A 43,250-nucleotide genomic window follows, 5' to 3' on the forward strand; every position below is an offset into this window, starting at 1 on the left:
GCAGAATGGTTAAAAAACAACACAACAAAAGCAAAATTAATTCCTTTTTCATTGACTGAAAAATTTGATGAAGGGGCTTCTATAAATAACAACAAAATGGAAATAAAGATCAACCAAGAAGAGTTTACAATGGAAACAGAATACATTGCGTTAGAAGGAAAACATAACATGAAAAACGCAATGGCAGCAAGCTCTGTAGCGAAATTGATGCAAATTAGAAACGCAACAATCCGCGAAAGTTTATCTAATTTTCAAGGTGTTGAACACCGTTTAGAAAAAGTTTTAAAAATTCAGAATGTACAATACATCAACGATTCAAAAGCAACAAATGTAAACGCTACTTTCTTTGCTTTAGACAGCATGAATGTGCCAACCGTTTGGATTGTTGGGGGTGTTGATAAAGGAAACGATTACAACGAATTGATGTCATTGGTTCGTGAAAAAGTAAAAGCTATTATTTGTCTTGGAGTTGATAATCATAAAATCATCAATGCTTTCGGAAATGTAGTAGATATCATGGTAGAAGTAAATAACATGAACGATGCCGTGAAAACTGCACAGCGTTTAACAGAAAAAGGCGATGCTGTTTTATTATCTCCAGCCTGTGCAAGTTTCGATTTGTTCGAAAACTACGAAGATCGCGGAAAACAATTCAAACAAGCAGTACATAACTTGTAAAAAATAGTCTCAAGTTTCAGGTTTCACGTTATGTGGGAACCTGAAACTAAAAACAAGAAAAACCTGAAACTAAAAACATGAAGGAATTAGTAAACAAATTAAAAGGAGATAGGGTAATATGGTCATTCGTGGCTTTATTGGCGTTGTTTTCGTTTATGCCTGTTTTTAGTGCGAGTAGTAATTTGGCTTATATAGGTCACGGAACCGGTAACACACTTGGGTATCTGGTAAAACATTTGGCTCACATTTGTATTGGTTTCCTTATTATTTATTGGGTACACAGGATTCCGTATCATTATTTTAGAGCAATTTCAAAAATAGCATTGCCAGTAGTTTGGTTCTTGCTTTTGTACACATTGTTAAAGGGAACTGTAATTGCGGGAGCAAATGCAAGTCGTTGGATTCAGGTACCATTTATTGGTATTACGTTTCAAACCTCGACTTTGGCGGCTAGTATATTGTTTATTTATGTTGCGCGTTATTTGTCAAAAACAAGAGAAGAAAATGAGCCGTTTCAAACGTCATTAATACAGCTTTGGTTACCTGTTTTTATAACATTAGCGTTGATATTACCAGCTAACTTTTCGACCACAGCGTTGATATTTTCGATGGTAATTATGTTGACGTTTATTGGTAGGTATCCGCTAAAGTATATTGGTTTTATCATTGGTTCAGGAATCGGAATGTTGTTGTTTTTCCTTTTGGTGGCGAAAGCTTTTCCGGATTCTAGATTCTTCAGCAGGGTGTCCACTTGGGAAAGTCGTATTATGAACTTTACCACAGATAAACCGGATGAAGACGATTACCAAATCGAAAAAGCAAAAATTGCAATTGCATCAGGAAAACTGGGCGGATTAGGACCGGGGAAAAGTGTTCAGAAAAACTTTTTACCACAATCATCTTCAGATTTTATTTATGCGATTATTGTCGAAGAATATGGTTTGGTTGGCGGAGTAGCTATTTTGGTTTTATACTTATTACTGTTGTTCAGGTTTGTAATTGCATCGCACAAAGCTAACACGCTATTTGGGAAGTTAGTCGTCGTTGGGTTAGGTTTTCCGATGATATTTCAGGCGATGATCAATATGGCAGTTGCAGTAGAATTATTACCGGTAACCGGACAAACTCTTCCGCTTATTAGTAGTGGAGGTAGTTCCATCTGGATGACGTGTTTCTCTCTTGGCATTATCATTAGCGTAACGAAAAAAGAAGAAGAAATCGCAGAAGAACAGGAAGAAAAAGAAAGAAGAAAAGAAGCGCTTCAGCGATTAATTGATAAAGAACTGGCCGAAGAAGATTTGGTTCATAATGAAAAAGAATCGGTTTATGAAGAAGAAGGGATGTATTCGATAGAAGATAATTCCAGAAATCCGATGAATGCAGTTTTGAATAAGTAAAAAAAAGAATACAAATAGTTTTTTAAAGCGAATAACTTTTAAAAATATGACAAATTATAAATTCATATTAAGTGGTGGCGGAACAGGAGGGCATATCTATCCTGCAATTGCTATTGCTAATGAATTAAAAGCGCAATTCCCTGATGCTGAGTTTCTTTTTGTAGGAGCGCAGGACAAAATGGAAATGCAAAAAGTGCCTCAGGCTGGTTATGAAATCAAAGGACTCTGGATTGCTGGATTGCAAAGAAAATTAACCTTGCAAAATTTGATGTTTCCGCTAAAATTGGCAACAAGTTTGCTAGAGTCAAGACGAATTATAAAACAGTTCAAACCAAATGTAGTTATAGGAACAGGCGGTTTTGCAAGTGGGCCTTTATTACAGGCAGCTGGAGGAGCAGGAATACCAACGGTGATTCAGGAGCAAAATTCATTTCCGGGAATTACCAATAAATTGTTGAGCAAAAAGGCCAATGCAATTTGTGTAGCGTACGGAAATTTGGAGCGATTTTTTCCTAAAGAAAAAATGGTTTTAACAGGAAATCCGGTTCGTCAGGATTTAATCGATATCGAAAGCAAACGTGATGAAGCAATCGCTTTTTATGGTTTAGATCCTAATAAAAAAACATTATTGGTTTTGGGCGGAAGCTTAGGTGCAAGAAGAGTCAACCAGTTAATCGAGAAAGAATTGCAAAATATGCTTTCGCAAGATGTTCAGATTATCTGGCAATGCGGAAAGTTATATTTTGAAGAGTATAAAAAACACAATCAGCAGCACGTAAGAGTAGTTGATTTTATCGAAAGAATGGATTTTGTGTATGCTGCGGCAGATGTGATTGTATCGCGAGCAGGAGCATCATCAGTATCAGAATTATGTATTGTTGGGAAACCGGTAATTTTTATTCCATCACCAAATGTAGCCGAAGACCATCAAACTAAAAATGCGCAGGCAATAGTAGATGCAAAAGGAGCGATTTTGTTGAAAGAATCAGAATTAGACAGTCAGTTTAGTATTGTTTTTGAAGCTTTGATGAAAGATCAGGGAAAACAAAAACAATTGAGTGATAATATCAAAAAGCTGGCAATGCCAAATGCAACGAAAGTGATTGTGGATCAAATTAAAAAGTTGTTATAATATAACTTTTTAAGAAAATTATAGAACATAATTAAAAAATTAGAACGCTATTTTTAAGCGTTTTGAGTTATTAAGATAAGAAAAGTACAAAGGTCTAATTACTAGTTTTTTATAAAATAAAACAAACTGTAAATAGCTCAAAAACAAAGTAAAAATGAATTTAAATCAAATACAAAACGTTTATTTTATTGGCATTGGAGGCATCGGAATGAGTGCGCTGGCCCGTTATTTTAAAAATATCGGGAAACAGGTTTCTGGTTACGACAAAACGCCATCGATGTTAACGAGCGAGTTGATTGAAAGCGGTATTGATATTCATTTTGAAGATAATATTAGTCTGATTCCTTCTGACTATTTTGTTGAAAATACGTTGGTGATTTTTACGCCTGCGGTTCCCAGTACACATTCTGAATGGCATTATTTTATCGAAAGAAATTACGAAATTAAAAAACGTGCCGAAGTTTTGGGAATTATCACCAAAGACACTTTTAGCTTTGCTGTTGCCGGAACACACGGAAAAACAACAACATCAAGTATTTTAGGGCATATTTTATATGAAAGCGGTGCAGATGTTACTGCTTTTGTGGGCGGAATTGTAGAGAATTACAATTCGAACCTAATTGGGAACGGTAAAACGGTAACCGTTGTAGAAGCAGATGAATTTGATCGTTCGTTTTTGCATTTGCATCCCAATATTGCCTGTATTACTTCGATGGATGCAGATCATTTGGATATTTACGGAACAAGTGAAGCAATCGAGGCTTCGTTTGTAGAATTTGCTTCGAAAGTAGAAGATAAGAATAACTTGTTTATAACAAAAGAATTGCCTCTTGAAGGAGTGCAGTGTGCTATAAATGAAGATGCTGTATATAAAGCTTTCAATGTTCGTATAGAAGACGGAAGCTATGTTTTTGATGTTCAGACACCATCAGAAATCATGAAAGATTTACATTTTGGATTACCAGGAAAACATAATTTAATGAATGGATTAATGGCTATTGCAATGGCTAAGACGTTTGGCACCCCGACCGGCTCAATTGCAAAAGCCATTGCTTCGTTTAACGGAATCAGAAGACGTTTTTCGTACCAGATTAAGTCGGATAAATTAGTTTATATAGATGATTATGCACATCATCCAACAGAAATAAATGCTGTACATCAGGCAGTAAGAGAGTTGTATCCAAATCGTAAAGTGCTGGCCATTTTTCAGCCTCATTTATTTAGCAGAACAAGAGATTTTGCTGATGGATTTGCAGAAAGTTTATCTCAGTTTGATGAAGTGTTTTTAATGGATATTTACCCTGCACGTGAGTTGCCGATGGAAGGGATTACATCGCAATGGCTGTTAGAGAAAATGACAAATTCGAACAAAAAAATTGTTGCAAAAAATGATTTATTAGCGGAAATCAAAGCCAGTGATGCGCCAATAATTGTAACAATAGGAGCTGGTGATATTGGAGAAATGGTTCCGTCAATCAAAAAAATGCTAAATGAAAATATTTAATTGGACAAATATTCGATTAATTCTCATTTTAGGGCTTGTTTTATTTTTATATTCTTTTGCTCAACATCGAAATGGGGATCGAAAATTAAAAAAAACGATGGTGGTTTTTGTAGGAGAAAATACGCTTTTTGTGAAGCCGGAAACGGTTAATAAATTGTTGATAGAAAATAAAAGAGACGCTTCCAGTATCCGAAAAGATGAGTTAGATTTGAATAAGATTGAGAAAAACCTTGATACGCAAGAGATGATTGAGAAGTCAGACGTTTTTGTAAGTATCGATGGGGTTCTAAAAGCAGTAGTAAAACAGAAGACACCAATAGCAAGAGTTTATGATGGTGACGCTTCTTTTTATATTGACTATGAGGGTAATAAAATGCCTTTGTCAGACAATTATACTGCTCGGGTTCCACTTGTTTCTGGGGCAATAAATAAAAAAAATAACGAAGATTTAGCTACTTTATTTCGCACAATTTATGACGATGCGTTTTTGAGAAAAAACATCATTGCAATTCAAATTATGCCGAATGGTAGCTTAAAAATGTTTAATAGAAATTATAATTACTTCATCGATTTTGGCAGAACGATGAATGTTGATAAGAAATTTAATAACTATAAAGCCTTTTTTCAAAAAGCGGTTTTAGATAGTTCGTTATATAAATACAGTAAGATTGACCTTAGGTTTACGGAACAAGTAGTTTGCACAAAATAATAGAAAATGGAAAAAGATAACATTGCAGTAGGTCTAGATATTGGAACGACAAAGATAGTTGCCATGATCGGCAAGAAGAATGAGTATGGAAAGTTGGAAATTTTGGGTATTGGAAAATCCAAAAGTTTAGGAGTTGCGAGAGGAGTTGTAAACAACATTACGCAAACTATCCAGTCCATTCAGCAAGCAATACTTGAGGCGGAAAACAATTCAGGTTATAAAATAAAAGATGTTGTTGTGGGTATCGCAGGACAACACATCAGAAGTATACAGCACACAGATTACATCAGCCGTAATAATCCGGAAGAAGTAATTGGAGAAAAAGACATTCAGCTTTTGATTGACCAGGTAAACAAACTGGCCATGTTACCGGGAGAAGAAATTATTCACGTTTTGCCGCAGGAATTTAAAATCGACGGACAGTCTGAGATAAAAGAACCAATAGGAATGTACGGTGGAAGATTAGAATCTAGTTTTCACGTTGTAGTTGGACAAGCTTCTTCAATCAGAAATGTTGGAAGATGTATTCAGAGTTCAGGAATTGAATTGTCTGGATTAACATTAGAACCATTAGCTTCGGCAGATGCTGTTTTAAGTCAGGAAGAAAAAGAAGCAGGTGTAGCCTTAATTGATATCGGCGGCGGAACAACAGATTTGGCCATTTTTAAAGATGGAATTATTCGTCATACAGCAGTGATCCCTTTTGGAGGAAATGTAATTACAGACGATATCAAAGAAGGTTGTTCGATTATCGAAAAACAAGCAGAGCTTTTAAAAATAAAATTCGGATCAGCCTGGCCGGGAGAAAATAAAGACAACGAGATTGTTTCTATTCCGGGTTTAAGAGGCAGAGAACCAAAAGAGATTTCGCTTAAAAACCTATCTAAAATTATTCATGCCCGTGTGGTAGAAATTGTAGAGCAGGTTTTTGCAGAAATTAAAGCTTATGGACACGAAGATCCTCGTAAAAAATTAATTGCAGGAATTGTTCTTACCGGTGGTGGAGCTCAGCTAAAACACATCAAACAATTAGTAGAGTATATTACAGGTATGGATACCAGAATTGGATATCCAAATGAGCATTTAGCAGGAAATTCAAGCGAAGAAATTTCTAGTCCGTTATTTGCTACTGCAGTTGGTTTAGTAATGAACAGTATCGAAAATAGCACGCAAAGTGCTGTTAGAATGGAGATTGTAAATGAGCAGCCAAAAGTGGTTTACAGAAATGTTCCTCCGCAAGTGCAACAACCTGTAAAACAACGATACGAAGTAGAAGAAAACTACGTTGAAAGAGTAGAAACTATCGAAGAATCAAGAGAAGTAAGAGGTACTGCAACTAAGGAAGAATCTACTGAAACAAAAATTAGAAGATCATTTTTTGACCGATATGTCGATAAAATCAAAGATTTTTTAGACAACGCAGAATAAATAATAAGAGAAAAGGAATTACTATTGGCCCCAAGTCAAGAAGTAAAAAATGTATTAAATAAGAATTTCAAAAACCAAAAAGATGATGAGCAACTCAGAATTTGGAAGTATTTCATTTGATTTACCAAAAAACCAATCAAATGTTATCAAAGTAATAGGTGTAGGTGGAGGTGGTAGTAATGCTATCAACCATATGTTTAAACAAGGTATTAAAGGCGTTGATTTCATCGTTTGTAATACTGATTCACAGGCACTACAGAACAGTTCGGTACCCAACAAAATTCAGTTAGGTATGAACTTAACAGAAGGTCTTGGAGCAGGAGCAAATCCTGATGTAGGACAGCAATCTGCTATTGAAAGTATCGCTGACATTGAGAAAATGTTAGACCGTGGTACTAAAATGGTATTTATTACCGCTGGTATGGGTGGTGGTACAGGTACTGGTGCAGCTCCGGTAATTGCACAATTGGCCAAAGAAAGAGAAATACTTACGGTTGGTATCGTTACTATTCCTTTTCAGTTTGAAGGAAAAGTGCGTCAGGAGCAAGCGCTTTTAGGAATCGAAAAATTGCGCAAGCAAGTCGATTCGCTAATTGTAATTAATAATAATAAATTAAGAGAAGTATACGGAAATCTTGGTTTTAAAGCAGGATTCTCTAAAGCGGATGAAGTTTTGGCAACAGCCTCAAGAGGTATTGCTGAAGTAATTACGCACCACTATACTCAAAATATCGATTTACGTGATGCTAAAACTGTTTTATCAAACAGCGGAACAGCTATCATGGGATCTTCTGTTGCAGCGGGTGAAAACAGAGCCAAAGAAGCTATTGTTTCAGCATTAGATTCTCCGTTGTTAAACGACAACAAAATTACAGGAGCCAAAAACGTATTGTTGCTTATCGTTTCTGGATCAAACGAAATTACATTGGATGAGATTGGAGAAATCAATGATCACATTCAGGTAGAAGCAGGTCATAATGCTAATATTATCATGGGAGTTGGTGAAGACGAAACTCTTGGTGATGCTATTGCCGTGACTATTATTGCAACAGGTTTTGATGTTGAACAACAAAATGAAATTGTAAATACAGAGCCTAAAAAAATTATTCATACGCTGGAAGATGAGCAAAGAAGTGTTCATAATTTAAGCAATAAATCAGTTACTTCTTTTGATGTAAATGCAGAAACACCTACTGCAAAATCTGAAGAGAAAATTGTTTTTGATTTAATGGATGATGAAGATACTGAAATGCCATTTACAGCTACGCATGTTGCTCCAGTTGAAGTTGCTCCAATTGAAGTTGCACCAGTTGCTGTTACTCCGTCAATGAATGTTGCAGGTAATCCGCCAATGAATGTTACCGGCAATCCATCAACGAATGCAACAAGCAATCCATCGATGAATAAGGAAGAATTAGTGGTGATGTCTGAGTTTATCAAAAACCTTGACGTAACTTTCGAAATTGTTTCACCTATTACAGATATTGATTTTACTATTACGACTCCTGAGACTCAAACTTTTCAGGATGTAAAACCAGTTCAGCAAGTTCAACAAAGAACTTTTGAAAGAGAAGAGCAAACCACTTTCTCATTCGATTTACCTCTTTTTAGATCAGAGCCAGAAGTTAAAAAAGAACCGGTTGCAGAACAGGAAAATAAAATTTTATTCGAATTATCGAATGAGACCCGTAACATAAAAGTAAATGATCCGGTTCAGTTTGTTCCGGTAACAGAACTTTCAGAAAAAGGAATCATCAAATATTCTTTGGAAGAGTATATGGAGGTTGAAAATGAGTTAGTAGCATCAAAACCTGCTGATAAAGTGGTAGAAGATGTAATTCCTGCGGAATTAAATATCACTATGAAGCAAAAAAATGATTTTGCAAGTGAAGCTCATTTTACAACAACTTCAGAGGTTTCTCCGATGGAATTGACAATTGAGGAAACTTTACGTTTGAGAGCTGAAGAAAGAAGAAAGAAACTAAAAGAATTTAATTATAAATTCCATAATAATGTTTCCAGAATTGATGAACTTGAAAAAGAGCCTGCTTATAAAAGATTAGGTATCGATTTATCAAATAATCAATCAAATAATAACAATTCGAGAATATCAGTTGGAACAGATAGTAACAACGATTTGCAGTTGCGTTCAAACAATTCATTTTTGCACGACAACGTAGATTAAGTTTATAATCCTAATAATTAAGATAGCCCGAAAATTGGATTTAATTTTCGGGTTATTTTTTTTATCTTCGCACAGAATTTAAAATTTGACTTCTTTACTTAACTTTTAAAGTTAATTTTGTTGTCAGTTCAGGCGTTGGTCGGTAACAACTTTCAAATATATCAATTATAGGTATTACCTATTTAAATAAAAAATAAGATGAGTTTACAAGCATTAATCATGGACGAGATTAAAACTGCCATGAGAGCAAAAGATACAGTGGCATTAGAGGCATTAAGAGCTATTAAATCTGAAATGTTATTAGCTGCAACAGCATCAGGTTCTAAAGAAGAATTAACAGAAGACGATGAAGTTAAATTACTTCAGAGATTAGTTAAAACCCGTAAAGAAAGTGCTCGTATTTTTACAGAGCAAAACCGTCCTGATTTAGCAGAGCCGGAATTGGCTCAGGTTGCTGTAATCGAGAAATTTTTACCTGCACAATTAAGTGAAGAAGAAGTAGAAGCTGTAATTGCCAAAATTATCGCTGAAACCGGAGCTTCAGGAATTGCTTCAATGGGTAAAGTTATGGGATTAGCTTCTGCACAACTAGGAGGAACTGCTGAAGGAAAAACTATTTCTGCAATCGTTAAGAAATTATTAGTTTAAAAATATTAGATTTTAGAGTTCAGATTTTAGATTTCATTCAATAATCTAAAATCTAAACTCAACAATCTGCAATCAAAAGACCACGTAGTTCAACTGGATAGAATATCAGATTTCGGCTCTGAGGGTTGGGGGTTCGAACCCCTCCGTGGTCACTAAATAATAATAAAAGCCTGCAAAGTTTATATTTTGCAGGCTTTTTTGTTCAATAAATTTGGTTCGATCAGTACTTTGATATTTGTTAAGCTTAATATTTAAAAAATAGTTTAATGTTAAGCTATTTTTAAAATTTGTGGTTTTTATAGTTGTTTTATTTCCATATTGTATGTTCGCATATAAAATCGAGTATCTTTACCCGCAACTGTAATAAAGAATATCTGGATTATCGAATAGTTTTCCTTTTCATAAATCAAAATTCGTGTCGGAATTTAAAGTTATAAATAAACAAAATTTCCTTAATAAATTATAATCATTACTAGTGCCAATTCCTTTTAGGGTTTTTATTAGTTTTTGCACTCAACCTTAATAGTAATAGCATATGACATTAATATCCAAAGAAAAATTTTCTGAAGCTGCCGGCCTTTCTAAAATTCCTATTCCGGGATTAAGCTCTTATTTAATGAAAGTAATGAAAATTAACAACTTAAATTCCATTGTAAAAGAGGGAGGTAATCTTGAAGGCGCAGATTTTGCTAATTACGTTTTAAATAGAATTGGAGTCAAAGTCCAATTTGAGGATACAGAATTACTAAACATTCCTGGTGAAGGTGCTTTTATTGTTATTGCAAATCATCCTTATGGCGGTATCGAATCGTTAGCTTTATTAAGTACAATTGCGAAAAGACGTCCTGATACGATGTATATGGGTAATTTTTTATTAAAGGAAATTCCAAATCTTGCAAAATGTATTATTGCTGTTAATCCATTTGAGAATGTACAAAATTCTGCGAGCATTACGGGATTAAAAATGACACTGAAAGCATTAAGTGAAGGTATTCCTGTTGCAATTTTTCCTGCGGGAGAAGTTTCATCTTATGATTTTAAGACAAGTGAGATCACAGATCCGGAGTGGCATCCTGTAGTAGGCAAGGTTATCAGTAAAGCAAATGTGCCTATTCTACCTATCTATTTTCATGGAAATAATGGTTTTTTCTTTAGTATGCTAAAGTCAATTCATCCTATGCTGCAAACTTCAAAACTAATTTCTGAGCTCTTTAATAAACAAGGACATGCGCTAAAGATGACTATTGGAAAAACAATATTTTTAACTGAGGTAAGTAGCAAAGCTTCAGATCCTTTACTATTGAAAAATCTTAGAAATAAACTGTACGCTCTTAAAAACCAATTGCATAATTAGTACAAAAAATTGAATATTAATAAGGAGCTGGAGATTTTTTATTTTAAGAACTTTTCTTTGGCTTTTTTACCAGAAAGTAAAGTGCTGCCAGAAAAACAATTATATAAAGAACTGCAAGTGCCGGTTTCTCAAATTTTAGGCTTTCAAAGTCAAACTGTTTATATAATGTTACTCCTAAAATGATTACAACAACCATCAAAGGAAACGATAATGATTTTTTATTTTCCATTTTATTAATGTTTACAATTAGATCAATATATTTCTGTTACAACTCTTTCGCAATTAATTCGTTGCAATAAATTTAGTAAAAATACTGTAAATATAGTTATACTGATTTTTTGGGAAATTACAACAACTTCTGCACTTCCAATGCTGCAATAATTTGCTTTTTCATTATAGTATGAACATAATCTTTGGCCTCAGCATAAGAGATGGAATATTTACGCGGAATATCTTGTAAATGGTTAGGGAAGTTTGCTAGTAATTTATCGTAATAAAGATCTAATTCGCTTTCGTTGGGCATTTCGAATTGTAAGCGCAATTGAAATCGTCGCAATAAAGCAGTGTCAATAGTGTGGTAATGATTGGTAGCACAAATGAGCAAACTATCAGCGGGTAAATAATCAATCAACTGAATAATTGTGTTTACCAGACGTCTCATTTCGCCAACGTCTTTATCATCGATGTCACGGCTTTTACCAATCTGGTCGAACTCGTCTAAAAATAATACAGCCTTTTCTCTAATCGCTTTATCGAAAATTGCTTTTACATTTTTTGAAGTTTCACCAATTCGCGCATTGATTAAAGTACTCAGATTGATGATTACGATATTTTTGTTTAAAGCAGTCGCAATAGCTTTTGCCGTTGTTGTTTTACCACAGCCGGAATGACCATGAAGTAATATTTTGTTATCTACTTTAAGATTATACTTTTTTAATTCGTCAAGATATTGATGCTCTTTGATGGTTTGATGTAAGGCGGCTTTGTTTTCTTCGCTAAAAAGTAAATCGGCTAAAGCTACTTTTTCGGTATCGTTTACGGTAATTTCGTATAGATTCATCTTAATTTTTATTTGATGCAAAATTAGATTTTATTCTGCAATATTTTCATTCCATATCTCTTTTCCTAAAAATCGGTTTCCAAAAATCGAAGTGCCAATTCTCACCATATTAGATCCTTCGGCAATAGCCATTTCCAAATCCTGCGACATTCCCATAGAAAGTTTTAGTTCGCTTATTCCTTCTATTTTTGCTTTATAAATTTCATCCCTGATTTCTCGGAGTAATCTTAACGAAGGCTGCATTTTTTCTTTTTCGACATCTAATAAACCAATCGTCATCAAACCTTTTATTTTTAAAGTCCCGTAATGGTTCATTTCACGAATAAAAGAAATTACTTCATCAGGTTTAAGCCCAAATTTACTTTCTTCGAATGAAGTATTCACTTGTATAAAAACATCCAGATTTTTTCCTTCTTTTTGTAATTGTTTGTCGAGTTCCTGTGCAAGATTCAGTCGGTCAAGTGATTGTATACAAGAAACATATTTTAAGACATCTTTTATTTTGTTGGTTTGAAGATGACCAATAAAATGGCGTTCTACGTTTAATTCTTTTAAGCCAGGATCTTTATCCCGTAATTCCTGCATTTTGTTTTCACCAATTAAATTTTCACTGGCTTCGATTGCAATCCTGATTTTATCTGCAGGAACCGTTTTGGTAGCCAGTAATAATTGTACGTCAAGAGGATTCCTGCCTGAAAGTTTACAAGCAGCTTCGATTCGATCATGAACCTCTTTTAAATTGGAAATTATCATCTCTTTCATTTGGCAAAATTAAGATTTGCCCCGATTAAAGCTGCGATCCAGTTTTTTGTATTTAGAGTAGTCCAGTTTTTACTTTGATTTTTAAATTACAACCAGACCAGTAATAGGTAATAAATACGAAAACTGGATGATGCAGCATCTTAGTAACAGCAGTAAATTTGTTCTATCAAAAAACATCAATTATTTAATAGTATATAATATGAAAGTAGCAGTATGGGATACTTATGTAACCCGAAAAGACGGAAAAATTATGCATTTTGATATTCTGGTAGATGAGAATACAAATGATGCAAATGCAATTTTTGAATTTGGTAAAAGTTATTTAAAAACAGTTTCGCAAGAAGGTCAGCCTTTAACTTCAAAAGAATGCAGGTTTTGCCACATAGATAAAGCTCCTGCCGAAGTAGAAAACCAAATTCGTAAAAATGGTTTTTCTATTATCGAAATGGAAAATTGCAATTAATTATTCTGCCAAAATAGAACAGAAGTGATGATAGACTGAAAGTGTTTTTACTTTTTCAGTCTTTTTTATAAGTACTCTGAAAGTGCTATAATTCCCTGTTCCATTTGTTGTTCTGTCAGCGATGCATAACCTAATCTAAATCCGGAGGCAGAATTGGTACAACTAAAATTTTCAGGATTCATAATTTTAATGCCTTTAGCCAATAATTGCTGGCAAACAAACGGTAAGTCAATTGTAGCATTTGGAACTATCCAAAAAGCCAAGCCTCCTTCTGGTTTAGTAAAAGTAATTTTATCTTTGAGATGTTGTTTACAGAGACTTTCAAAATAATCTCTTTTTGCTTTATAAATCAAGTTGGTTTTTTTAAGATGCCTTTTGATGATGCCTTCATTGATAAGATGCAATACCGCTTCTTCCATAATATTATCACCTTGCACATCGATTATTTTTCGATGTTCTCCTACCTTCTCAATTCTTTCAGGCGTACTTACCAAATAACCAATTCGCAATGCCGGAGCTACAATTTTGCTTAAAGTGCCAATGTAAATAAAGTTTTGTGCAGTTTCATAACTCGAAATAGGTAAAATTGGGCGCTGACCAAAATGAAATTCATGATCATAATCGTCCTCGATAATCGTAAAACCGTATTTATTGGATAATTCAATTAGCTTTAATCTTTTTTTAAGGCTCATTGTTACCGTCGTCGGAAATTGATGGTGAGGCGTAACGTATATGGCTTTTATAGCGTTATATTTTTTCAGGTATTGTTCGACTTCATCCAAATTCAAACCATCCGGAGTAATGCTTACCGGCAGTAAAGCTGCGCCGGCATTTTCAAAAGCTTTCCATGCCGGCTGATAACCCGGATTTTCGATCATAACAAAGTCTCCTTTCGAGAATAAAGAATGTGCTGCCAGATACATTGCCATTTGGCTGCCGCGCGTAATACAAATTTGATCGAGGGAAATATTCATTCCTCTTTTAAAATTCAGCATTTGGGCAATTGCTTTTCTAAATTCAGTATTCCCAAATTCATTGCTGTAGCCCATGATTTGCCAACGCGATTTCCTGTTGAATATTTCTCTGTAAGCTCGCGCCAGATCTGTCATAGGAGCAAGGCGGCTATCAGGGAGACCGTCATCAAAAACAAGATGCGGTTTTATCTCTTCCTCAGTAGTATTTGCTTTTTGTTGCTGTTTTTTTTCGAGTCCACTTTCAGGTAATACATCAGCCACAAAGGTTCCTTTTCGATCCATTGTAATCAGCCATCCTTCGGCAGTCAAAACATCAAGGGCTTCAATTACGGTGTTGCGATTTACATGAAGTAAAACCGCTAACTGCCTGCTTCCTGGCAAAGCATTGCCACTGGATAATTTGCCTGATTTTATAGCATTGATGATTGCATCGGCAATTTGAAGATAAAGTGCCGTATTCGATTTTTTGTCTAACTGAATTTCCAATGACCAAGGTCGTAACATCTGGACTAGTTTTTTATATTAAAACTATATTATATTGATAGACCAAAGTTAGGTTTTTTTGTGGAGCAAATAAAATCTGATTAATACATGAAAAGATCTATTTTTTAATTCATTGCCAACGATTTTATTCTTCCAATATTTTTTCAGTATCAATGGCATTCTTTTCCTGATAAAGCATTTCACCCGTTATACCACTATCTCCTAATGCACGCCCTTTTATTAACCAGGCAATCCCGAAAGCAAAGAGAGATAATGCTTCGAGAACCAAAGTCGAATATTCAAATCGCTCTAGTTTCTCAGATATGGGTACCAAAACAACAAATAGGATAATTGAATAACCACAAGTTCTGTAAATATTATTTTCGTTCAGGATGCTTTTTGGAGTTCTGGTTTCATTTTTTTGTCCAATGGTAAAAACATTAATGGCGAGTAAGGCCATTATGAGGAATAAAAGAGCAGCAAAACCATAATGAAGCCAGCCGAGCCATTCCTGATTAGAAGAAATGAGCGTGTAAATTTTTGGGTTTATCTCCTGTTTTTCGGGAGTAGTAGGAAAAAATGCAACGCCCAAAGCCATGATTCCGGCAATATTGGTGAGTAAATTATCGTTTTTCCAAATCGAAACATTTCCATGACCTTTATATCGAATTAAAAATAAACCAACAGCACATAAAGTTCCGGTAAAAAACTCTCGTAAATGAGTATAATAGTAATGACTGATAGAAGTCTGAATGGGAGTTTGAAAGTAAGAAATCAAAGATAGCCCCACTAAAAGTATCGGAAGACTTATACCAAGATAGCCAATGGCGCGCCTGATTCTTCTGTATGTGAAAACATCATAACTTTCAATTTTAATTTCATTATTGATATCAATTTTCATGTTTTTTGATGTATTGATTTGACAATGATAAAGTTAATAGAAAATTGTAAAGGAATGTAAAAGATAAAAAGTATGTTTTGTCATTGCGATTTCTGTGATAAAGTAATTCTTTTTCAGCAGCTAATCCTGCGCCTGAAGCTTTGGACAATGCCTTAAGTTAAGGTTGAAAAAAATAAAATTAATCTCGCAAAGGCGCTAAGACGCAAAGTTTAAGACAAGATTGCGTAAAAAAACATTGCAAATATTGTCAGAGTGAGGCGAAGTCGAAGTCCTTGTTAATAAAATCTATTGATAAAAGGGATTTTTATAGTAATTAAAACCCTATTTTGAATTACTACTCACTTAAAGGATTGTATTTCTGATATCTTGTATGAACTTCTAAATCATTTACGTATTCTTTTTTTAGCGTTTTTCTGTTTCCTTTTTTGTCAATGATATAAATTTCACGTTGATTTTCCTCTAAGGAAACGCCGGCAAACTCTCTTAAGCTATCTTTTTCTATTTTTAAAAATACGGTTGAACTTCCGCCATAAACCAACCAGGCATCAACACAATTTAAAAGTTCGTTATATTGTAAGTTAGGATAATGATCGGAGTTTTTCATCAGAATAAATTCCTTTTTTGACGGATCAAAAATGAGCAGTTTTCTAATTTCATTGGCGCCTCTTGCAGCAACCGAAGATTGAAAAGTAAGATCATTAAATCCGTCGTTATTGAAATCTGTAAGTTCAGGATCACAATTTGTTATGCCATCTTTCAGGTATTCCAGTTTTTGTTTGATCTGCCATATGCTGTTTCTTTTTTCGAAAAGATTAATTGCAACATAAGTGCTGTCATCAGATCTAAATTGGTCAACGGTTAATTTAAATTTTCCTTTACTTCCAACCTGAGTACTATCTGTAAAGGTTTCTTCTAATACAGTTTTAGCAGTATCTATTTTGGTTTCAGGTTTAGTGATTTCTTTTTTTGTGGTAGCTTTTTTAGAAAGAAGCGAGGTTTGTTCTTTGCTTTTTTGAGCACAGCTTGCTATCAAAAGTAATAAGACCAGAAGTATTGATTTTGTCATTATTGGTTTGCTTTCTTAGAAAATAAATTTTCAACAACCCAGGCCGGACCAATCATCAGGAACTGAAGATCTTTTAAGAATGATGGTTTTTTACCTTCGATATTATGTCCGTAGAATTGCCCAATCCATGCGATCACAAAAACGCCTATCGAAAACATCCATAAAGGAACAAATTGACCTATATAATAATTTACGACCAAACATATTGCTGATAAAATCGCAATTTTAAAAGCCATAGAAACCGATAAGCGAATATAGAAAATGAGTACAAAAATGAGCACTACAGCAGCCCAATTTTCGATAATAGGTGCATTTAGTTTTAATGTATTGGCAATAAAACCACTCGGAATACTCATTAGTAATCCCACTATTGAAAAGTAAATTGCAGGAACACATATATAATGTATTGCCTTGTTTTTTGGATTTTGATGACTTACGGCGTATTCATCAAACCATTGTTGTAATGTTCTCATTGTTTTGGTTTTGAGGTTAGTTGCGTAAATCTAATGAAATTTCTTTTTGGTTGATCGATTTATGAATTTGACTTAAAAATAACAAAGCCATTATTCGTGAGTTTTCAGGAGCTAATCCCGCTATCCGTTTCAAACGAAGTTCACTCACGCAGGAAGGATCACACAAGAAGCTCGACAATCTTTGTCATAGCACGCGGATGATACGGATTTGCTTCGCAAAAACGCGGATTTACACAGATTTTTTGTTTTCTTCATCCTTGACGAAGGAAGGATCTTACAAGAAGCTCGACAAAGATTGCGGGAATTTATCATGAAAACGAGTGCCCTAGCCCTGATAGAAGCGGTATCCTTTTATGTTGGGGTTCACCATAAAAGATACAAGTGGATAGCAGGATTAGCTCCTAAATATTGACAGGCGTATTGGCATATTCAAAAACATTATCCCACAATTCATCGATAGTAATAAGAGCTTTGTCTAACGGAATCACGTGCCATTTTCCGTTGGTTTCTATGCCAAGGCCTATTTTTTTTAGTTTCAGTAAAGCATCTTTTACATTAAAATCAAGATCGGTGTTGAGCTTTGTCGAGAACCAGGATTCTATTTGGTTATCGAGTTCTTCTGCGGTTAAAGTTTTTTCGCTTTGGTATAAAAAAGTATAGGCCAAAATGATTTCTTTGAGTACCTCTTCTTCGGATGAATTTAGTAGCGAATAAAAGGCGCCGCTGTTGTTCCCGAGATTCTTAAAATAAAGACTGTCTGAAAGTATTTTTGAGTATTTGATTTTCTTGTTTACAAAATTGCTATATTGGCGAAACAGATATAGGGACAAAACGCCAAGAGCAATTAAACCCTGATTTAGCGAAGCTTTGCTGTTGAGTAAATCGATCGTTTCGCCGGATTGATATGCTGCGTACATACCAATTAAGGCTGGAATTACGGTGGTACTTAATAACGAAATTCCGCCGCCAATTCCCGGAACCCAAAAGAATAATTTATCCTTTGTAGACATTCTTGGAATGGCATTGGGAAAAATCGTTTCGAGATCGTTTTTAGGAACACGCTTAAAGATTTTTAAGGCGATTGTTCCGGGATCAATAGGCATTTTACCCAATTTGACTTTGTTTTCGCTTAAATATTCTTTCTCGTTATAGTTAAGGTAAATGAGGACGCGATCGTAGTATTCGATTTCGATTTCTTTTTTCCAGAAAATATATTTCTTTACTTTTTCTTTTGCCTGATGATGACCGCGAACGTACAATTCGTAATCTTTGAAAGCATTAAAATCTATGGAAAGATTCAGACCTATTAAATCCGAATCCTTAAAGGCTTTGTCCAAAGTTTCCTGATCGATACGGCGATAATTACCCTGATCTAAAACTTTTAGAAGGGTTTGTTTGAAAACAGAAAAATCACTTTTGCCTAAAAATGCCTGACGTTCTTTGAGACTTAAATCCGGATCGAATAAGGCGTAGTTTTGCTTTAGGTTTCGGTTGAGATTAAAGGCTTCATAATGAAAATAGTGTTCTATGATATCAAATAATTTTTTGAAATCTTCGACTTTTTTTTGATCATCAGAGAAAGCGACGATTTGTTGTTCGAGTAAGAATTCCTTGTTAAAGGGAATGTAATGTTCTCGCTTCATACATTTTTTGGACTTAAATTTGGGAGTATTTCTAAAACGCAAAAATACCATCGTAAATTTGATTTCTAAACGCATTTTATATTAAAATTTAGTTATTTTCTTTTGAAAGGTTCAATGGCGGTAATGACATGGATATCACACAACAATTCCGGCAGAATTTTACAAAGAATACACTACATATTATCGTAAATTTGAAAGGATCTGGTGTTGAATAACTTAAGATTTCGAAACTGAAAATAAAAAAATACGTTAATACATATCTAAATGGAAAATATACCTACTTCTAAAACTCAGAATTTTGCTCGAATACTTTTAGGAATTTTTATGATTATGGCCGCCATTGGCCATTTTACTTACCAGCGGGAAGATTTTCAGGCGCAGGTTCCTAATTGGGTGCCGATGGATAAAGATCTGGTTGTGATACTCTCCGGAATTGTAGAAATGGCCATAGGACTTGCCTTGGTATTTATGACCAATCATAAAGTGAAACTCGGAATTTTTCTGGCTATTTTTTATGTAATGGTTTTTCCGGGAAATATTGCACAATATCTCAACGGAATTGATGCTCTGGGCATGAACACAGATCAGGCGCGACTGATCAGATTGTTTTTTCAGCCGGTTTTAATTTTATGGGCTTTATGGTCTACTGGAGCAATAGATTTTTTTAAGGGACTAAGACGCTAAGGTTTTTAGAAAAGATACTAAGATGCTGAGTTGCTAAGGGACTAAGGTTTTTTTAGAAAGTTAAAGAAGGCAAACTTTGGAATTTGGAATTTATCCTGAAGATTTTGGATTGGAATTTTTTTCTGTTTTGGAATTTGGAATTTTTTTAATTGGAATTTCTTTTCCCAATACTATCATCATTATAGCCAGAGCCATTTCTATTAGCCTACCTTACCAAAAAAAGGATGGGGATAGAAGACAAGGTTAGACAGGTTGAAGCATTATTTGAGCGACTTGAAACTGAAATTGCTGCTTTTCAGTCAGAAACTCATTTGTATTGTAGTGCGGGCTGTGGCAAATGCTGTACGACACCTAATATTGATGCTTCGCCTCTGGAATTTTTGCCTTGGGCATTTCATTTGTTTTTGAATGGCAAAGCCGAGGAAACCTTAGCACTTTTAAATCAGACTAACACTCATAATTGTCTGATATACCGTCCGCTTTCTGTTTTAGAACATAAAGGCAATTGCAGCAATTATCGCTACCGCGGCTTGGTATGCCGACTTTTTGGCTATGCCGCAAATACTGATAAATACGGAAAGCTACGTCTTGCTACCTGTAAAATTATAAAAGAACAACAACAGGAAAATTTTATCGCAGCAGAAGAAGCTATTAATAACGGGAAATATGTTCCAATTTTTACTGATTATTATATGCGACTGGCACAAATAGACCTTAGAATGGGTGTTATTTTATTACCCATAAACCAGGCGCTCAAAATAGCAATCGAAGAAGTTTTACATTACTATGCCTATAGGCCATTACCGGACGGACTTGGAAATATTGCTTAGCTCTATTGAAGTTATAAAACAGATAAATTAGAAATTTGGAATCCATTCTGATTTTTTTATATTTTAAAATTTATATTTTAAAATTTCTTAAAATCACACTGCCATTGTGTTTGTTCGTTGTGCATAATTAAAGCTCGTTTCATTTTATAATTTGAAACATAATTTGTCCCTAAAAAAAGATTTATTTCTTTTTAACCTTATAATTTTATAAGACTTTATACTGCCTAAAATTGATAAAGAAAAGGATTTATAAAAAATAGAATGATCTGTAACAGTACTGATCGCAATGAAATTTATTAATGAAGAAAGAAAAACTTAACTTTTAAGAATTTTCAAATCATTTTTTTAATTACCCCGTAAAGTAGCTTAACCTGTAGTGTTTTTTATTTTGCTTTATTTAATTTTAAAAAAATCATTCTATGTCGCTCCCTAACGAATTGTATAACGCAAAATTTGCTGAATATATAGAATCTATTAAGATAATGTATTTGGTAGACGATCGATTTAAAATGATTTGTGACGATTATTGTATTAGTAAAATAAATGCCGAAAAATTTCGAAAAAAAATAGAAAGGGATTTTCAGCATCAGCTCAGGCATGAAAACTTATCTAAAGAATTAGAAGATGAGATTTTGATTTACATTATCAAAAATCTTTAAATGAGCTCTATCCTGATTTATTTTCTAAATACGATTCCAAAAGTTGTAGTGTTTCGCTATCGAGTCTCCAAAATGCACGTCTGTTTTTATTAAGGCCAAAGCGTCTGAAATTTTTAGATTTTAGATTAAAAGGAAGCTCTTTACACAAATCGGCTATAACTTGATACATCCTTTCTTCGTTTGATGAATAAGGCAGAATCATATAAAGATCTATAAATAATTTACCGGAATCAATGATATAGTTTATTTGTGCATTCTCGGTTATTTTTGTACCGTAATGATAAAATTGTAATAGAGTAAAATGAAACAAAGGGAGAACTTCATTTTTATTTACTTTGAGAAATTCTAGAATATCTAAAATATTTTTAGAAGAACTTTCCCAACGTATCGAAGTCTTAAGGTATTCGTTACCTGAATTTTCCCATTTATGTACTGGCAATCCCAGAAAAATATTCATTTTTGAAATCGTTTGCTGTGCCAGTATTAACTCTTGTTCATTGTCTTTTTTAAAGAAAATTTCTAGCTGTGTATTGCCGGACTGATATCCTGCAAAATTTTTTTCGAAAGCATCAATTACTTTTTTAAGCCCATTAGCGATGTCTTTATTTTTTACATAATGTCCAAGCGAATTTGATTTTGGGAGTGTATAAACAAAAAAGGATGAATTTGTGTTCATTTCTTCAAGGTTAAATGATTGTATTAAACGAAAAATTTTTAAGTTTTAATTTTTAAAGATTCACCGCAAACAGCTTAGTGATTGGGAGGTGCACTTTGCATGTCTTTACAGCGGTGAATAGGCAGTTATAATAAGAAACTTTGAAAATGAGACTAATAATTAGAGTTTTAAACCACCTTTTTTTTCGTTCTGGTCAATTGTCGTTATTTTATTTTTTATGATTATTAGTAAAAATTTGAATCATGTCTTTTAGTTTTTTTTCTAATTCTTTGTAATCTGCCTTTATCATATCAGCAGTAATACTATTAGAATTACGGTTTAAACATTGACGAATGTAAAAAGGAGTATACCCGTATTTTTCGACCAAAGCCTTAATCAGGCTAGGATCGTAAGTATATTTTATGTTTTTTTCCGTACGTTTGTCCATTGCTTAATTTGTTTCTTATTACGTAACAAATATAGTAAGATATTTCTTAATAGTCTAATTTATATAAGATTTTTTCTAAAAACTATGCTTTATGGCAGAAAATACACTACAGAGAATTAAACACTATCTTGATTATAAAGGAATTAAGGTGAGTGCCTTAGAGAAAGAAGTTGGAATGTCTAATGGCTCTTTTGCAAGTCAGCTAAAAAACAATAAAACTATAGGTCTCGACAAGTTAGAAAATATCTTAAGTAAGCATTCTGACATTAATATTGAATGGCTTTTGACGGGTGAGGGAAATATGCTGAAATTTGATGTTTTACAAGAAAAAGGATCAGTAAGCTACAAAAAAACGGAGAAAGATGCTAAAAATCAAAATATTCCGCTTTACAGTATTCAGACCACGTCCGGAATTATTGACTTGTTTGGCAACAACGAATATCAAAATCCAGTAGACTCGATCTCGATACCTAAAATTTCTGAATGCGACGGTGCCTTATATGTTACAGGCGATAGTATGTCGCCTTTGATAAAAAGTGGTGATATTGTGGTTTATAAAAAGGTATATAATCATGAGAAGAATATTATTTGGGGCGAAATGTATCTTGTTTATATCAACAATGATGGTAATGAATTCTTTTTTACCCGTTTTTTAAAACAATCAGAGCAGGAATCATTTGTGCAGCTGGTAGCACAAAACCCCGATCATCAAACTATAGAATTCCCTGTTAGCAGTATTAAGGCATTGGCTTTAGTAAAGGCTTCAATTAGGGTTAATTCGCAGTTTTAAGATTTAAGCGGCTGAGGTAGTGTATTTCTAAAAATTTTACTGAAATAAAATATTAAAAAAAGTGAGACTTTTAATCGTTGGCGTCGATTAGAAATCTCACTTTAGGGTTCCAAAAAAAAGTCATCATTTTAATAATTTCCCTGTTATGGAAATTACAAGTTCAAGTAAAAATTATTTACTGCAAAATTATTCCTAAAAGAAGATGTGGCTATACGTATTTATACCTGTTTTTGGAGTTTCTTTTATCAAAAAATACGCAGACATAAGATTTTTATTGCCAAATCGTAATAACGATAAGGTTGAATGACAGCAGGATAATCCTATTGATATATTAATTAAATTCAGTTTTTTTGAATTCAATTATTTTTTCGAAGTATTGTATTAGGATTTTTCTTTCTACCGAATATAGAGCAGTTTCCTCTTCTGTTTTTAAATACAAATCGGCAATACTTTCAGCATCCAGTTGATGATTTAAAAAATGATTTTCGGCATATTTTATAAGGTCGTCCAGAAAAAGTTCGTACAATCTTCCCTTTTCCAGTGTTTCTGTATCACCTTCTTTTATTTTTTCCATTTCAGATTCCGGCAAATCAATGGTCAGATAAGTACAGTCTACTGCAACTTTAGAAAGCATTTCTTTATTTACTTTTCCGGTACCTAAACAATACGCGCACGGGGCAGGTGTCCATTTTAGTGCTTTGTTCATGCGATGTATATCTTCCCAGTCAACAAATGTTTTGCCAAGGCACCTTGGGCATTCTATATTTAATTTTCGAAATAGGAACTTAAAAAGGGTCATTTTTCTGGAATTAATTTAAGATTTAGTGGCTTGGCTAATATAATTATTTATATAAGAAAAATTAGTTCAGTAGTAACTTTTTTGGAAGAAAAGATTTATGAGTAATGAGAATTGAAAATGTATAAAGCTAAAAAAAGCTGTAAATAGTGTTTTTACAGCTTTTTTCTTTTGTGTTTTATTGTTGTCAGACTGATGCAAAATTACGTTGTTGACAGGTTTAGGCCTTTTTTTTCATTAAATAATAGTAAACATTTTCTCCGCCTTCAGGCACAATATTCGAATGTATAAATTCGTAGCCATACGCCGCCATAAAGTTTAAAGCATCGATAATAGAATTAAAGACTAAGACTTCTCCGTTTTTATCTTTCAAACGCGCTGTATCATTATTGCTCGACATCAGTTTTGTTCTTTGTCCAATGTCGATCGAAACCTTAACTTTAGAAGACATATATTTTGAAGTGCCAATAATCTGAAGGTATTCTACATCCAGATCCTGAATAGGAATTCCGTTGATGGTTTGTGCAAAACTTGTTAAACTTAATAATATCGTAAGAGTTAGTAGTAGTTTTTTCATGTTTTAGTTGTGGTTAGATATTAGTAGTTGAGCTATGATAATTGCGATCTAAGAATTGCAATTTTTTATTTATAGCTCTGATATAGGATCTTTTAAGCGATATCAAGATTTATACCATAAAAAATGAAAACTAATCAAAAGTATTAGTGATTAAAAACAAATAAGCCCAACTATAGAAGTTGAGCTTTTAGCAAAGCTATTATGTTCTTTAATTAGAAAATATTTATTCTTTTAGGGATAATTAATGATCTAATTTTGTTAATGTTTAATACTAAGAAAAACTCCTCTAGTCATTACACCACTAATGAATTTTTGAGCAGTGCCTTGTCCTCCAATATTGTTGTAAAAACCTACGACTCGTGGATTAATATCAATGTCGTTTTCATAAATTTTTGCTTTTATCGCTGCTAATGACATTATTGCATTTTGAATGGTTGTAGGATTTATTTGGCTAGGCATTGGTATTAGGGAAGATATATCTTTACCGCTAATACCTAAAGTTTGTATTAAAAGCGTGCCAGTAACTTTTTTTGATTCTGCGGCTACACCTATCGCAAATAGATTTCCTAAGTCAATAGATCCTTCATTTACAGTTATAGTAGCTGTAAATCTTAGGCCTACACCAATATACATTGGTATTATTGCATCCGGTACTTTTATCTCTGAGGCATAGAAATCATAAAGTCTGAAATCTGTAACCTCGCCTTTTTCATTTTTTTTAATTTGAACTTCTAAAGATTTTGTGTCAAATTTAATATAATCCAAAATAACGATATAGCTGCTTCCTGCATAACCAGTTTTAGCAGTAGCAAAACTTATATCTCCCTTTGTATCTATCTGTCCAATAGCTAATCTCATAGTTTCGTCTGGTAGTGAAGACATTAGATGACTGTTTATTTTGTTTAAACTTGTAAGAGAATCTTTAAATTTCTTGTCTCTGTACTCTATCTTAACAGGTAAAGGATCAATTGGTTGATAACCAAATGATACTGCATTTTTTTGATCCCCAATTGTATCAGGTAATTTTTTATTTGCTGAACAAGCACACAGTAGGGTGCTAAATAAAATAAAATAATACTTTTTCATGATTTAAATTTTTAAAGGTTGAATTAAAATTTCATTTATGGTATAACAAGATTACCACTATTTCATAAAATTTAAATACGTATTTATACGGTTTTTTAGCACAAAAAAATCCTCAACTAATTTAAGTTGAGGATTTTGAGTATTTTATTGAACAAAAAAGACTACTTCAGAAAGCTATCCAATAAAATCTGATATTTCCTTCCAACAGGAATAATTTCGCCATTAAACATCGTAAGCGATTTAAAAGTTACAGCCGCAATTTTGGTGATATTTACAATAAAAGAGCGATGTACCTGAACAAAATTAGTACTGTCAATTTCTGTGGCAATGCTCGCGAGTGAACCGTAAATAATAATGGGTGATTTTAGTTTGGCGCTGTAGAGTTTCATGTAGTTGCCCAGGCTTTCGATATAAATAATATCGCTTAGGAGGGTTTCTGTCATTTGTCCGTTTACGCGGTGCGAAAGGACTTTGGTATCAGTGTTGTTTTCTTTTTTTGAAATAGCGCCAGTAAAATAAATCTTGGCTTTTTCAATCGCTTTAGAAAATTTATCGAACGAAATAGGTTTTAGTAAATAATCTATAGCATCGTTTTGGTATGCCGAAAGGGCAAAATCAGAATAGGCTGTGGTTACAATCGTAAGCGGTCTTTTGGGTTGTAATTCCATCAATTCGACACCGGAAATTACGGGCATATTAATATCCAGAAAAATAATATCATACGTATTCTCATTGAGCATTTTTACCGCTTCCATACCGCTAAAAGCACTTCCGGAATGTTCCAGATCGTCAAATTTAGAGATGTGCGATGCAAGCGCCTTATGTGCCGGCGATTCATCGTCTATGATAAGACAGCGGTAGGTAAGTGCCATATTTTTAATTTTACGATAAAGATATTCTTTTCTTTTTTGCAGTTTAGTTCATGTCGTAAGCCGTAAACTTCTAGACGTCTTTTTAGGTTTTCGATTCCAATTCCCGTGCTTGAAAGCCTTGAACCCGATTCCAGGTAATTGTTCTTTAAAGTAAAGGACAATTGGCTGCATTTTACCTTCAAATCAATATTTATAAAAGGTTTTGGCGTTTCGGCAGAGAATTTAACGGCATTTTCAACCAGCGGCAAAAAGAACAAAGGCGGAATATCGATACTGTCGTAATCGCCCTCAAAATGCTGAGTCACCACAAGGCGTTCGTTCTGAAAAGTATAATATTCGATATATTTTTTTATAAAGGCAATTTCTTCCTCCAGAAAAACATAATCTTTTTTAGTGGCTTCAATCTGGTAGCGAAGCATGTCTGAGAGGTTCAATATTCTGTCCGGCAATTTATCAGGATCAGATAACGATTCTCCGTATAAATTATTCATCGCATTCAATAAAAAATGCGGATTCAATTGCTGCTTCAAAAACGAAAGTTCAGACTTGAAATTCATAATATCCTTATCTGCATCCGTAATTTTTTTAGTGATAACAACATGAATAAAGTAAAAAAACATTCCGTTGATAATCAGCGATAATATTTGGAGTGTCTTGAAATTTCCCAAACCAACCAACGGAAAAAACCAATTCATAAAAAAGTAAAAAGAAGTCCAGTAAATTACAAAGAGTGTAAAAAATGTTTTAAGCTTTTTTTTAAATAAAAAAGGCCGAATGATATAAATATTAAAGATCGTTACCCATACAATACAAGGCAAATATCCAACTGCTATTTTACTAATCATAAAAGACCAATCGTGACCATCTAATCGTATTTCGTCATAAACACAAGCAAAAATAACCAAAATGATAAAGGCGTTTACGATGATGTTACGGAGAAAAAAGTTCTGATAAATTTTAAGAATCTTCATAACAGCAAAAATAGGTTAATATTATATGTTGTAATATTTTAGAGCTCATAAATTATACAAACGCCATTCGTATAAATGATACGCCATTGGTATAATTCTGCTATTATAATAGGAGTTTGCCCATTACTTTTGCCCTGGGTTTCGATCCTTTCTTCAATAAACAAATTTTAATTCATCTCAATTTATGAAAACAAAAATCATTTGTGTTTTATTCATTTGTGCGTCGATACGAACTATGGCTCAGGAAAAAGAAGCTCCTATGCAAACAGTCGTAAAAGCAGTAACAGATAAATTTCCTACTACGCGAATTTTAGACGTACAATACGAACAATTGGGACCAACAAATTTTGATTCAAGACTTTTTGGAGATCGATTTGAAAAAGGAAGAATCGACGATCATAACCGTTTAAAAGTAGCGATCAATGTCCCATTTTTTGCCACGCCATCTAAACGTTTTGTTCTAACGGGTTCTTTACGGTATAAATATGAAACCTATGATTTTGGCGATGTTTACAATTATGCCACAGCGTCGACTTATACAAAAGAAAAAGAAGAATTTCATTATTTTGCAGGAGCTTTGAGTGCAACTTATATGGCTAAAATTTTTAATAAACCCGTTATTTACAATGCTACCGCAACTGTCGACGGGAACGAAGATAATGTACAGCGTGTAAAAGGATTTGTAACCGCAAATATCGTAATCAAACGTACCGCCAATACTACGATTACTATTGGAGCATTGGCCATGCTGGATCCTTCAGCAATTATTCCCATCACACCACTTTTTACTCTTAACCATAAATTTAAGGATTCAAAATGGGATTTGGATTTCATTCTTCCGCAGCGTTTATTGTTTAGAAGGCAATTGTTAGAGAACGGAAGAATTTCTTTAGGAACAGAACTAAATTCTGAAAGTTTTTATTTAAATTTAAATGCTTCAAATTTAAAAGGAATTTACGAGTTAAATCAACTGGAATTAAAATCAGGTATTACCTATGAATACCGTATTACACCGCAAATAATTGGTTTTTTAAAAGGCGGTGTCAATAATATTTTAAGTACTCGTGTAACAGAAAGGGGTGAACGAACGTCTAAGTATATTTATGATCATAAAGAAGATGCTCAGGGGTATTTTAGATTTGGAATCTCTTACAATCCTTTTTAATCAAAATTGGTTCTATAAGTTCATTTATTATTTTTTATCGTATTAAAATAGATAATTATGGTTGTTGAAGTTTTTAAAACAAATGTGCAAAAAGAAGCAGATACCAATTACATTATTGCTGTAATCCTGACGCAGTTTCCTGATTATAAAATTAATTTTGATCTCGAAGATTGTGATAAAATATTACGCGTTGAAGGTGTAGATCTGGAACCCAATAATATCATAGACTATGTAAATTGTCTGGGATATACATGTGTAAAATTAGAATAGTTTTTTTAGGTTGAATGGATGAGGTTGTAATAGTATGTTTATTTATTGTTTTAATGAATTAAAAACAGGTATAAATACGCAGCTTTATATATCATTTTATAAATAGTTTTGTACGATAATTTCTTTTGAAAATTAAGATATGACAAGTTTTATTCTTTCGCTTTTACTTTTACTTTTAAAACAGTTTAGTTAACTGTTTTAATTCGGTATTATTTTTCGTGATGCTTTTTCAGATTTGAAAAGGTGTAATGTTCTTTTGGGCATTATTTTCTACATTTGTGGCCTATGAAAAAAGCGCTCCATCTCTTTGACTTTACTCAAAAAGTAAATTACAAAAACGAAATTTTAGCCGGTCTGACAGTTGCGATGACCATGATTCCTGAATCGTTGTCATTTGCTATTCTTGCCGGTTTTCCTCCTTTGGTAGGTTTATATGCTGCTTTTATTGCCGGTTTGGTTACTGCTATTTTTGGCGGAAGACCCGGAATGATTTCTGGCGGGGCGGGAGCAACTGTTATTGTTTTGATTGCTTTGATGAAATCGCATGGTATAGAATATGTTTTTGCAGCCGTTGCGCTTGGCGGTATAGTTCAGATCTGCATAGGACTTTTTAAACTCGGAAAATTTATTAGGTTAGTGCCTCAGCCCGTTATGTTCGGTTTTGTAAACGGATTGGCAGTTGTTATTTTTATGTCGCAGCTGGAGCAATTTAAAACGGTTGTAAACGGACAAGTTTCCTGGCTGCAGGGAACTCCGTTGTATATTATGCTGGGTTTGGTCGCGCTGACAATTGGAATCGTTTTACTTTTTCCGAAACTTACCAAAGCAGTTCCGGCTTCGTTGGTAGCAATAATGGTGGTTTTTGCCATCGTACTAATTTTTAATATCGAAACCAAAACGGTCGAAGATATTGCCTCTGTTCAGGGCGGATTTCCACCTTTTCATATTCCTAATATTCCTATTTCTTTTGAAACTTTCAAAGTGATATTTCCCTATTCTGTTATTGTTGCCGCCGTAGGTTTAACCGAAGGTCTGCTGACATTAAATCTTGTCGATGAAATTACCGGAACACGAGGAAACAGCAATCGCGAATGCATTGCGCAGGGAAGTTCGAATATTTTAAACGGTTTCTTTTTCGGGATGGGAGGCTGTCCAATGATTGCTCAGACTTTAGTCAATCTTTCGGCAGGTTCAAGAGCCCGACTGTCGGGAATTATTGCGGCTCTTACAATTTTATTAATTATCCTTTTTGGTGCGCCTGTTATTGGCAAATTACCTATGGCGGCTTTGGTAGGGGTAATGATGATGGTGGCAATTACGACTTTTGAATGGGCAAGTTTTAGAGTCATCAATAAAATGCCCAAACATGATATTTTTGTCGGAATTTTGGTAGCCATAATTACCATTGTATTGCACAATCTTGCTTTGGCGGTTTTAATTGGTGTTATTATTTCAGCGCTGGTTTTTGCCTGGGAAAGTGCCAAAAGAATCCGTGCAAGAAGTTTTATTGATGATGCAGGAGTGAAGCATTATGAAATTTACGGACCATTATTTTTTGGTTCGATAGCCGCTTTTTTCGAAAAGTTTGATGTTGCAAATGATCCGGATCACGTGATTATAGACTTCAAAGAAAGCCGTGTCGCTGATATGTCGGCAATTGAAGCTTTGAATAATTTGACCAAAAAATACAATCAGCTAAATAAAGTAATTGAACTCCAACATTTAAGCCCAGATTGCATCAAATTGCTGAAAAACGCCGAAGCGGTTATTAAAGTAAATGTTATTGAAGATCCTACTTATAAAGTGGTTTCGAGATAATGGTTAATTGTGAATTAATTTACGCCCCAATTTTATCGTAGAGGCGCACAGCAGTGCGTCTAACGTGAGATGCGTTTAGTACGTGTTAAAACCTGTGAGTTTTGTTGCGTACAGATTGTTGCGCATAAGACGCTCTGCGTCTCCGATATGATTTGAGTTTGATTTTAAGATTAACAAATTATCCAATTGTATTTGTTTGATTTTCGTAACTTTGTCAAATGAAGCTAACAGAAACCTTAGAAGATTTTTACACCATCAAAGTAAACGGAATGCCCGAAAATCTTAGGAAAGAGATCGGACATTTTAATGTTTTTAAATTAGATGATTTTGTTGGTAATACTTGTAAACCATTTCCTTACACCCGAAAAGACTTTTATAAAATAAGTTTAATCATCGGAAAAAATAAAGTGCACTATGCAGATAAGATTTCTGTAATAGAAGATCAGGCATTGTTTTTTGCAAACCCACAAATTCCGTATAATTGGGAACAGGTTGATGAAAATCAAACTGGTTTTTTTTGCATTTTTACAGAAGCTTTTTTTAATCAGTTTGGCAATTTAAAAGAATATCCTTTATTTCAGCCCGGCGGAAATCCGATCGTTCCTATTTCAATGGAATTGGCAGAATCTTTGAAAAAGGTTTATTTAAAAATGTTTGACGAAATCAATTCTGATTATACTTTTAAATATGATGTTCTCCGCAATCTTGTTTTTGAAATTATTCATCAGGCTTTAAAAACACAAACTGTAACTGCTTCATTATACAGTAAGTCGAATGCAACGATTCGGGTTTCGTCTTTGTTTCTGGAATTATTAGAAAGACAATTTCCAATTGAATCCATATCACAGCAAATTAATTTCCGGTCACCTTCAGAATTTGCGAATCAATTAAATGTGCATGTCAATCATCTCAATAAAGCATTAAAAGAAACCACAGGAAAAACCACTTCGCAGATTATATCCGAAAGGATTGTAAAGGAAGCTATGATTTTGCTCAAACAAACCAATTGGAATATTAATGAAATTGCCTGGTGTTTAGGTTTTGATGAATTGTCTCATTTTATCAATTTCTTCAAGAAAAATGTTCAGGTTTCACCTAAAACCTATCGCGTAACCCAAATTGTTTGATTTTTGTAACTTCTCATTTGATTGCTTTAATTTTTGGCAAGCACTTCGCTGATACCTTTGTACCATAATATTAATGTAAAAATTAAAATCATGGAAAATAACAAAGTTTGGTTTATCACAGGTGCTTCAAAAGGACTTGGATTAGAATTGGCTAAAAAATTATTATCAGAAGGCAAAAGGGTAGCAGCAACATCAAGAACTGAAAGCGCGTTAATTAAAGAATTAGGAAATCCATCTGAGTATTTTCTTCCTCTTGAAATGGATTTAACGAATGAACAAAGCGTTAAAAATGCGATTGAAGAAACCGTAAGTCATTTTAAAACTATTGATGTTTTAGTAAACAATGCAGGTTACGGTTTATTGGGATCATTAGAGGAACTTACCGATGCAGAATCCAGAAAAAACTACGAAGTAAATGTTTTCGGCTTATTGAATGTCATTAGAAATACAATGCCATACATGCGTGCCAATAAATCAGGACATATTTTTAATATTGCTTCTATTGGTGGTTATAACGGAGGTTTTCCGGGTTGGGGAATTTACTGTTCCACAAAGTTTGCTGTTGCCGGTTTAACAGAATCTTTAGCTGCAGAAGTAAAAGAATTTGGAGTAAACGTAACGTTGGTTTATCCGGGTTATTTTAGAACCGATTTCTTGAAAGATAGTTCTTTATTATTGCCTCAGAGTCCTATTGCAGATTATAAAGCAGTTAGAGAGTCTGAAGTAGCGCATAAAGATAGTATCAACGAGAATCAGCCGGGAGATCCTGCAAAATTTGCAACCGCTTTAATCAAAATGAGCGAAGAAGAAAATCCTGCGTTGCATTTATTTGTGGGAGAAGATGCTTATAATATGGCAAATGTAAAAATTGCCGAAGTTCAAAAAGAATTGCAGCAATGGAAAGCCGTTTCTGTTTCGACAGGTTTTTAATTAGATAATTTGTCAATTAGATAATTTGTCAATTAGATAATTCGGAAATGTGCCAATTGGATAATTAATTTTCATTCCAATTTATCGTAGAGGCGCACAGCAGTGCGTCTCACGCAACGTAACCCCAATTTATTCCGTTGCAACAAACCCGACAGGTTTTTAAAACGTGTCGGGTTTGTCATTTAAAATCGCGATGTGCTTATTATCTAAATCTTTTAATTGACACATTAACTTATTTAATCAACAAGCATGTTTTTTACTTCGCTAAATTTCCCGTCAACTTCTTCAATCTTTAAATCTAAAATATGAGCAATTAAAGGATAAACTGAAACATTCTGAAAAGTAGATACTTCTTTATTTGCTTTAAAAGCCGGGCCTTTTGCATAAAAAATGGCATGCATATCTTTTTCGTTATTGTCATAACCGTGCGTTCCGCCTTTTATATGTGTACTTTCTTTGCCTACTAAGCTGTATCCTTTAGCTGCTTCAATAACAAAATCATGAACTCTTGGATTGGTTCCATAATGCAGCCTTTTGGGAACGTCGACCGATTTCCAGAATTTAATATGTGGTACTTTCTTCAGCGCTTTTGCAATCGAATCCTGATAACCTGGTTTTGCCTGAAGACTCATAATAGGATTAATTACATCTTTGTAACCCAGCCATTCGGGTTTTAGATAATCCAAAACAGCTACTTTTTTGTCATTATTAATATCGGCCATTCCGTGATCTGAAACAATAATCAAATTGATTTGTTTTCCAATGGTTAACTGATCTAATTTTCGGGATAATGCTCCCATTATAGAATCCATTTTGATCACCATTTTTTTGTTTTCCGGCGAAAGCGGACCAAAATTATGTCCGGTATGATCAGGTTCATCAAAATACAAAGTAACCAAATGCGGGCGTTGTTTTTCAGGAAGCTGTAACCACTTTAAAACCGTATCAATTCGGGCTCCATAAGGGATTTTATTATCATAATTTTTATAAATACCAGGATTTCTTTTGTCAATGTCAGATCCTGGCCAGAAGAAAGAAGCTGTTTTTACACCTTGTTGTTCGGCAACATTCCAAATAGGATTTCCGCCATAAAAACGCGAATCATTTTTTGCCTTGCTTGATAATGAAAAAGATTCGTTTAGTTGAGCATCATAAAAAACATTATTGATAATCCCATGATGATCGGGATAAAGTCCGGTTATTATCGAATAATGGTTGGGGAAAGTTTTTGTCGGATAAGACGGTTTCATTGATTTGGCGTGAACACCTTCTTTGGCAATTTGCTTTAGATTCTGAAGATTAAATTGTTTTTGATAATCCCAACGAAACCCATCCATAGAAACTAAAACTACATAAGTGTCTTTGTTGGTTTGAGAATAAGAAAAAGTGGTAAGAAGTAAGCATGTAAAAAGTAATAGGCGAGTGGTGAATTTTCTCATTGTGCAATTTTAATAGAGCCGCAAAGATACCAATAACCTGTTTTTTAAAGAAAAACAGAATGTTAAACTAAGTGAAAGTTTGCCACGAATTTCACGAATTTTCACGAATGCTTTGTGCAAAAAAAGGTTACCGCAAATTTCACAAATTACCACAAATTATTTCCCTAGGTACTCTGCTTAAAAATTTGTGGTAATTTGTGAAATTTGTGGTAAAGAAAAATCTTTTTAATCCTTTAATCTGTGGCTAAAAGAAAATATATATAAAGATTAGAAAAAAATAATTCGTGATAATTCGTGTAATTTGTGGCAAAAAAAAACGCCAGATTTATATCCGGCGTTTTAAATTTTAAGAAGTGAGAATGATTACATCATTCCTGGCATACCGCCACCCATTGGCATTCCGCCGCCGTTTTCTTCTTTAATATCAATTAATGCACATTCTGTAGTAAGGATCATTCCGGCAACAGACGCAGCATTTTCTAATGCTACACGAGTTACTTTTTTAGGATCGATAATTCCAGCTGTAAGCATATCTACATATTCGTCAGTTTTTGCGTTGTATCCAAAATCACCTGAACCTTCAGAAACTTTAGCAACAACTACAGAACCTTCAAGACCTGCATTTTCAACAATAGTTCTTAATGGAGATTCAACAGCGCGAGATACAATCTGAATTCCAGTTGCTTCGTCAGCGTTGTCAGCTGTGATTCCTGCTAAAGCAGCTTTTGCTCTTAATAAAGCAACACCCCCACCAGCAACAATTCCTTCTTCAACTGCAGCACGAGTAGCGTGTAATGCATCGTCAACTCTGTCTTTTTTCTCTTTCATCTCCACTTCAGAAGCAGCACCAACATAAAGAACAGCAACACCACCAGCTAATTTAGCCAAACGTTCTTGCAATTTTTCTTTATCATAATCAGATGTTGTAGTTTCCATCTGACCTTTAATTTGGTTTACTCTGTTTTTGATGATATCAGCTTCACCAGCACCACTTACAATAGTAGTGTTGTCTTTATCGATAGAAACTCTTTTTGCAGTTCCTAACATTTCGATTGTAGTGTTTTCTAATGTATATCCTCTTTCTTCAGAAATTACAGTTCCACCAGTTAAGATTGCGATGTCTTCAAGCATTGCTTTTCTTCTGTCTCCAAAACCAGGAGCTTTTACAGCAGCAATTTTAAGAGCACCTCTTAATTTGTTTACTACAAGAGTAGAAAGAGCTTCTCCGTCAACATCTTCAGCAATAATCAATAATGGTTTTCCTGATTGAGCAACTGGCTCTAAAACTGGCAATAATTCTTTTAAAGAAGATACTTTTTTGTCGTATAATAAGATGTATGGAGAGTCTAATTCAACTTCCATTTTCTCTGGGTTTGTTACGAAGTAAGGAGAAAGATATCCTCTGTCAAACTGCATACCTTCAACAACATCCACGAAAGTGTCCGTTCCTTTAGCTTCTTCAACAGTGATAACACCTTCTTTTCCTACTTTAGCGAAAGCTGTAGCAATTAATTCACCAATAACTTCGTCATTATTTGCAGAGATAGAAGCAATTTGTTTGATTTTATCAGAATCGCTTCCAACTACTTTAGCTTGTTTTGCAAGGTCAGCAACGATAGCTTCAACCGCTTTGTCGATACCACGTTTCAAATCCATTGGATTTGCACCTGCAGCAACGTTTTTTAAACCTTCTTTAACGATTGCCTGAGCTAAAACTGTAGCAGTTGTAGTTCCGTCACCCGCTAAATCATTAGTTTTAGAAGCAACTTCTTTAACCATTTGAGCGCCCATGTTTTCTAATGGGTCTTTTAATTCGATTTCTTTTGCAACAGAAACACCATCTTTAGTAACAGTTGGTCCACCAAATGATTTCCCAATAATTACATTACGACCTTTTGGTCCAAGAGTTACTTTTACAGCATTTGCTAATGCATCAACACCACGTTTTAATCCGTCACGTGCTTCAATATCAAATTTTATATCTTTTGCCATTTTTTATTTGCTTTAGGCAGTAGGCTTTAAGCTTTATGCTTTCTACTGCTGAATTAATTTTTGTTTTAATTTGTAAATTTTGCTTTTAATGCTATTGATTTTTTCTATATGATTCTCTGCAATTTCATTATTAAGATATTGCAAATCTTTAGCTAAAATCAAAAGATATTCTGTCTCGCTGGCAGAACCTAAAGCTATATTGAGAAATTGATTGAATTCTTTGTCGCTATTTCTTCCACAACCCTCGCTGATATTAGTAGGGATTGATGAAGATGCTCGTCTAATCTGACTAGTTAATCCGTATAATTCTTCTTTAGGAAATAAAGAAGTCATTTTGTAGATTTCTAAAGTGAAAGAGTGACTTAGCTGCCAAATATCGTATTTTTTAAAATCTCTCATTTTTTTTGTTGGCTTTAAGCTTTAGGCAGTAAGCTTTAAGCTTTTTTTGGAAGCTTTAAGCTTAAAGCGTATAGCTTACAGCAATCTTTAGATTATAGCTAAGATATCATCTTCGCGCATAATCAAATAATCAGTTCCTTCAAGTTTTAATTCTGTTCCTGCATATTTACCATAAAGAACAGTATCGCCAACTTTAACGGTCATAGTGTGATCTTTAGATCCATTTCCTACTGCAACTACAGTTCCTTTTTGTGGTTTTTCTTTGGCAGTATCCGGAATAAAAATCCCTGACGCAGTTTTAGTCTCAGCTGCAACAGGCTCAATAAGTACGCGGTCTGAAAGCGGTTTAATGTTTAAAGTCATGATTTATATTATTAATAGTTTATATTTTTTTAATGCTAAAATAACTTTCAGAAATTGTGCCATGCTCTTAAAACTGACATTATTTCCTAAAAAAAATGCCAGCTTTGACAGGCTGGCATTTTATATTTATTTCAAAATTATTATTTTGCTGCAGGAGTTGCCGGAGCAGGTGTTTGTTGAGCTGGAGCAGCAGGTGTGCTAGCAGCAGGAACTTCAGATTTGTCAATAATTTTAGAGTCAGTATCACTTAATGATCCTGTAAAACTTAAACTTGAAAGCAAGATTAAAGCAATCAAAATAGTAGCTAATGTCCAGGTACTTTTATCTAAAAAGTCAGTTGTTTTTTGTACTCCACCTAACATTTGAGTTCCACTAATTGTAGACGACAATCCGCCTCCTTTAGGGTTTTGAACCATGATTACTACGATCAATAGAAAACAAACTATTGTGATTAAAACTAAAAAAATTGAAAATGTGCTCATTGCTTAATTATTATTGTTATTTTGTTGTAAAATCTTGATATCCGAAATACGGTCTGCAAAGAAACTAATTTTTTCTGGATATTTCAAAATTAATATTTCATATGCTTGTATTGCTTTTGTATATTTTTTTTGTTCCAAATATACTCTGGCTAAAGTCTCTGTCATTAAGTAAGAATTATCTTCTTTATTAATGTCGAATTGTACCGCAGGTGTTATTACAGTTTGTTTTATAGGAGATATTTTGGGATTGGTCTCTATAAATTTATCTATTATTTCTGCCTTTTTCTTTTTCTCAGGATCAATTATTTTTGCCTCACCTTTTGGTTGTACTGCTTTTTGAGTTTGTTTTGCCTCCTGAGGACCTTCTTCTGTCCTGTCTATTGGTTCTGTTCGGGCTAATTGAAGCCATTCCTGAAACGAATGTTTTTCATTAACAGAAAAATCAAGTGGTTTTCCTATTTCAAGGTTTTCCGTTGCAATTTTTACATTTTCCTGAATTTCAATTTTAGGTTCATCAATAATTTTTGGCTCTTCAAAAACCACGGAGTTCGCTTCTTTGATCGAATTCAATATCGATTGCTCAATAGGATCAACTCTTACTGCGGGAATTTCCGGCTCTGTTATTTCCTCTTCTTCTACTATTTCTTCAAAAAATGTTGGAGTATGTTCTTTAACCGAAGTTAAAATTGGCTCCTCAACAATGAGTTCTTCTTTTTGCTCCTCGATTGTAGCTTCTTCAAAAGTTATATTCGAAACTTCTTTTATAGATTCTAAGATAGACTGCTCAAAAACCGGATCAATTGGTTTTTCTTCAGTTTTTGCAGATTCTTCAAAAGTGGTTGGTGCTACTTCCTTAAATGTGTCTAAAATAGATTGCTCAGTAATCGGTTCAATTGGTTGCTCTTCAATTTTTACCGGTTCTTCAAAAGTGGTTGGTGCTACTTCTTTAAAGGTATCAAGAATTGCCTGCTCAGTAATTGTAATTGGTTCTGTAATTGGCTCTACTTTAATCTCTTCGGTTTTTACCGGTTCTTCAGTAGCAGGTACTACTTCTTTAAATGAATTTAGAATCGCTTGTTCATCAATTATTTCAATTGGCTTTTCTTCACTATTTACTTGTTCTTCAACAGTATTTGGTGTTACTTCTTTAAAAGAATTTAGAATCGCTTGTTCATCAATTATTTCAATTGGTTTTTCTTCTGTTGCTGTCGGCTCTGTAAAAGTAGCATTAGTTGCTCCTTTTATAGAATTCAAAATCGATTGTTCAATTGGATCAATTCGAACTTCAGTTGCTTTTTTAATTTCTTCAAAAGATACAATTTCGCTGTCGATTACTTTTATTTCTAAAAGATCTCTTAATTTTCGATCATAAAGATCATTCTGGATTGAAGTAAAAGTTTCTGAAGTAATAAAATCAAATAAAACAGCGCGATCAGTTGTGTGAGCGGCCGTTACTTTTAAGGCATAATTATACTTAAAGCTATTTTGATTGTAAAGTCCTTTTAATCGCAATGCTCTCGCACTTTGAAAATACGGAAATTCATTCAAAACACTTCCTAATGCATCCGCTTGCTTTTCTGTGATAGCATCGGGTTTGTTCATTAAGTAGGTATAATCAGTTACATTCATTTTTTATTCTTTTGTTTAATCTTGTTGTTTAACTATTTAGGCATTTAAAAAATCAATTAAACTATATAATCGATTTCAATAAATAAACAATCTTACCATTTAGCTAACGAATCATTAAAAATATCCTGAGTGATTCTTTCAAAAATAGTCTGAAGTGCTGTATTTAAAGTTGCACCAGTTGGTAAACCAGTTCCCGGGAAATCATAGTAGAATTCGAATGGTTTTTCGAAATCATCTGTTTCTTTATTTTTATTGGTAAACCTAACATTGATACGAATCGTTAAACGGTTTTGGGCCGCTTGCTGATCAGCAGTTGCTGTCATTGGAGTCGTTCTGTAATCTACAATTTCTCCTTCATAAACCAGATCACCGCTATTGCTTACTAAGTTAAGGTTGGTTTGATTTTGAATTAAATCCTGCAATGCCAAAGTAAATGTTCTGTCAATTCCAGGTTCAATCAAATCAGCATTATTTTGGAAAAAGTTAACCTGAAACGTTTTGGCATCAATTTTTCCTGTTCCTGTAAAATTGTAAGGCCCACAGCCGCTTAGCATAAAAAGGCTCATTAAAGCTAATAAAGAATATATTTTTTTCATAAAATTAATAAGTAATCAAATTCTAATTTTTTAAAATTCCAAATTCCAATTGAAGGAATATTTTTTTCAAATATACTAATTTGAAACCGGGCGTTAGCGAACAGACAAAGCTATTTGGAATTTGTTTTTTAGGTTTTAACCTTTCTAAAGTTGGAATTTGGAGTTTTTAAAATTGGAATTTATTTATTTTTATAAATCGAATTGTTTGATTTTTCGATATAAAGTTCTTTCCGAAATACCTAACTCATCAGCAGCAGCTTTTCGTTTTCCTTTATTTTTTTCTAATGATTTTTTGATCATTTCGATTTCTTTTTGTTCTAAACGTAAAACCTCTTCCTCTTCGATGGTTTCGGCAAACAAATAATTATCATCTTGCATTTGATAATTATCTTCGCGCGTCGCAGGCGTCATAACAGCAGTTCTGGGTTCTTCTTCAAAATCTATCTCGCTTTCATTTTCCTGAGAACCATATATTTTTTGAATTAAATTAGGGTTGATGTCCTGTACTTTTGAAGTACCGTTTTTCATCAATTCCAAAGTTAGTTTTTTCAAGTCATTTAGATCGCTTTTCATATCAAAAAGGACTTTGTATAAAATGTCTCTTTCGGTACTAAAATCACTTTCTTTTTTCTTATCGCTAATTACAGACGGTAAATTAGTGCCTTCAGTTGGTAAATACGATTTTAAAGTGGCCAAAGTAATATCGCGATTAGTTTCCAGAACAGATATTTGTTCGGCTACATTTCGCAACTGACGAATGTTTCCGTTCCATCTGAATTTTTGCAAAAGCTGAACTGCATCATCATCTAACTTTAACGGTGGCATTTTATATTTATGCGCAAAATCGGCAACAAATTTTCTGAACAATAAATGAATGTCTTCGTTTCTTTCACGTAAAGGAGGTAGAGTAATTTCGACCGTAGTCAAACGATAATATAAATCCTCACGGAATTTTCCTTTTTCAATAGCATTGAATAAGTTTACGTTTGTTGCAGCAACAATTCTCACATTTGTTTTTTGCACTTGCGAAGAACCTACTTTTATAAACTCTCCATTTTCAAGCACACGAAGCAAACGAACCTGGGTGGTAAGAGGTAATTCGCCTACTTCATCCAGAAAAATAGTTCCGCCGTCAGCTACTTCAAAATAACCTTCACGCGTGCTTGTTGCTCCGGTAAAAGCTCCTTTTTCGTGTCCAAAAAGTTCACTGTCAATGGTTCCTTCCGGAATTGCACCACAGTTTACAGCAATGTATTTTCCATGCTTTCTGTGCGAAAGCGAATGGATTATTCTTGGAATATTTTCTTTACCAACACCACTTTCCCCAGTTACCATTACCGAAATATCAGTAGGAGCAACCTGAATGGCTTTTTCGATGGCACGATTTAATTTAGGATCATTTCCAATAATCTCAAATCGTTGTTTTATTGCTTGAACTGTTTCCATTTATGTTTTTTTATCTTTTGCCACAGATTAAATGATTAACTCAGATTCTCTAAATTATAAAATATATCTTTTATATTGAAGAGATTTTGTTTGAAAGTTAATAAGTAATCCCAATTCTGAATGTGACAATTTTATATAGTTTAAAATCTGAGCAATATGTTCACTCGAAAAATCTTTTATTGCTTTTACCTCCAAAACAATATCTTTATTAATTATGAAGTCGGCATAAAATTTATGAGGTAAGATTTTACCTTTGTATTCAATTGAATATTCCTTTTCTCTTTCAAAGGGAATGTTGTTTTCTCTAAATTCTATTTCCAAAGCATCTTTGTAGACTATTTCTAATAATCCTGGGCCAAGATTCTTGTGAACCTCCATGCATAATCCAATAATCTTATAAGTCTCTTTTTCTCTATAATACTGCATAAATAAATTGATTTTTTACCATAAAATTAAAAATAAGAAAAATAATACAAAAAAAATCATTTTAATCATTTTATCTGTGGCAAAAAAAAAACTAATTCATTTCACTCAATCCAACCGCTTCACCTTTTAAAGTTCCACTAGTACAACTCGTAATTTTTACATTTACAAAATCCCCAATTTTATAATTCTCTTTAGGAAAAACAACCGTAATACTTTGAGAATTTCTTCCTGAGAATTCTTCAGTCGATTTTTTAGACACTTTTTCAACCAAAACTTCAACAACTTGTCCAACGAATTCTTCACTGCGAAACCAGGCGTGTTTTTGTTGTAAATCAACAATTTCCTGCAATCTTCTTGCTTTAGTTTCTTCAGGAACATCATCTTCCATTTTTCTTCCGGCCAAAGTTCCCGGTCGTTCAGAATACGAATACATATAACCAAAATTATATTTCACATATTCCATCAAACTCATCGTGTCCTGGTGATCTTGTTCTGTTTCTGTTGGGAAACCTGCAATCATATCCTGCGAAATCGAAGCATCCGGAATAATCGCTTTAATTTTATCAATCAAAGTCATATATTCCTCACGAGTATGCAAACGATTCATTTCTTTTAAAATTCGGTCACTTCCAGACTGAACCGGTAAGTGAATATGTTTACAGATATTAGGATATTTAGCAATAACATGTAAAATGCTCTCATGCATATCCTGCGGATTAGAAGTCGAGAATCGAATACGCATTTTAGGAAAACCAACAGCAACCATTTCAAGCAATTGATCAAAATCAACCGCTGTCGCTTTTTGCATATCAGATGCGTTTACGAAATCTTTTTTCAAACCACCGCCGTACCAAAGGTAACTGTCAACGTTTTGACCTAAAAGTGTAATTTCCTTAAAGCCTTTGTCCCAAAGATCCTGAATTTCCTTCATGATACTCTGAGGTTCACGGCTACGCTCACGGCCACGCGTAAAGGGCACAACACAAAACGTACACATGTTATCGCAACCACGAGTGATCGAAACCAAAGCAGTGATTCCGTTGCTCATCAAACGAACTGGCGAAATATCTCCGTACGTTTCCTCTTTCGATAAAATTACATTAATAGCGTCGCGGCCTTCCTCAACCTCTGCCAATAAATTCGGCAAATCTTTGTAAGCATCAGGGCCCACAACAAGGTCAACAATTTTTTCTTCTTCCAAAAATTGACTTTTCAAACGTTCTGCCATACAGCCTAAAACGCCCACTTTCATTTTTGGGTTAATACGTTTTACCGCATTATATTTCTCCAAACGCTTACGAATAGTCTGTTCTGCCTTGTCCCGAATCGAGCAGGTATTTACCAGAACCAAATCAGCGTCTTCAAGAGTTTGTGTAGTGTTATATCCGTTTATCGATAAAATAGAAGCTACGACTTCACTGTCCGAAAAATTCATCGCACAACCGTAACTTTCAATAAAAAGTTTTTTTGTATTCTCAGGTTTATTCTCCAAAACAAGACTTTCGCCCTGTTTGCTTTCCTCAATAATCTTTTCCATTGTATAATTTCAAAGTGCAAAGATAACGTAAATGTGATCAATATGACAAGATGGCAGAGAAAAGATTTTAGATTTTAGAGATAAGATTTTAGATTAAACCAAAGCTTTGTGAACTTCTTCTGAAATTTTCAGCTTAAATGAAAACTTAGCGAACTTTGCGTAAAACCTTTGCGAACTCTGCGGTTAAATTTTTCGCCACAGATTAAAAAATAAAAAATGATTCTCAAAGCTTTGTGAACTTAGCCTGAAATTTTCAGCTCAATCTAACTTAGCGAACTTTGCGTAAAACCTTAGCGAACTCTGCGGTTAAATTTTTCGCCACAGATTAAAAAATCTAAAAATGATTCTCAAAGCTTTGTGAACTTAGCCTGAAATTTTCAGCTCAATCTAACTTAGCGAACTT

The 43,250-nt window shown here is 33.8% G+C and carries 44 protein-coding genes and 1 tRNA gene (1 of these 45 cut by a window edge); 20 read left to right on the forward strand and 25 right to left on the reverse strand.

Annotated features, from left to right (window positions below; all coding sequences use genetic code 11):
* The 10 genes from murD to FLP_RS24830 all read left to right on the forward strand — a co-directional run.
* Positions 1-678: the 3' portion of a UDP-N-acetylmuramoyl-L-alanine--D-glutamate ligase gene (gene murD / locus FLP_RS24785; RefSeq protein WP_065452168.1), read on the forward strand. Its footprint begins 654 nt before the window's first position; 678 of the gene's 1,332 nt are visible here — the last part of the coding sequence; the start codon falls outside the window, past its left edge; it ends in the stop codon at positions 676-678.
* 77 nt (positions 679-755) lie between these two features.
* Positions 756-2,075, forward strand: coding sequence for an FtsW/RodA/SpoVE family cell cycle protein (locus FLP_RS24790; protein WP_065452169.1), 1,320 nt, complete (start codon positions 756-758; stop codon positions 2,073-2,075).
* Positions 2,076-2,121: 46 nt separating this feature from the next.
* Positions 2,122-3,207: an undecaprenyldiphospho-muramoylpentapeptide beta-N-acetylglucosaminyltransferase gene (gene murG, locus FLP_RS24795; protein ID WP_065452170.1), complete on the forward strand. Its 1,086-nt coding sequence runs from the start codon at positions 2,122-2,124 to the stop codon at positions 3,205-3,207.
* 154 nt (positions 3,208-3,361) lie between these two features.
* On the forward strand, positions 3,362-4,711 hold the full coding sequence (gene murC / locus FLP_RS24800; RefSeq protein WP_065452171.1) for a UDP-N-acetylmuramate--L-alanine ligase: 1,350 nt from the start codon (positions 3,362-3,364) through the stop codon (positions 4,709-4,711).
* Positions 4,698-5,420 (forward strand): cell division protein FtsQ/DivIB, encoded by a 723-nt coding sequence (locus FLP_RS24805; protein ID WP_065452172.1) that lies wholly within the window; start codon positions 4,698-4,700, stop codon positions 5,418-5,420. The genes murC and FLP_RS24805 overlap by 14 nt, the downstream gene beginning before the upstream one ends.
* A gap of 6 nt (positions 5,421-5,426) precedes the next feature.
* Positions 5,427-6,848, forward strand: a complete 1,422-nt coding sequence (gene ftsA, locus FLP_RS24810; protein ID WP_065452173.1) for a cell division protein FtsA — start codon at positions 5,427-5,429, stop codon at positions 6,846-6,848.
* Positions 6,849-6,930: 82 nt separating this feature from the next.
* Positions 6,931-9,033, forward strand: coding sequence for a cell division protein FtsZ (ftsZ, locus tag FLP_RS24815; RefSeq protein ID WP_065452174.1), 2,103 nt, complete (start codon positions 6,931-6,933; stop codon positions 9,031-9,033).
* Between the two features lie 198 nt (positions 9,034-9,231).
* On the forward strand, positions 9,232-9,681 hold the full coding sequence (locus FLP_RS24820; RefSeq protein ID WP_065452175.1) for a GatB/YqeY domain-containing protein: 450 nt from the start codon (positions 9,232-9,234) through the stop codon (positions 9,679-9,681).
* 78 nt (positions 9,682-9,759) lie between these two features.
* Positions 9,760-9,833: transfer RNA gene (locus FLP_RS24825), tRNA-Arg, on the forward strand.
* 383 nt (positions 9,834-10,216) lie between these two features.
* Positions 10,217-11,035, forward strand: a complete 819-nt coding sequence (locus FLP_RS24830) for a lysophospholipid acyltransferase family protein (RefSeq protein ID WP_065452176.1) — start codon at positions 10,217-10,219, stop codon at positions 11,033-11,035.
* Positions 11,036-11,078: 43 nt separating this feature from the next.
* Here the strand turns inward: FLP_RS24830 and FLP_RS24835 are convergent, their stop codons facing one another.
* From FLP_RS24835 to FLP_RS24845, 3 genes are all read right to left on the reverse strand, one after another.
* Complete coding sequence (locus FLP_RS24835) at positions 11,079-11,264, reverse strand: hypothetical protein (RefSeq protein ID WP_065452177.1); 186 nt, start codon at positions 11,262-11,264, stop codon at positions 11,079-11,081.
* Positions 11,265-11,381: 117 nt separating this feature from the next.
* Positions 11,382-12,095, reverse strand: a complete 714-nt coding sequence (locus tag FLP_RS24840) for an AAA family ATPase (RefSeq protein ID WP_065452178.1) — start codon at positions 12,093-12,095, stop codon at positions 11,382-11,384.
* A gap of 30 nt (positions 12,096-12,125) precedes the next feature.
* The gene (locus FLP_RS24845) at positions 12,126-12,857 is read right to left on the reverse strand and encodes a YggS family pyridoxal phosphate-dependent enzyme (protein WP_065452179.1); all 732 of its coding nucleotides are present in this window, start codon (positions 12,855-12,857) and stop codon (positions 12,126-12,128) included.
* 199 nt (positions 12,858-13,056) lie between these two features.
* Here FLP_RS24845 and FLP_RS24850 point away from each other — a divergent pair, with 199 nt between their 5' ends.
* Complete coding sequence (locus tag FLP_RS24850) at positions 13,057-13,320, forward strand: DUF2024 family protein (RefSeq protein WP_065452180.1); 264 nt, start codon at positions 13,057-13,059, stop codon at positions 13,318-13,320.
* Positions 13,321-13,385: 65 nt separating this feature from the next.
* Here FLP_RS24850 and pdxR read toward each other — a convergent pair whose 3' ends face one another.
* The 5 genes from pdxR to FLP_RS24880 all read right to left on the reverse strand — a co-directional run bounded on the left by pdxR (position 13,386) and on the right by FLP_RS24880 (position 18,860).
* Positions 13,386-14,798, reverse strand: a complete 1,413-nt coding sequence (gene pdxR / locus FLP_RS24855; protein WP_065452181.1) for a MocR-like pyridoxine biosynthesis transcription factor PdxR — start codon at positions 14,796-14,798, stop codon at positions 13,386-13,388.
* 124 nt (positions 14,799-14,922) lie between these two features.
* Entirely contained in the window at positions 14,923-15,678 is a 756-nt protein-coding gene (locus tag FLP_RS24860; protein ID WP_065452182.1) for a hypothetical protein, read from the reverse strand.
* 334 nt (positions 15,679-16,012) lie between these two features.
* A complete protein-coding gene (locus tag FLP_RS24865) occupies positions 16,013-16,744 on the reverse strand; it encodes a hypothetical protein (protein ID WP_065452183.1) in 732 nt (243 codons plus the stop codon).
* Positions 16,744-17,217: an Mpo1 family 2-hydroxy fatty acid dioxygenase gene (locus FLP_RS24870; protein WP_065452184.1), complete on the reverse strand. Its 474-nt coding sequence runs from the start codon at positions 17,215-17,217 to the stop codon at positions 16,744-16,746. Before FLP_RS24870 ends, FLP_RS24865 begins: the two co-directional genes overlap by 1 nt.
* Positions 17,218-17,618: 401 nt before the next feature.
* Positions 17,619-18,860 (reverse strand): TMEM143 family protein, encoded by a 1,242-nt coding sequence (locus tag FLP_RS24880; RefSeq protein WP_065452221.1) that lies wholly within the window; start codon positions 18,858-18,860, stop codon positions 17,619-17,621.
* A gap of 264 nt (positions 18,861-19,124) precedes the next feature.
* Between FLP_RS24880 and FLP_RS24885 the strand changes: the two genes are divergently transcribed.
* The 3 genes from FLP_RS24885 (at position 19,125) to FLP_RS24895 (ending at position 21,033) form a co-directional block, all read left to right on the forward strand.
* Positions 19,125-19,544, forward strand: coding sequence for a DoxX family protein (locus tag FLP_RS24885; protein WP_065452186.1), 420 nt, complete (start codon positions 19,125-19,127; stop codon positions 19,542-19,544).
* Between the two features lie 224 nt (positions 19,545-19,768).
* Positions 19,769-20,374, forward strand: a complete 606-nt coding sequence (locus FLP_RS24890; protein WP_065452187.1) for a YkgJ family cysteine cluster protein — start codon at positions 19,769-19,771, stop codon at positions 20,372-20,374.
* A 419-nt stretch (positions 20,375-20,793) separates the two neighbouring features.
* Positions 20,794-21,033 carry a hypothetical protein gene (locus FLP_RS24895; protein ID WP_065452188.1) on the forward strand — a complete coding sequence of 80 codons (240 nt, stop codon included), beginning with the start codon at positions 20,794-20,796 and terminating at the stop codon, positions 21,031-21,033.
* A 7-nt stretch (positions 21,034-21,040) separates the two neighbouring features.
* On the opposite strand, the gene FLP_RS24900 is transcribed toward FLP_RS24895, so the two are convergent.
* Positions 21,041-21,709 carry a hypothetical protein gene (locus tag FLP_RS24900; RefSeq protein WP_065452189.1) on the reverse strand — a complete coding sequence of 223 codons (669 nt, stop codon included), beginning with the start codon at positions 21,707-21,709 and terminating at the stop codon, positions 21,041-21,043.
* A 208-nt stretch (positions 21,710-21,917) separates the two neighbouring features.
* A complete protein-coding gene (locus FLP_RS24905; protein ID WP_065452190.1) occupies positions 21,918-22,136 on the reverse strand; it encodes a hypothetical protein in 219 nt (72 codons plus the stop codon).
* Positions 22,137-22,227: 91 nt separating this feature from the next.
* Here FLP_RS24905 and FLP_RS24910 point away from each other — a divergent pair, with 91 nt between their 5' ends.
* Complete coding sequence (locus FLP_RS24910) at positions 22,228-22,926, forward strand: S24 family peptidase (protein ID WP_065452191.1); 699 nt, start codon at positions 22,228-22,230, stop codon at positions 22,924-22,926.
* Positions 22,927-23,257: 331 nt separating this feature from the next.
* Here the strand turns inward: FLP_RS24910 and FLP_RS24915 are convergent, their stop codons facing one another.
* The 5 genes from FLP_RS24915 to FLP_RS24935 form a co-directional block, all read right to left on the reverse strand.
* A complete protein-coding gene (locus FLP_RS24915; RefSeq protein WP_243397518.1) occupies positions 23,258-23,632 on the reverse strand; it encodes a hypothetical protein in 375 nt (124 codons plus the stop codon).
* A 310-nt stretch (positions 23,633-23,942) separates the two neighbouring features.
* On the reverse strand, positions 23,943-24,299 hold the full coding sequence (locus tag FLP_RS24920; protein WP_065452193.1) for a hypothetical protein: 357 nt from the start codon (positions 24,297-24,299) through the stop codon (positions 23,943-23,945).
* Between the two features lie 258 nt (positions 24,300-24,557).
* Complete coding sequence (locus tag FLP_RS24925) at positions 24,558-25,385, reverse strand: hypothetical protein (RefSeq protein ID WP_065452194.1); 828 nt, start codon at positions 25,383-25,385, stop codon at positions 24,558-24,560.
* A gap of 161 nt (positions 25,386-25,546) precedes the next feature.
* Positions 25,547-26,257, reverse strand: coding sequence for a LytR/AlgR family response regulator transcription factor (locus FLP_RS24930; protein WP_065452195.1), 711 nt, complete (start codon positions 26,255-26,257; stop codon positions 25,547-25,549).
* Positions 26,227-27,228 (reverse strand): sensor histidine kinase, encoded by a 1,002-nt coding sequence (locus FLP_RS24935; protein ID WP_065452196.1) that lies wholly within the window; start codon positions 27,226-27,228, stop codon positions 26,227-26,229. Before FLP_RS24935 ends, FLP_RS24930 begins: the two co-directional genes overlap by 31 nt.
* Before the next feature lie 184 nt (positions 27,229-27,412).
* Between FLP_RS24935 and FLP_RS24940 the strand changes: the two genes are divergently transcribed.
* The 5 genes from FLP_RS24940 to FLP_RS24960 all read left to right on the forward strand — a co-directional run bounded on the left by FLP_RS24940 (position 27,413) and on the right by FLP_RS24960 (position 32,538).
* Positions 27,413-28,393, forward strand: a complete 981-nt coding sequence (locus FLP_RS24940) for a DUF6268 family outer membrane beta-barrel protein (protein WP_065452197.1) — start codon at positions 27,413-27,415, stop codon at positions 28,391-28,393.
* 57 nt (positions 28,394-28,450) lie between these two features.
* Positions 28,451-28,663 carry a hypothetical protein gene (locus FLP_RS24945; RefSeq protein WP_065452198.1) on the forward strand — a complete coding sequence of 71 codons (213 nt, stop codon included), beginning with the start codon at positions 28,451-28,453 and terminating at the stop codon, positions 28,661-28,663.
* A gap of 285 nt (positions 28,664-28,948) precedes the next feature.
* Entirely contained in the window at positions 28,949-30,481 is a 1,533-nt protein-coding gene (locus FLP_RS24950) for a SulP family inorganic anion transporter (protein ID WP_065452199.1), read from the forward strand.
* 218 nt (positions 30,482-30,699) lie between these two features.
* Complete coding sequence (locus FLP_RS24955; RefSeq protein WP_065452200.1) at positions 30,700-31,608, forward strand: helix-turn-helix domain-containing protein; 909 nt, start codon at positions 30,700-30,702, stop codon at positions 31,606-31,608.
* Positions 31,609-31,698: 90 nt separating this feature from the next.
* Positions 31,699-32,538, forward strand: a complete 840-nt coding sequence (locus tag FLP_RS24960; RefSeq protein WP_065452201.1) for an SDR family NAD(P)-dependent oxidoreductase — start codon at positions 31,699-31,701, stop codon at positions 32,536-32,538.
* A 236-nt stretch (positions 32,539-32,774) separates the two neighbouring features.
* On the opposite strand, the gene FLP_RS24965 is transcribed toward FLP_RS24960, so the two are convergent.
* The 10 genes from FLP_RS24965 to miaB form a co-directional block, all read right to left on the reverse strand.
* A complete protein-coding gene (locus FLP_RS24965; protein ID WP_065452202.1) occupies positions 32,775-33,977 on the reverse strand; it encodes an alkaline phosphatase family protein in 1,203 nt (400 codons plus the stop codon).
* Between the two features lie 363 nt (positions 33,978-34,340).
* Complete coding sequence (gene groL / locus FLP_RS24970; RefSeq protein WP_065452203.1) at positions 34,341-35,969, reverse strand: chaperonin GroEL; 1,629 nt, start codon at positions 35,967-35,969, stop codon at positions 34,341-34,343.
* Between the two features lie 42 nt (positions 35,970-36,011).
* Positions 36,012-36,368 carry a four helix bundle protein gene (locus FLP_RS25670; protein ID WP_139541537.1) on the reverse strand — a complete coding sequence of 119 codons (357 nt, stop codon included), beginning with the start codon at positions 36,366-36,368 and terminating at the stop codon, positions 36,012-36,014.
* Positions 36,369-36,455: 87 nt separating this feature from the next.
* A complete protein-coding gene (locus FLP_RS24975) occupies positions 36,456-36,731 on the reverse strand; it encodes a co-chaperone GroES (protein WP_007806577.1) in 276 nt (91 codons plus the stop codon).
* Between the two features lie 140 nt (positions 36,732-36,871).
* Entirely contained in the window at positions 36,872-37,213 is a 342-nt protein-coding gene (gene secG, locus FLP_RS24980) for a preprotein translocase subunit SecG (RefSeq protein WP_065452204.1), read from the reverse strand.
* Between the two features lie 3 nt (positions 37,214-37,216).
* On the reverse strand, positions 37,217-38,842 hold the full coding sequence (locus tag FLP_RS24985; protein WP_065452205.1) for a tetratricopeptide repeat protein: 1,626 nt from the start codon (positions 38,840-38,842) through the stop codon (positions 37,217-37,219).
* A gap of 92 nt (positions 38,843-38,934) precedes the next feature.
* A complete protein-coding gene (locus FLP_RS24990; protein ID WP_065452206.1) occupies positions 38,935-39,438 on the reverse strand; it encodes an LptE family protein in 504 nt (167 codons plus the stop codon).
* Positions 39,439-39,627: 189 nt separating this feature from the next.
* On the reverse strand, positions 39,628-40,884 hold the full coding sequence (locus tag FLP_RS24995) for a sigma-54 interaction domain-containing protein (RefSeq protein ID WP_065452207.1): 1,257 nt from the start codon (positions 40,882-40,884) through the stop codon (positions 39,628-39,630).
* 54 nt (positions 40,885-40,938) lie between these two features.
* A complete protein-coding gene (locus tag FLP_RS25000; RefSeq protein WP_065452208.1) occupies positions 40,939-41,310 on the reverse strand; it encodes a GxxExxY protein in 372 nt (123 codons plus the stop codon).
* Positions 41,311-41,401: 91 nt separating this feature from the next.
* Positions 41,402-42,847, reverse strand: coding sequence for a tRNA (N6-isopentenyl adenosine(37)-C2)-methylthiotransferase MiaB (gene miaB / locus FLP_RS25005; protein ID WP_065452209.1), 1,446 nt, complete (start codon positions 42,845-42,847; stop codon positions 41,402-41,404).
* Positions 42,848-43,250 lie beyond the last annotated feature (403 nt).

It is taken from the genome of Flavobacterium piscis, assembly GCF_001686925.1.
Classification (GTDB): Bacteria; Bacteroidota; Bacteroidia; order Flavobacteriales; family Flavobacteriaceae; genus Flavobacterium; species Flavobacterium piscis.

What these genes read in the sequence shown, in the direction of transcription:
- FLP_RS24955 (WP_065452200.1), top strand. Translation starts at nt 30,700, where the DNA reads ATGAAGCTAACAGAAACCTTAGAAGATTTTTACACCATCAAAGTAAAC.
- FLP_RS24935 (WP_065452196.1), bottom strand. Translation starts at nt 27,228, where the DNA reads ATGAAGATTCTTAAAATTTATCAGAACTTTTTTCTCCGTAACATCATC.
- FLP_RS24910 (WP_065452191.1), top strand. Translation starts at nt 22,228, where the DNA reads ATGGCAGAAAATACACTACAGAGAATTAAACACTATCTTGATTATAAA.
- groL (WP_065452203.1), bottom strand. Translation starts at nt 35,969, where the DNA reads ATGGCAAAAGATATAAAATTTGATATTGAAGCACGTGACGGATTAAAA.
- FLP_RS24865 (WP_065452183.1), bottom strand. Translation starts at nt 16,744, where the DNA reads ATGACAAAATCAATACTTCTGGTCTTATTACTTTTGATAGCAAGCTGT.
- FLP_RS24895 (WP_065452188.1), top strand. Translation starts at nt 20,794, where the DNA reads ATGTCGCTCCCTAACGAATTGTATAACGCAAAATTTGCTGAATATATA.
- miaB (WP_065452209.1), bottom strand. Translation starts at nt 42,847, where the DNA reads ATGGAAAAGATTATTGAGGAAAGCAAACAGGGCGAAAGTCTTGTTTTG.
- FLP_RS24930 (WP_065452195.1), bottom strand. Translation starts at nt 26,257, where the DNA reads ATGGCACTTACCTACCGCTGTCTTATCATAGACGATGAATCGCCGGCA.
- FLP_RS24985 (WP_065452205.1), bottom strand. Translation starts at nt 38,842, where the DNA reads ATGAATGTAACTGATTATACCTACTTAATGAACAAACCCGATGCTATC.
- FLP_RS24920 (WP_065452193.1), bottom strand. Translation starts at nt 24,299, where the DNA reads ATGAAAAAACTACTACTAACTCTTACGATATTATTAAGTTTAACAAGT.
- FLP_RS24890 (WP_065452187.1), top strand. Translation starts at nt 19,769, where the DNA reads ATGGGGATAGAAGACAAGGTTAGACAGGTTGAAGCATTATTTGAGCGA.
- FLP_RS24885 (WP_065452186.1), top strand. Translation starts at nt 19,125, where the DNA reads ATGGAAAATATACCTACTTCTAAAACTCAGAATTTTGCTCGAATACTT.
- FLP_RS24835 (WP_065452177.1), bottom strand. Translation starts at nt 11,264, where the DNA reads ATGGAAAATAAAAAATCATTATCGTTTCCTTTGATGGTTGTTGTAATC.
- FLP_RS24925 (WP_065452194.1), bottom strand. Translation starts at nt 25,385, where the DNA reads ATGAAAAAGTATTATTTTATTTTATTTAGCACCCTACTGTGTGCTTGT.
- murG (WP_065452170.1), top strand. Translation starts at nt 2,122, where the DNA reads ATGACAAATTATAAATTCATATTAAGTGGTGGCGGAACAGGAGGGCAT.
- FLP_RS24845 (WP_065452179.1), bottom strand. Translation starts at nt 12,857, where the DNA reads ATGAAAGAGATGATAATTTCCAATTTAAAAGAGGTTCATGATCGAATC.
- FLP_RS24900 (WP_065452189.1), bottom strand. Translation starts at nt 21,709, where the DNA reads ATGAACACAAATTCATCCTTTTTTGTTTATACACTCCCAAAATCAAAT.
- secG (WP_065452204.1), bottom strand. Translation starts at nt 37,213, where the DNA reads ATGAGCACATTTTCAATTTTTTTAGTTTTAATCACAATAGTTTGTTTT.
- FLP_RS25670 (WP_139541537.1), bottom strand. Translation starts at nt 36,368, where the DNA reads ATGAGAGATTTTAAAAAATACGATATTTGGCAGCTAAGTCACTCTTTC.
- FLP_RS24940 (WP_065452197.1), top strand. Translation starts at nt 27,413, where the DNA reads ATGAAAACAAAAATCATTTGTGTTTTATTCATTTGTGCGTCGATACGA.
- FLP_RS24995 (WP_065452207.1), bottom strand. Translation starts at nt 40,884, where the DNA reads ATGGAAACAGTTCAAGCAATAAAACAACGATTTGAGATTATTGGAAAT.
- FLP_RS24820 (WP_065452175.1), top strand. Translation starts at nt 9,232, where the DNA reads ATGAGTTTACAAGCATTAATCATGGACGAGATTAAAACTGCCATGAGA.
- FLP_RS24945 (WP_065452198.1), top strand. Translation starts at nt 28,451, where the DNA reads ATGGTTGTTGAAGTTTTTAAAACAAATGTGCAAAAAGAAGCAGATACC.
- FLP_RS24905 (WP_065452190.1), bottom strand. Translation starts at nt 22,136, where the DNA reads ATGGACAAACGTACGGAAAAAAACATAAAATATACTTACGATCCTAGC.
- FLP_RS24805 (WP_065452172.1), top strand. Translation starts at nt 4,698, where the DNA reads ATGAAAATATTTAATTGGACAAATATTCGATTAATTCTCATTTTAGGG.
- FLP_RS25000 (WP_065452208.1), bottom strand. Translation starts at nt 41,310, where the DNA reads ATGCAGTATTATAGAGAAAAAGAGACTTATAAGATTATTGGATTATGC.
- FLP_RS24990 (WP_065452206.1), bottom strand. Translation starts at nt 39,438, where the DNA reads ATGAAAAAAATATATTCTTTATTAGCTTTAATGAGCCTTTTTATGCTA.
- FLP_RS24880 (WP_065452221.1), bottom strand. Translation starts at nt 18,860, where the DNA reads ATGAAGCGAGAACATTACATTCCCTTTAACAAGGAATTCTTACTCGAA.
- FLP_RS24870 (WP_065452184.1), bottom strand. Translation starts at nt 17,217, where the DNA reads ATGAGAACATTACAACAATGGTTTGATGAATACGCCGTAAGTCATCAA.
- ftsA (WP_065452173.1), top strand. Translation starts at nt 5,427, where the DNA reads ATGGAAAAAGATAACATTGCAGTAGGTCTAGATATTGGAACGACAAAG.
- murC (WP_065452171.1), top strand. Translation starts at nt 3,362, where the DNA reads ATGAATTTAAATCAAATACAAAACGTTTATTTTATTGGCATTGGAGGC.
- FLP_RS24960 (WP_065452201.1), top strand. Translation starts at nt 31,699, where the DNA reads ATGGAAAATAACAAAGTTTGGTTTATCACAGGTGCTTCAAAAGGACTT.
- FLP_RS24860 (WP_065452182.1), bottom strand. Translation starts at nt 15,678, where the DNA reads ATGAAAATTGATATCAATAATGAAATTAAAATTGAAAGTTATGATGTT.
- FLP_RS24830 (WP_065452176.1), top strand. Translation starts at nt 10,217, where the DNA reads ATGACATTAATATCCAAAGAAAAATTTTCTGAAGCTGCCGGCCTTTCT.
- pdxR (WP_065452181.1), bottom strand. Translation starts at nt 14,798, where the DNA reads ATGTTACGACCTTGGTCATTGGAAATTCAGTTAGACAAAAAATCGAAT.
- FLP_RS24850 (WP_065452180.1), top strand. Translation starts at nt 13,057, where the DNA reads ATGAAAGTAGCAGTATGGGATACTTATGTAACCCGAAAAGACGGAAAA.
- FLP_RS24950 (WP_065452199.1), top strand. Translation starts at nt 28,949, where the DNA reads ATGAAAAAAGCGCTCCATCTCTTTGACTTTACTCAAAAAGTAAATTAC.
- FLP_RS24790 (WP_065452169.1), top strand. Translation starts at nt 756, where the DNA reads ATGAAGGAATTAGTAAACAAATTAAAAGGAGATAGGGTAATATGGTCA.
- FLP_RS24915 (WP_243397518.1), bottom strand. Translation starts at nt 23,632, where the DNA reads ATGAACAAAGCACTAAAATGGACACCTGCCCCGTGCGCGTATTGTTTA.
- FLP_RS24975 (WP_007806577.1), bottom strand. Translation starts at nt 36,731, where the DNA reads ATGACTTTAAACATTAAACCGCTTTCAGACCGCGTACTTATTGAGCCT.
- FLP_RS24840 (WP_065452178.1), bottom strand. Translation starts at nt 12,095, where the DNA reads ATGAATCTATACGAAATTACCGTAAACGATACCGAAAAAGTAGCTTTA.
- ftsZ (WP_065452174.1), top strand. Translation starts at nt 6,931, where the DNA reads ATGATGAGCAACTCAGAATTTGGAAGTATTTCATTTGATTTACCAAAA.
- FLP_RS24965 (WP_065452202.1), bottom strand. Translation starts at nt 33,977, where the DNA reads ATGAGAAAATTCACCACTCGCCTATTACTTTTTACATGCTTACTTCTT.